This is a genomic window from Blastococcus sp. SYSU D00695 (assembly GCF_054050555.1).
This window is the reverse complement of sequence record NZ_JBJGZP010000028.1, coordinates 1-45,709: the sequence shown is the minus strand read 5'-3', so window position 1 is coordinate 45,709 and position 45,709 is coordinate 1. Positions and strand designations below refer to the sequence as shown.

Genomic DNA, 45,709 nt, shown 5'->3' with positions numbered 1-45,709 from the left:
CCCCCCCCCCCCCCCCCCCCCCCCCCCCCCCCCCCCCCCCCCCCCCCCCCCCCCCCCCCCCCCCCCCCCCCCCCCCCCCCCCCCCCCCCCCCCCCCCCCCCCCCCCCCCCCCCCCCCCCCCCCCGCGACCGCAGCCCGGCCGCCGTCGTCTACTGCGACCTGGACGGCTTCAAGACGATCAACGACACCGCGGGCCACGCCGCCGGCGACGCCGCGCTGCGCCGCACCGCCGACGCGCTGCGCTCGGTGGTCCGGCCCGGCGACACGGTCGGCCGGATGGGCGGCGACGAGTTCGTGGTCGTGTGTTCCGGCATCGGGACGCCCGAGGACGCCGCCGACCTCGTGGGCCGGATCGAGGTCGCGCTCGGCGGCCTGCGGGCCAGCTGCGGCACCGCCCTGTCGCGCCCGAGCGACACCGCCGAGTCGCTGCTGCGGCGGGCCGACGAGGCGATGTACGCGGTCAAGCGCGCGCGGCGCCGCTAGCGCTGGTCGAGCAGCGCCAGCCGCCGGGTGAGGGCGCGCACGAGCGCGTCGGTGTCCGCCTCCGGTGTCCCGGCGCCGGCGGTGCGCAGGGTGACGGCGCCGTGCAGGGCCGTCCACAGCAGCGCGGCGTCCGCGGCCGGGTCGGTGCTGGCCGAGCGGCCCGCGGCGGCGCAGGCCGCGACGCCGTCGACCAGGACGGCGAACGCCCCGGCGCCCCGCTGCCGGCGCGGCCCGAACATCGCCCGGTACCGCGCCGGAGCCGCGAGGCCGGCCTCGACGTAGGCCCGGCAGCCGGCGACCAGCCGCTCGACCGGGTCGTCCAGGGGGGTCACCGCGGCCAGGACGTCGGCCCGCAGGCGGGCGAAGCCGTCGTCGGCGACCGCGTCGAGCAGCGCGTCGAGGTCGGCGAAGTGGCCGTAGACGGCGGGCGCGCTGACCCCGGCCTCCCGGGCGACCGCGCGGAGCGTGACGGCCTCCTCGGCCCCGGTCCGCTCCAGCAGCGCCGCCGCCGCCCGCAGCAGCTCCTCCCGCAGCCGCCCCGGCACCCTCGTCACGCGACCCACTTTACAGGTGTTAGGGAGCGGTCGTACCGTCTGCTTTACACCTGTTAAGCAACCCGAGGAGGCCGCCGTGCCCGTGATCCCCGACCTGCCGTGGACCGCCGCCGGACCGGCCGAGGGGCCCGGCGTCGTCCTGGTCACCCGGCTGCGGCTGCGCCGGCTGCGCGACGTCCCGGCCTTCTTCCGGACGTCGCTGGCCATCCGCCGCCAGGTCGCGCGCTCCCCCGGCGCCCGCTCGCTGCAGCTGCGCGCCGAGCCGCTGGCCCGCACCTTCACCACCGTCTCCTGGTGGGACGACGACGCCGCCGTGCAGGCATTCGCCCGCGCCGAGCCGCACCGGGGCGCGATGCGGGCCTGGCGGGAGCGGCTGGTGGACTTCACCAACCTGCCCCTGCCCGGCACCGGCGCCGTCCCCACTGTGGACGCGACGCTCGCGCGGGCGCCGGCCGCCGATCACGCTTGACCCTGACGCGACGTCAGGCCGTGCACTGGTCCCCGTCGACGAGAGAGGGGAGGACCCGTGAACGTGGGAGAGGTCGCCGCCCGGACCGGGGTCACGGTGCGCACGCTGCACCACTACGACCGGATCGGGCTGCTGTCGCCGTCGGGGCGCAGCGCCGCCGGCTACCGGCAGTACTCGGCGGCCGACCTGGACCGGCTGCACCAGGTGCTGGTCTACCGCGAGCTCGGGTTCGGCCTCGAGGAGGTCGCGACACTGCTGGACGACCCCGACGCCGATCCCCTGGAGCACCTGCGCCGGCAGCACCGGCTGCTCCAGGACCGGCTGGCGGCCGACCAGCAGCTGCTCGCGGCCGTGGAGAAGGAGATGGAGGCACGGCAGATGGGGATCTCCCTGACCCCCGAGGAGCGGTTCGAGGTGTTCGGCGAGCACGACCCGCAGCGGTACGAGGCCGAGGTGCGCGAGCGCTGGGGCGAGACCGACGCCTACGCGGAGTCCCGGCGGCGGACCCGCGGCTACACGAAGGACGACTGGCTGCGGATCAAGGCCGACGGCGAGGAGCTCACGCGCCGGATGGCCGCGGCGCTGCGGGACGGCGTCGCCCCGGACTCCGCGCCGGCGATGGACCTGGCCGAGGAGCACCGGCAGCAGATCACCCGGGACTTCTACGACTGCCCGCCGGAGATGCACGCCGGCCTCGGGCGGATGTACGTCGAGGACGAGCGGTTCACCGCCACCTACGAGGCGGTCGCGCCGGGACTCGCGCACTGGGTGAGCACCGCCGTCCAGGCCAACGCCGTCCGCCAGGCCGGCTGACCCCGCCCCGGCCCACTCCCGGCCCACTCCCCGCCCCGCCCCGCGAGATCGGCGATCTCGGCGGCATCAGGCCCCGATGGTGCCGAGATCGCCGATCTCGGCACCCGTCGGGGCCGGGGCGGGGGCCGGGGGCGGGGCCGGGGGGCGGGGGCCCGGTCAGGGGACGCGGATGAGCAGCTCGCCGTGGGTCATCGACAGCCAGCCGTCGTCGGCCGCGCCCCAGCGCCGCCAGGCCGCGGCGATCTCCGCCAGGTCGTCCTCGCCGGCCAGCCCGTAGGCCACGGCCTGCTCGGCGAAGGACGACGCCGTCGCCCGGCCGGCCCACGAGGTGCCCCACCACTCCCGCTCCTGCGGCGAGGCGTAGCACCAGGACGACGTCGTGGCGGTGACGTCGCGCAGGCCCGCGGCGTGGGCCCAGGAGAGCAGCCGGCGACCGGCGTCGGGCTCGGCGTCGTTGGCGCGGGCGACGCCGTAGTAGACCTCCAGCCAGCGGTCCAGGCCGGGGTCGAGCGGGAACCAGGTGAAGGTCGCGTAGTCGACGTCGCGCACGGCCACCACCCCGCCGGGCCGGCACACCCGCGCCATCTCACGCAGCGCCGCGACCGGATCGGTCAGGTGCTGCAGCACCTGGTGGGCGTGGACGACGTCGAAGGAGTCGTCGTCGGCCTCGAGCGCGTAGACGTCCCCCACGGCGAAGGAGACGGCGACGCCCTCCCGCTCCGCCAGCGCCCGCGCCTCGTCCAGCGGGGCGGGGGCGGCGTCCAGGCCCACGACCCGGCCCGGGGCGACCCGCCGCGCCAGGTCGACGGTGATCGTGCCGGGCCCGCACCCCACGTCGAGCAGGTCGGTCCCCGGGCGCAGGTGCGGCAGCAGGTAGCCGGCGGAGTTCTCGGCGGTCCGCCAGCGGTGCGACTGCAGGACCGGCTCGGCGTGCCCGTGCGTGTAGGTGTCCATGCCGGGGATCATGGACCCCCCATCCCACAGAACGGAACAGCCTTCTCAGTCAGTGGGATGGAGTCGTCTCACGGCCGCTCGGCGAGGACGGCCTCCGCGGCGGCCACGGCGGCCGCCCGGTCGGCGGGCACCAGCCCCAGGCGGGTGCGCCGGTCCAGCAGGTCGGCGAACGTCCGGGCCCCCTCGGCGCGGACGGCGAAGCGCAGCTCCCCCACCGTCTCCGGGCGACCCGCGACCAGCGGCTCCTCCCCCAGCGCGGCGACCGCCGGCGCCTCGGTGCCGTACCGCGCGACCAGCCGGGCCGGCGCCCCCACCCGGGCCAGTACCGCCCGCGGCGCGGCCCCGACCAGCGGCAGCCGGGCGGTCACCGACCGCGGCGCACCCCGGCCGAGCCGCTCCACCACGGCGTCGACCGTCTCCTCGGCCATCGCCCGGTAGGTGGTGAGCTTCCCGCCGACGACGGTCAGCACGCCGCCGTCCTCCGACAGCAGGTGCCGGCGGGACAGGTCGGCGGTGGCGTCACCGGGCCCGGTGCCCGCGGACGCCGGCAGCACCAGCGGCCGCAGCCCGGCGTAGGAGCCGACGACGTCGGCGCGGGTGAGCGGCGCCGCGAGCACCCGGTTCACCGTGTCCAGCAGCTGGGACACCTCGGCGTCCGACGGCGCCGGGTCCTCGTCGGGCACCGGCCCCGCGACCGGCTCGTCGGTGAGCCCCAGGTACACCAGCCCGCCCGGCTGCGGCAGCGCGAACACGTAGCGGGAGCGCGAGCCGGGCAGCGGCACGGTCAGGGCCGCGGCAGGCGAGCCCAGCCGGTCCGCCCGCACGACCAGGTGCGACCCCCGCGAGGGCACCAGCCGCACGCCCGGGGCCAGCCGCTGCGCCCAGACCCCGGCCGCGTTGACCACCACGCCGGCGCGCAGCTCGAACGGCGCCCCGTCGTCCGGGGCCACCGTGACCACCCCGCCGGACACGCCCGTCACCGCCGCCCCGGTCACGACCCGCGCGCCGCAGGCCGCCGCCGTCCGCGCCACCGCGACCACCAGCCGGGCGTCGTCGGCCAGCTGCCCGTCCCAGAAGACGACGCCGCCCCGCCCGGGCCGCACCGCGGGCACCGCCCGCGCCACCTCCGCCGCGCCCACGCGGGCGGTCGAGGGCAGCGACCCCCGGCCGCCGGGCACCGACAGCCGCACCGCGTCGCCCAGCCGGCCACCCAGCTCGGCCAGCGCGGTCACGTCCCGCCCGGCGACGTCGGGCACGAGGAACGGCAGCGGCCGGACCAGGTGCGGCGCGGTGACCCCCAGGAGGACGGCGCGCTCGCGGGCGGACTCCCGGGCCAGGCCGAGCTCCCCGTGGGCGAGGTAGCGCAGGCCGCCGTGCACCAGCTTCGACGACCACCGGCTGGTGCCCGAGGCGAGGTCCGCCCGCTCCAGCAGCGCCACCGTCAGCCCCCGCGACGCCGCGTCCAGCGCCACCCCGGCCCCGGTCACGCCCCCGCCGACGACCACCACGTCGACCGACCCGCCGGCGAGAAAGTCCAGGTCAGCGGCTCGTCGCGCCGCGGTCAGCGCGCCGGGGACCACCACCTCGCGAGCCACCGGCAGACTGTAGCCGTGCCCGAGCAACCGGAACTGACGATCCAGGGCTGGGGGCCGGGGGCCTCCCGCGTGGCGACGGTCCAGGAGGGGACGGGGGAGGACGCCGAGGGCTCGCTGGAGCTGGCCCGCGACCCCGACCTGGCCACCGCGCTGCCCCGGGCGGCGCGCCGGCACCTGGCCCGCGAGCTGGGCTGGACGCCCCGGGCCACGCCGGCCGTGCGGGTGGCCGAGGTGCGCCTGGCACCCAGCCGGCTGCCGCAGGCCGCGCTCACCGCGCTGACCGACCTGCTCGGCGCCGAGCACGTGACCACCGACCGGGAGCCGCGGCTGCGGCACACCGGCGGCAAGAGCTACCTGGACCTGCTGCGCCGGCGGGAGGGCGACGCCTCCGACGCCCCCGACGCGGTCGTCACCCCCGGCGACACCGCGGAGACCGCGGCCCTGCTGGCGCTGTGCGCGGAGCACCAGGTCGTCGTCGTCCCGTTCGGCGGCGGCACCAGCGTGGTCGGCGGGCTGTCCGGGACGGACCCCGACGACCGGCCGTCGGTGGCGCTGGACCTGCGGCGGATGGCCTCGGTCCGCGAGATCGACGTCCCCTCCTCGCTGGTCACCGTCGGCCCCGGCATGCGCGGGCCGGCGCTGGAGGAGGCGCTGGCCGGCGACGGGCTCACCCTCGGCCACCTGCCGCAGAGCTGGGAGTTCGCCACCCTCGGCGGGTACGCGGCGACCCGCTCGGCCGGGCAGGCCTCGACCGGCGTCGGCCGGTTCGACGACCTGGTCGCCGGGCTGACCCTGGCCACCCCGGCCGGCGTCCTGGAGCTGGGCTCCCCGCCGGCGTCGGCCGCCGGACCGGACCTGCTGGGGCTGGCGCTGGGCTCGGAGGGCGCGCTCGGGGTCATCACCGAGCTGCGGCTGCGGGTGCGGCCCCGGCCGCGCAGCACGGCCTACGAGGGGTGGTCGTTCCGCAGCTGGGCCGCCGGCCTGGCCGGCCTGCAGCGCCTGGCCCGGCACGACCTGCTGCCCGACGTCGTCCGGCTGTCCGACGGCGACGAGACGCGCGCCAACCTGCTCATGGCCGGCGGCACCGGCGCCCGCGTGCTGCGCGCCTCGCTGCGGGCCCGCGGGCGCGGTGCGGGCTGCCTGCTGGTCGTGGGCTGGGAGGGGCTGCCCACGCTGGTGCGGGCCCGTCGGCGTGCGGCCGCGTCGGTGCTGCGCGAGGGCGGCGCCGTCCGCGTCGGCCGGCGGGTCGGCGAGTCCTGGCGGCGGCACCGGTTCGAGGGGCCCTACCTGCGCGACCGGCTGATGGACGCCGGGCTGCTGGTGGAGACCCTGGAGACGGCGGCGACCTGGTCGGCGCTGCCGGTCGTGTACGACGCCGTCCGCCGGGCCCTGACCCGCTCACTCACCCGCGGCGACTCCCGGCCGCTGGTGCTCGGCCACGTCTCGCACGGCTACCCGACGGGCGCCTCCCTGTACGTGACGGTGCTCGCCGACCGGGACGACGACCTGCCCATCCAGCAGTGGCTGGCGGCCAAGCGGGACGCCACCGACGCGCTGCTGGCCGCCGGGGGCACCCTCACCCACCACCACGCCGTCGGCGCCGACCACCGCCCCTGGCTGGAGCGCGAGGTCGGCCCGCTGGGCGTGGAGGTCCTGCGCGCGGTGAAGCAGCGGCTGGACCCCACCGGCATCTGCAACCCCGGCGTCCTGCTGCCCGACTGAGGCGGGCAGCAGGACCGCGGCGGGCCGGGCGCGCAGCGCGGCCCGCCGGCGCAGCCACCGCGGCGGGCGCTCAGCCGGCCGCGGCACCGACGGCCCGCTCGCGCAGCGCGTGCCCGCCGCTGAACACGTCGGCCGGGTCCACGGCCCGCTTGACCGCCAGCAGCCGCTCGGTATCGGCCGGCGCCCAGGCGGCCAGCACCTCGTCGGGGCCGCGGACGTCGCCGAGGAAGTTGACCAGGCACCCGGGCGCCGCCCAGGGCCGCAGCGCCGCGAGCACCCCGCGGCCGGCGGCGGGCACGACGTCGGCCAGCTCCGGCAGCAGCGGCCCGATGAGCATCACCGACCAGGCACCGGACCGTCCGGAGACGGCGTTGGGCACCGCGGGCTGCCGGGCCAGCGCGCCGCCCAGCTGCCGGATCTCGGCCATCGCCAGCGGCACCGGCGCGTCGGGGCCGGCGGCGGCGAGGAAGGCGTCGACGGCCTCGGCGGGCAGGTCGGCCAGCAGCATGCCCTTCTCCCAGGCGGGCATCGGGTCGCGCGGGTCCATGTGGACGGCGTCCAGCTCGGTGGTCAGCAGCGGGGTGACCGCGCCGAGCACGACCCGCCCGGCGGCGGTCATCGGCGCGAGCAGCCGCTCGCCCTCGGCCGGGTCCTCGCCGGTGTACACGTAGCGCAGGTGCACCACCGTCTGCCCCTGCAGCGGCGGCGGCAGCTCCGGCAGCGGGGGCAGCCGCAGGACGGCGATCGAGCTGCTCGCCTCCTCCGGCAGCGTCGGCGCCCAGGCGCGGTAGGCGTGCAGCACCGCCGCGGCGTCCTCGGCGGCGAAGAAGACGCCACCGCCGAGGACCGAGCGCAGCGGGACGAGCCCGATCTCGATCGCGGTGACCACGCCGAAGGAGCCCTTGCCGCCGCGGACGGCCCAGAACAGCTCCGGGTCGGTGGTCGCGTCGACCCGGCGCAGCGTGCCGTCGGCGGTGACGATCTCGACCGCCTGCACGGTGTCGGCGGCGAAGCCGAAGCGGCGGCCGAGCGGGCCCAGGCCGCCGCCGAGGGTGTACCCGACGACCCCGACGTCGGACGACGAGCCGCACAGCCCGGCGAGCCCGTGCTCGGCCGCCGCCTCCAGCACCGCGGCCCAGCGCACGCCGGCCTGGACGCGGGCGGTCCGCCGGTGCGGGTCCACCGCGACCCCCTGCATGCGGCGGGTGGTGACCACCAGGGCCCCCGCCGCGTCGCGGACCGGCCCGTGCCCGGTGGCCTGGACCGCGACCGGCAGGCCGTGGGCGACGGCGAACTGGACGGCGGCGACGACGTCGGCGGCGCACGTGGCCCCGACGGCGAGGGCGGGGGTGTGCCGCACGGCCAGGTTCCAGGTGGCGACCTCGGCGGCCAGGCCGTCGTCGCCCGCCGCGTACACGGGGCCGTGCACCCGGCCGCGCAGTTCCTCGACGTCCGCGGCGGGGACGGCAGGGGCGGGGACGGCGGGGGCGGGGACGTGGGCGGCGGCCGCGGTGAGCGGGCCGCTGGTGCGGGGGGCGGGGATCATCGGGGGCTCCTCGGCGGGGGATCGGATGCCGCCGACCCTGGCCGCGCCGCCTTGACCGCCACTTGGACCGCGCTTGCGGGGACCGCACCCGCCGGCCACCCCTCGCGGGCGACATCCCGCCCGGGAGGTTCCCGATCGGGTGCCGCTCTGGGAGACTCGCTCGCCGTGCACTACCGCGTGCTGGGCCCGCTGGAGGTCACCGACCCCGAGGGCCGGCCGCTGGACGTCGGCGGCGCGAAGCCGCGCGCGCTGCTGACCCTGCTGCTGTCCGAGCCCGGCCGCGCCGTGGGCCTGGACCGGATCGTCGCCACCCTGTGGGGCGACGACCCGCCGCCCACCGTCACGGGCACGCTGCAGGCCTACGTCTCGCACCTGCGCCGCGTGCTGGAGCCCGACCGCGGGCCGCGGCAGCCGCCCACGGTGCTGCTGACCCGCCCCCCGGGGTACCTGCTGCAGGTCGGCCCGGAGCAGCTGGACAGCCTGCGCTTCGCCCAGCTGCTCGAGGAGGGCGACCGGGCGGTGGGCGCCGGCGACGCCGAGCGGGGCGCGGCGCTGCTGGACGAGGCGCTGGGCCTGTGGCGCGGCGAGCCCCTCGCGGAGCTGGGTGACCAGCCGGCCGCGGCCACCGACCGGCTGCGGCTGACCGAGCTGTACGTGCGGGCCCGGGAGCGCCGCTGCGACGCGCTGCTGGCCGCGGGGCGCCCGGACGCCGCCGTCCCCGACCTGCAGCGCCTGGTCGCCGAGCACCCGCTGCGCGAGCGCCTGTGGGCCCGGCTGGTGACGGCGCTGTACGCCGCCGACCGGCAGGCCGACGCCCTGGACGCGCTGCGCCGGTGCGCCGAGCTGCTGCGCGACGAGCTGGGCATCGACCCCGGGCCGGAGCTGCGCGACCTGGAGCAGGCGGTGCTGCGCCAGGACCCGAAGCTGACCGAGCGGGTGCCCCGGCCGCGGCTGGCCACGCTGCCCGCCCCGGCGCCGGCCGTCGCGCCCGTGCCGGCGCCCGCGCCCGAGTCGCTGGTCGGGCGGACCGTGGAGCTCGCCCAGCTGCGGGTGTCGCTGGACATCGCCGCGCACGGGCGGCCCGCGGTGGTCGTCGTCGGCGGGGAGGCGGGGATCGGCAAGACCCGGCTGGCCGAGGCCGCCGCCGAGGTGGCCCGCGCCGCCGGGTGGGCGGTGGCCTGGAGCCGCTGCGCGGACGACGCCGGTGCGCCCGCGCTGTGGCCGTGGACGCAGGTGCTGGCCGCGCTGGGGCAGGAGCGGCTCACCCCGACGGCCGAGGAGGACCCGGACGACGCCCGGTACCGGCTGTTCGAGGACCTTGGCGCCCGGCTGACCGCCGCCGCGTCCCGGCAGCCGGTGCTCGTCGTCCTCGACGACCTGCAGGGGGCCGACACCACCTCGGTGCAGCTGCTGTCGCTGGTCGCCCGGCACCTGCCCGCGCTGCCGCTGGTCGTGCTGGTCACCGTGCGCGACGTCGGCGAGGAGCTCCCCGCGGCCGTCACCGACTGCCTGGCCCGCCTCGGCCGGGAACCGGCGGCCAGCCGGCTGCGGCTGGAGGGCCTGGACGCCGACGACGTCGCCGCGCTGCTGGCCGACCGGCTGGGCGCGGCGGCCGCCCCGGCGCTGGCCGAGACGGTGCACGACCGCACCGCGGGCAACCCCTTCTTCGTCGTCGAGCTCACCCGCTGGATGGCCGGCACGCAGGAGGGCGGCCGCGGTGCGGTGCCGCCCTCGGTGCAGGAGGTGCTGCACCGGCGCCTGCAGCGGCTGCCCGCCGAGACGCGGGGCGTCCTGGAGCTGGCCGCCCTGGCCGGCCGCGACGTGACCCTGGACCTGCTGGAGGGCGCCGGCGCCCCGGCCGAGGAGGCGCTGCCGGCGCTGGAGTCGGCGATGGCCCTCGGCCTGGTCGTGCCCGGCGCGGCGCCGTGGAGCTGGCGGTTCGCCCACGCCCTGGTGCAGGAGGTGCTCGCGGCCGAGCTGGGCGCGCTGCCCCGGGCCCGGCTGCACGCCCGGCTCGGCGCCGCCCTGGAGCAGCGCGGCGGCGACGACACCGTGGTCGAGCGGCTGGCGCACCACTTCGTCGAGGCCGTCCCGGTCGCCGGCACCGGCCCGGCGCGCCGGTACTCCGCGGCCGCCGCCGAGGCCGCCCGCGCCCGGCTCGCGCACGGGGAGGCGGCCGCGCACACCCGCCGCGCCCTGCAGCTGATCGACCCCGCCGCGCCGGACGCCGCCCGCACCCGGCACGACCTGCTCACCGCCCTCGGGGACGACCTGCTGCGCAGCGGGCAGCGGACCGAGGCGCGCGAGGTGCTGGGCGAGGCCATCACCGTGGCCCGGCAGCTGGGCGACCGGCGCTGCCTGCTGGAGGCGGCGTCGGTGTGGGGGTCGCCCACGCTGTGGAACTGGCGGCCGCACGGCGTCGTCGACCACGCGATGGTCGCCCTGCTGGAGGAGCTGCTCGAGCACCGCGACGACATCGCGCCCGACGCCGACGACGCCGAGCGCGACCGGCTGACCGCGCGGCTGCTGGGCACCCTGGGCGTGGAGCTCGCCTTCAGCGCCGACCTGCAGCGCGGCCCGCGCTACGCCGAGGAGGCGGTGGAGCTGGCCCGCGGGCTCGGCGACCCGGAGCTGCTCGGGCGGGTGCTCAACAACCAGTCGCTGGCCGTGTGGGGCCGCCCCGGCGCGGCCGAGCTCCGGCTGGCGGCCACCGACGAGGCCCTCGCCCTGGCCGGCCGGGGCCTGCCGCGGCGCACCGAGTTCTTCGCCCGCCTGCACCGCGCGGCCGTGCGGCTGCACCTGGCCGACCGGCGCGGGTTCGAGGAGGACCTGGACGCCGGGGCGCGCCTGTCCGCGTCGCTGTCGGGCCCGGAGGTCCGCCCGCACGTGCTCTGGCAGCAGGCCGGCGCCGCCTGGCTGCGGGGCGACGGTGAGCGCGCCGAGGAGCTGTCCACCGAGGCCTACGAGCTGTACCGGCGGGTGACGCCGCACGCGCGGCACGCCTACGCCGCCCACCAGTTCACGCTGCGCCGCGCCGACGGCCGGCTGCCGGAGGCGATCGGGCTGCTGGTCGAGACCGGCGACGAGGGCAGCCCGCTGCTGCAGCTGATGGCGGTGCTGGCGGCGGCCGGGTCCGGCGACCTGGCCGAGGCGCGCCGGCTGCGCCGCCGCTGGGGCCGCACGCAGGTGCGGGACTGGGCCAGCGACGTGGCGCTGCTGCTGGAGGCCGAGACGGCGCTGCTGCTGGGGGACGAGCCCGAGGTGGAGATGGCCGTCGTGCAGCTGCTGCCCTTCCGCGGCCGGCAGGCGGTGCTGGGCACCCCCGCGCTCACGCTGGGCTCCTACGACGAGGTGCTCGGCCGGGTCGCGGAGTACCACGGCGACACGGTGGCCGCCCGGGAGTGGTGGCAGGCGGCGCGGCGGCAGGGGCAGGCCGTGGGCTCACCCCAGCAGGTCGCCGTCGCCGAGGCGCACCTGGCGCGGGTGCCGGAGTCCGCGGCCCGCCGCCCGCCGCGCCGCCGTCCGTCGCCGGCCGAGTCCGCCTGAGAGCGGGCCGGCGGTCAGAGCGTCGTGGCGCGGCCGCCGTCGACGGGGATGACGGCGCCGGTCACGTAGGCGCCGGCCCGGCTGGACAGGTAGACGACGACGCCGGCCATGTCGTCGGGCCGGCCGATCCGCTTCAGCGGCGCCGACGCGGCGATCTCGTCGCCGTGCGCGGCCAGGGTGGCGGCCATCATCTTCGACTCGAACGGCCCCGGTGCCACGGCGTTGACGGTGATGCCGCGCGGGCCCAGCTCCTTGGCCAGCACCCGGGTCAGGTGGTGCACGCCCGCCTTGCTCGCCGAGTAGGAGAAGGTCGGCAGGCTCGGGGCGTGCAGGCCGTCGATGCTGCCCACGTTCACCACGCGGGCCGGGTCGTCGGGGGTGGCCGCGGCCTCCAGCAGCGGGGTGCACGCGCGGGTCAGGAAGAACGGCGCCTTCAGGTTGAGGTCGAGCACCTTGTCCCACGCCGACGCGGGGAACTCCGCGAACGGCGCGCCCCACGTGGCGCCGGCGTTGTTGACCAGCACGTGCAGCCGGTCGGTGCGCCGGCCCACCTCCTCGGCCAGGCGCAGGCACTCGGCCTCGGTGGAGACGTCGGCGGGGATCGACTCGACCCGCCCGAACGGCGACAGCTCCGCGGCCGCGGCCTCGCCGGCATCGGCCTTGCGCGAGCTGATGAACACCGACGCCCCCGCCTGCAACAGCCCGCGCGCCATCATCAGGCCGATGCCGCGCGTGCCGCCGGTGACGAGGGCGACCTTCCCGGTCAGGTCGAACAGGTCCACGCCCCACCTCCGTGCCCACGGGGACGCGGTCGTCCCCCCGGCGGGGGACGCTACCGAGCGGCCCCGGCGGGTGCTGTGCCAGCCTCGGGCCGGTGACCCCTCCCCTGGGCGTGACCAGCGAGGTCGGCCCGCTGCGCACCGTCCTGCTGCACCGGCCCGGCGCCGAGCTGCGCCGGCTGACGCCCCGCAACAACGACGAGCTGCTGTTCGACGGCGTCCCGTGGGTGGCCCGCGCCCAGGAGGAGCACGACGCCTTCGCCGCGGAGCTGACCCGCCGCGGGGTGGAGGTGCTGTACGTCGACCGCCTGCTCGCCGAGGTGCTGGAGCGGCCGGCCGCCCGCGCCGAGCTGGTCGACGCCGCCGTCGACGACCCGCGCCTGGGCGCGACGCTGCGCCGCGCCGCCACCGGCCACCTGGCCGACCTGCCGCCGGCCGAGCTCGCCGCCACGCTGATCGCCGGGCTGGCGCACGACGAGCTGCCCGGGGCCCGCGGCCTGGGCTGGGAGCTGATGGGGCGCGGGGATTTCGTCGTCCCGCCGCTGCCCAACCTGCTGTTCACCCGCGACTCGTCGGTGTGGGTGGGCGACCGGGTGGCGGTGACCTCGCTGGCGATGCCCGCCCGGCGGCGGGAGACGACGATCACCGGCGCGATCTACGCCCACCACCCGCGGTTCGCCGCCGCCGGCCGGCTCTACGACCCCGGCCTGGAGCACCTCGAGGGCGGCGACGTGCTGCTGCTGGCACCCGGGGTGGTCGCGGTCGGCGTCGGGGAGCGGACGACGGCCGGCGGCGCGGAGCGGCTGGCCCGCCGGGTGCTCGCGGGCGGGGCGGCGCACACGGTGCTCGTCGTCCCGGTCGTCCAGCAGCGGGCGACGATGCACCTGGACACGGTCGCCACGATGGTCGACGTCGACGCGATGGTCGTCTACCCCGCCGTGGCCGACTCGCTGGTCGCGTGGACGGTGACCGCCGACGAGCCGCCCGACGAGGCCGGCGCGACCCCGCTGTCCGTCCGCGGGCCGGGGCCGTTCCTCGCCGAGGCCGCCCGGGCGATGGGCATCGACCGGCTGCGGGTGGTCGACACCGGCCTGGACCCGGTCACCGCCGAGCGGGAGCAGTGGGACGACGGCAACAACACCCTGGCCCTGGCGCCGCGGCTGGCCGTCGCCTACGAGCGCAACACCGTGACCAACGCGGCGCTGGAGGCGGCCGGGATCGAGGTGGTGCGCATCGCCGGGGCGGAGCTGGGCAGCGGCCGCGGCGGGCCCCGGTGCATGTCCTGCCCGGTCGCCCGCGACGACCTGCCGGGCTGACCGCGCCGGGTCCCGCCCCCCGGCGCGGGACCCGCTGCTACCTTCCCGGCCGGTGAGCGAGCACCCGGGTCCCCTGGCGGAGCGGCTGCGCCGGCTCCGCGAGCGGGCTGCGCTCACCCAGGAGGAGCTGGCCGAGCGGTCGGGCGTCACCGCGAAGGCGATCAGCGCGCTGGAGCGCGGCGAGCGCCGCCGGCCCTACCCGCACACGCTGCGCGCGCTCGCCGAGGCCCTGGGCCTCGACGACGCCGAGCGGGCCGACCTGGCCGCGGCGGCCGGCCGCGGCGCCCCCGTCGAGCGGTCCGCCGCGGTCCCGGCGCCGGTCGCCCCGCTGATCGGGCGCGAGCGGGAGCGGGAGGAGCTGCTGCGGCTGCTCGGCGACCCGGGCTGCCGCCTGGTGACGGTCACCGGCCCGGGCGGGGTCGGGAAGACCAGCCTGGCGCTGGAGGCGGCGCGGTCGGCGCCCGCGGGCGCCGTGGCCGTCGTCGAGCTGGCGCCGGTGGGCGAGGCGCGGCTGGTCGCGCCCACGCTGGCACGGGCGCTGGGGCTGCGGCAGTCCGGGGCGCCGCTGCTGGACGCGCTCGCCGCCCACCTCGGGTCCCGCGACCAGCTGGTGCTGCTGGACAACCTGGAGCACGTGCTCGACGCGGCCGGCGACGTGGCCGGGCTGCTCGCCCGCTGCCCCGGCCTGACCGTGCTGGCCACGAGCCGGGCGCCGCTGCGGATCCGCGCGGAGCGCGAGTTCCCGCTGGCCCCGCTGGCGCCGCCCGCCGGGGAGGACGTCCGTTCGGTCGAGTCGTCGCCGGCGGCGCGGGTGTTCCTCGACCGCGCGCGGGCGGCCGGGGGCGCCGTCGTCCTCACCGAGGCGGCCGCGCGGCAGGTGTCGGCGATCTGCCGCCGGCTGGACGGCCTGCCCCTGGCCCTGGAGCTGGCCGCCGCGCACGCCCGCTTCCTCGACCCGGCCGCGCTGCTGGCGCGGCTGGACGAGGCGGTCGGCTCGCCGCGGTCCCGGGACCTGCCGACCCGCCAGCGCACGATCGGCGCCACGCTGGACTGGAGCCACGCACTGCTCACCGCGGCCGAGCAGCAGCTGCTGCGCCGGCTGTCGGTCTTCGCCGGCGGGTTCACGCTCGCCGCCGCCGAGCACCTGCAGGCCGACGCCGTCACCGTCCTGGGCGGGCTGGTCGAGCAGTCGCTGGTCGTCGCCGGGGACGGCCGCTTCCGGCTGCTCGAGCCGGTCCGGCAGTACGCCGCGGGGAAGCTGGCCGAGGCCGGCGAGGCGGGGCCCGTGGCCGACCGGGCCGCCGGCTTCCACCAGGCGCTGGCCGCCGAGGCCGCCGCCGGGCTGCGCGGGCCGGACCAGCGCGGCAGCCTGGACCGGCTGGACGCCGAGCACGACAACCTCGGGGCGACCTTCGCCCGGCTGCTCGCGGCGGGGGAGCCGGGCGCCGCGGCCCGCCTGGCGCTGCACGTCTGGATGTACTGGGCGCTGCGCGGCTACGGCGTCGAGGGCCTGGGCTGGGTGCGCCGCATCCCGGCGGAGGGCCTCGACCCCGCAGGGCGGGCCGCCCACGCCACCGCGCTGGCCGGGCTGCGCTACACCACCGGCGACCTGGCCGGCATCGTGCCGGCCGCCGAGGCCGCCGCGGCCGCCGCCTCCCTGGCCGGGGACGCGTCGCTGCGGGCCGAGGCGCTGATGTTGCGCGCCTCGGCCGCGCTGTTCCTCGACGGCCCGGACGCCGCGGCCCCGCACGTGCGCGCGGCGCGGGACGCCGCCCGGCTGGCCGGCAACCGGTTCGCCGCCGCGCACGCCGCCCAGGTCGAGGCCCGCCGGCGGCTGCGCGCGGGGGACGTCGCCGGGGCGGAGGCCGCCGTCGCCGAGGCGACCGAGCTGGCGCACGACCTGGGGCCCTTCACCGTGGCCACCGTCCTCAACGCCCGCGCCAACGTGGCGCGCGCCCGCGGGCAGGACGACCTCGCGGTGGACCTGCTCGTCCAGGTGGTGGACCTGGCCACCGCCGTGGGGACGACGTGGAACCTGGCCTACGCCCTGCCCGAGCTGGGCGCGCTGGCCGCCGAGCGGGGCCGGCACGAGGTGGCCGCGCAGCTGTTCGGTGCCGCCGCCGAGGCCGCCGCCGTCACGGTGGCGGTGCCCCCGGACCCCGCGCTCGCCGACCGCCGCCTCAACGCCGCCCGGGAGGCGCTGGGGGAGGAGGCGTTCGCGCGGGCGTGGGAGCGGGGGCGCCGGGTGCCACCGGGCGAGGTGCCGGGGCTGGCCCGGCTCACCCACGCACGCGGCTGACGTACCGGCGGTAGCGGCGGGCGAAGACGGTGCGCAGCAGCAGCCGCACCGGCAGCGGGACCTTGCCGAACATCTCCGCGGCCTCCGCCGGCGTCGCGTCCTCCACGACCATCCAGAACATCAGCGGCAGCTCCGAGCGCGGCATGGACCCGAACCCGTGCTCGCCGAGCCGGTCCCACTCGGCCTGGGTGACGTGCCGGGCGGCCAGGGGCAGGACCTCGCGCTCCTCCTCCCCCAGGTGCGCGAGGAGGACGTCGGCGAGGGCCTCGCAGGCGTCGGCGACCTCGGCGGTGACGGCCGGGCGGGCCTCGGCCTCCCACCGCGGGAGCGCCGCCCGGATCTGTGCGGTGAGCTCCTCCACGCGGGAGTGGTGCTCCTCCATGCGGGCCACCAGCGCCTCCTCGGGCGGGCAGCGCTCCAGCAGCAGGGGCCAGAGGACGTCGTCCTCCCCGGAGTGGTGCAGGTGCAGGCCCTCCAGGACGCGGCGGGCGTGGTCGGCGAGGACCGCGGCGCGGCCGGTGTCGCCGGCGGCCACGCCGCGGACGAGGCCCGGCAGCAGGCCGAACTCGCGGCGGAACGCCCGGTGGACGGTGAACATGTCGGAGACGTCGGTGAGCTGGGGTCCGGTGGTGGTCGTCATGGCGCAGAGCCTGCTGCGGCGGGCCGGCACACCCCACCCACACCGCTCCCACAGTTCCCCCCACGGTCGGGCGGCCGCCCGGCCCGCTCGCTACCGCAGCGCGAGGACGGCGCCGGCCGCGAGCGCGCCGAGGACGGCGAGCCGCACGAGCCACCGGCCGGTGGTGAGCCAGCCGCCCGGGAACGGCCGGCGGACGGTGCGCCCCGGTGGCGGCGCGCCCAGCAGCGGGGCGAGCCAGCGCAGGGTCCGCGTCGCGTTCTCCCGCTCGGAGTCCACCGTCGAGGACCACAGCCCCAGCAGCAGCCACAGCCCGTAGAGGACGAGGAAGGGCAGCAGGACCAGGCCGATCACCGCGCTGACCGGGTCGTCGCCCAGGCTCCAGGAGCCCGTGTCGCCGCCGCCGTCGGCGCTCGCGCTCGACCGGCCGGTCAGCCGGAACAGGCGGTCGCCGTGCCACAGGTGCAGGCCGCGCCCGCCCCGGGACGGCGCCGCGCTGTGGAACCCGGCCGGCGGCCCCTCGGCGACGACCCGCTCGGCGGAGAACAGCGGGGTGCGGACGACCTGCAGCCGCCCGCCCTCGATCCGCAGCACCACCCGCCGCCGGCCGAGGCCCAGCGGGGTGAACCGCCGCACCCAGCGCAGCGGCGGGGACTGCGCGTCCGGCCCGTCGGAGGGCGGGAGGGCGTCGCGCAGCCGCCGCTCCCGCCGGCGCCGCGCCCGCGGGGAGAGTTCCTCCTGCACCGTCACGGCGCGGCAGGCTAGGTCACCGGCGGCGCGGGCGGGGCGCCGTCCGCCCCGCGACTTGTTCAGCTGGACGCTTGAGCAAGCACCTGCTTGACTACGCCCCATGACGGTGGTCGAGGACGACGAGCGGCTGGACGGGGTGTTCGCGGCCCTGGCCGACCGCACCCGGCGCGACATCGTGGCGCGGCTGAGCCGGGGCGAGGCGACGGTCACCGAGCTCGCGGCCCCCTACGCGATGAGCCTGCAGGCGGTGTCCCAGCACATCCGCGTGCTGGAGCGGTCCGGGCTGGTCAGCCGCGGGCGCGAGCGCCAGACCCGCCCGTGCCGGCTGGAGCCCGGCGCGCTGGAGACCGCGGTGTCGTGGCTGGAGGAGAGCCGGCGGACGTGGACCGGCCGGATGGACCGGCTGGAGGCGCACCTGGCGCGGCTGCAGGACGGCGAGCGGTGACCGCCGGCGACGAGCTGGTGCACCGGCGGGTGCTGGCCGCGCCGAGGGCCCTGGTCTGGCGCTGCCTGACCGAGCCGGCCGAGCTCGCGCGGTTCTGGGGCCCGCGCGGGACGACCACGCCGCTCGACGGCATCGTCGTCGAGCTCCGCGTGGGCGGCCGGTTCGAGACGCTGATCGTCGGCGACGCCGGCAGCCACCACATGCGCGCGACCTTCACCGAGGTGGCGGCGCCCGAGCGCCTCGCCTGGGTGGAGACCGGCAGCGGGATGCACACGACCGGCACGCTGACCGACCTCGGCGACGGCACCACCGAGGTCGTCATCTCCCAGCGGCACGTGCCCGCGGCCATGCGCTCCCCCGAGGCGCAGGCCGGCTTCCTCAGCTCCCTCGACGAGCTCGCCGCCCACCTCGCCCGCCTGATCCGGGAGGACCGACCGTGACCGACCCGCAAGCACTCGTGGCCCCGACCTACGAGGGCCTCGCCGACCTGCTCGCCGCCGCGCCCGAGGGCACCTGGGACGCGCCCTCGCTGTGCGCCGGGTGGCAGGTGCGGCACGTCGTCGCGCACGTCTGCATGCCGGTGCGGCTGACGCCCGCGCAGTTCGGCGAGCAGCTGGCCGCGGCCGGCGGGGACTTCGGCGCCCTCTCCGACGCCGTCGCCGCCCGCGACGCCGTCCTGCCGCCGGCCGAGCACCTGGCCGCGCTGCGCTCCCCGCAGCTGCACGCCTGGCAGCCCCCGGGCGGGGGCGCGGCCGGCGCGCTGAGCCACGCCGTCGTCCACTCCCTCGACGTGACCCTCGCCCTCGGCCGCCCGGCGGTCGCGCCGGCCGAGGCCGTGGCCACCGTCCTGCAGCAGCTCGCCGACGTCCGCGGGGCGTGGTTCGGCGTCGACCTGGACGGCGTCCGGCTGGAGGCCACCGACCGCGACTGGGCCGCCGGGGACGGCGCGGTGGTCCGCGCCGGCAGCGGCGAGCTGGTCGCGCTGCTCGGCGGCCGCACCCTCCCCGACGGGCGGGCCCTGCCCCGGCGCTGAGCGCCGGGGCAGCCCGGGTCAGCGCAGGGTGATCTGGCGGGAGATCAGCCCGGCGCGGGCCCGCCGCTCGTCCGCCGTCAGCGGGTCGGTCACGGTCAGCGCCTGCTCCAGCCGGGCCTGGAAGTCGGTCGCGGCGTCGGTCCAGTCGTCGGCGAGGGCGTCGGCGGGCAGGTCCCACACCGGGACGACGAGGCCGTGCGCCCGGAACGCGCCGGCGTAGCGGGTGCCCTCGCCGAGCAGGATCTGCTCGGACGCCGACAGCCGCGCCAGCGCGTCGAGCAGCTGCTCCTCCGGCTCCGGCCGGACCCAGCGCAGGTGGGCCCGCTCGGCGCCGGGGCGCACCCAGTAGGCGGCGCCGAGCCCGGGCAGCCGGACGGTCGGCAGCACCGCCTGGTTGGCCTGCTCCAGCCCCGCCTTCGCGGCCGGCGACGGGTCGGCGCCCTCCAGCCAGAAGGCGAAGTCCTCGTGCACCGTCACGTCCAGGGGCGCGGTGAGGTCCAGCAGCTCCTGCAGCCGCGGGCCGGCCGAGCCCGCGCCGCCGATCGGGCCCGGGTCCACCGGCGCGCCCTTCGGGGCCTCCAGCGCCGCGGCGAGGGCGGTGCCGAGGTCGCGGCTGACGTCGTCGGAGGAGGTCGGCAGCTGGACGCCCAGCATGATCTCGCCGTTGGCCCGCACCAGTGCCGGGGAGCCGCCGGGCAGCACGCTGGCCAGCGTCACGTCGCGGCCGTCCGCCGTCTTCAGCGGGGCGGTCGCGGACGGGACGAGCTCGCGCAGCGCCACCCAGTCCGGCTCGCCCGGCAGCCCCTCGAACGGCCGGGTGACCGGCGGGGCGTAGCCCGACCCGTGGCAGTGCTTGTACCTGCGGCCGGACCCGCACGGGCACGGCGCCTTCGGGTTGACGGCGCCGCCCTCGGCGGCGGGGGCGGAACCGGGCTTGCGGCGGGTAGTGGAGCGGGCCATGGCGTCCAGCCTAGGGACCCCCGCGCCCCCCACGGCTCGCGGTGGGCCGCGCCGGGGCGGCGGCACTACCCTCCGGTCGTGGTCCCCCTCGACCTCACCGACCCGGCGGTGGTCGCCGACCCCTACCCCGCCTTCGCCCGGGCCCGGGAACGGGCGCCGGTGCAGTGGCACGAGGGCATGGGGCTGTGGCTGGCGTTCACGCACGCCGAGGCCGGCGCCGTCCTGCGCGACCGCCGGCTGGGCCGCATCTGGCGGGACCGGGAGCCCGGCGAGCGGTTCGCGGCGTTCAACCTGATCCACCGCAACGCCATCCTGGAGATGGAGCCGCCCGACCACACCCGGCTGCGCCGGCTGATCAGCACCGCGTTCGCCCGCGGGCACGTCGAGCGGCTGCGGCCGTGGGTGGAGCGGCTGGCCGGCGAGCTGGTCGACGGGCTGGTCGAGCGGTCGGCCGGCGACGAGCCCGTCGACGTCCTGTCGGGCATGGCCGAGGACCTGCCGGTCGCGGTCATCGCCGAGCTGCTCGGGGTTCCCGACGCCGACCGGCCGCTGCTGCGGCCGTGGTCCAACGCGATCGTGAAGATGTACGAGTACGGCCGGACGACGGCGGTGGAGGATGCCGCCGAGCGGGCGGCCGCCGAGTTCGTCGCCTACCTGCGGGAGCTGGCCGCGCAGCGCCGCCGCGCGCCGGGCGAGGACCTGCTCTCCCACCTGGTCTCGGTGCGCGATGCCGACGGCGACCGGCTCACCGAGGACGAGCTGGTGACCACGTGCGTCCTGCTGCTCAACGCCGGCCACGAGGCGACGGTCAACGTGTCGGGCAACGGCCTGCTGGCGCTGCTGGAGCACCCCGACCAGCTGGCCCGGTTGCGGGCGGACCCGGGCCTGCTGCCGACGGCGGTCGAGGAGCTGATGCGCTACGACTCGCCGCTGCAGCTGTTCGAGCGCACCGCGACCGAGGACGTCGAGATCGGCGGGGGAACCGTCGCGCGGGGGCAGAAGATCGCGGCCCTGCTCGGTGCGGCCAACCGCGACCCCGCCGTCTTCGCCGACCCCGACGCCTTCGACGTCGGGCGCACGCCCAACCCGCAGATCTCCTTCGGCGCGGGCGTGCACTTCTGCATCGGGGCGCCGCTGGCCCGGGTGGAGCTGCAGGCCTCGTTCGGGGCGCTGCTGGCCCGGACCTCGCGGCTGGAGCTGGCCCGGCCGGCCCGCCGCCGGCCGGAGTTCGTCATCCGCGGGCTGGCCGAGCTGCCCGTCGTCCTCACGGGGCGGTGACCGGGGCGGCCTCGACCAGGGGGAGCACGTCGGCCGGGCGCGGCAGCCGGTCCAGCTCGGCGCGGGCGTGGCGGGCCGCCTGCCGCAGGTTCGGCCGGTCCAGCAGCTCCGTCACCGCGGCGCGCAGCCGGTCGGGGGTGGCGTCGGCCCAGTCGAGGCGCACCCCCACCCCGGCGGCCCGCACCCGCTCGGCCCCGAGCTGCTGGCTCGGCGCGAGGGCGGGCAGCACCAACAGGGGCAGCCCGTGCAGCAGCGCGCCCACCGTGGTGCCCGCGCCGCCGTGGCTGACCACGGCGTCCACGTGCGGCAGCACCACGGACTGGCGGACGTAGGACACCACCCGCACGCCGGGGCCGGCCGGCCGGACGACCTCCGGCGGGTGCGGTCCGGTCGTCACCACCACCCCCGGCACGACGGCCGTGGCGGCGTCGGCCAGCAGCTGCAGCAGGTCCGGCCGGCAGAACCGCGGCACCGTCCCCAGCGTCACGTAGACCGCCGGCCGGGGCAGCGACGCCGGCCAGTCCGGCGCCGGCTCCGGCGGCCCGTCGAAGCCGGTGGGGTGGACCGGGACGACCCGCGCGTCGAGCCGCCCGACGTCCGCCCCCTGCAGCACGGGCGGGCAGGCGTCCAGGTACAGCCGACCGGTCTGCCGCGGCGGCCCGGGCGCGCCGGCCCGCTCCCAGACGGGCACCAGCGTCTCCTGCAGCGCCGCCCGGCCGGCGGCCGGCCGGGCGGGCGAGGCCCAGCTGTGCGTGACGCAGGGCAGGTCGCGCAGCGCGGCCACGAGCGGCGCGGCGTACTCCCCCTCCTCGTGCACCAGCACGTCGGGCCGCCAGTCGTCCACGACCGCGAGGAGGTCGGCGGCCATCGGCGGGACGGCGATCGTGGTGAACATGTGCCGGGGCCGCTCCGGACCGTCCAGCCCCAGCTCGTCGGAGCGCGCGGACGCCGCCGCCTGGCCCAGGCCCGCGGGGACGGCGTCCAGCCCGCACCGCCGCACCCAGTCCACCCGGTCGGCGCCGGTGGCGACCCGCACCTCGTGCCCGGCCGCGACGGCCGCGAGCGCGAGCGGTAGCACGGGGTGCAGGTGCCCCAGCCCGGGGACGCTGCTGACGAGGAACCGCATGCCGGACCTCCTGACCGCAGGAGGAGATGGTCCTCCCGACGGGCCGGGAGGCACCACCGGCGCTCGTGCGCTCTCCTGCGTGCTCTCGCGGTCCTGCAGCGCAGCAGGAGCACGCGCGAAACCGCGAGAGCACGGGCACGCACCCACCGGTGGAACGTGAGCCCCGCCACTGGCACGATTCCCGCCATGCGTGGCCTGATGCAGGACTTCCCTCTCACGATCGACGCGATCTTCCGGCACGTCGAGCAGCACTACGGCGACGGCACGATCGCCACCGCAGGCCCGGACGGGATGACCCGGGTCACCTACGCCGAGTGGGCCGACCGCACGCGGCGCCTCGGCGGGGTGCTCGACACCCTCGGCATCACCGCCGACGGCCGGGTGGGCACCTTCGGCTGGAACAGCCAGCGCCACCTCGAGCTGTACTTCGCCGCGCCGTCGACCGGCCGGGTCCTGCACACGCTCAACATCCGGCTGTTCCCCGAGCAGCTGACCTACATCGCCAACCACGCCGAGGACGAGGTCGTCTTCGTCGACCGGTCGGTGCTCCCGCTGTTCTGGGGGCTGGTCGACACCATGACCACGGTCCGGCACGTCATCGTCATGGACGACGGCGGCGACAACGAGATCCCCGACGACCCGCGGGTGCTGGACTACGAGGCGCTGCTGGCCGAGGCGCAGCCGGTCGACTTCCACGTCACGGACGAGAACTCGGCCGCCTCGATGTGCTACACGTCGGGCACCACGGGCAACCCCAAGGGCGTCGTCTACTCGCACCGCTCGACCTACCTGCACACGATGGGCGTGATGCAGCCCAACGCGTTCGGGCTGAGCGTCCAGGACGTCGCGATGCCGGTCGTGCCGATGTTCCACGCCAACGCCTGGGGCATCGCGCAGGCCGCCCCGGCCGCCGGCGCCTCGCTGGTGATGCCCGGCCCGATGATGCAGCCGAAGGCGCTGGCCGACCTGATCGTCGAGGAGGGCGTCACGTTCACCGCGGGCGTCCCCACGATCTGGCAGGGCGTGCTACCGCACCTGGCCGGCCGCGAGCACCGGCTCCGCCAGGTCGGCTGCGGCGGCTCGGCGGTGCCGAAGGCGCTGAGCGAGGCCTACCGGGAGCAGATCGGGCTGTCGATCCTGCAGGCGTGGGGCATGACCGAGACGCACCCGGTCGCCTCCTCGGGCGTGCTGCCGCTGCGCTACGCCGACGCCGACGAGGCCGCCAAGGCCGACCAGCGGGCGCGGGCGGGCATCCCGCTGCTGGGCGTGGAGGCGCGCATCGTCGACGCCGACACCCTGGAGCCCCAGGCGTGGGACGACCAGGCCACCGGCGAGCTGCAGGTCCGCGGCCCGTGGTGCGCGCAGGACTACTACAACCCCGACGCCGGGGTGCAGCTCACCACCGCCGACGGGTGGATGAAGACCGGCGACGTCGCCGCCATGGACGAGTTCGGGTCGATCCGCATCGCCGACCGCACCAAGGACCTCATCAAGTCCGGCGGCGAGTGGATCAGCTCGGTCGACCTCGAGAACGCGATCATGAGCCACCCGAAGGTGAAGGAGGCCGCGGTCGTCGGCATCCCCCACCCGAAGTGGGACGAGCGTCCGCTGGCGTGCGTCGTCCTCAAGGAGGGCGAGCAGGCCAGCGAGGAGGAGATCCTCGACCACATCCGGCCGCTGGTGGCCAAGTGGTGGATGCCCGACGCGGTCGAGTTCATCGACGAGGTGCCCAAGACCAGCGTCGGCAAGTTCTCCAAGAAGGACCTGCGCTCGAAGTTCGCCGAGTACCAGCTGGGGAGCTGACCCCGGGGCAGGAGCGCGGCCCCGCCAGGGGCTAGCGGACGAAGGGGGGCCGGCCGGTCTCGCTGACCAGCGGCCGGCCGGCGGCCTCCCACTCGCCCATCCCGCCGCCGACGTTCACCGCGTCCCAGCCGTTCTGGTTGAGCCACGCCGCGACCCGCGCCGAGCGCCCCCCGCTGCGGCAGACCACGTAGAGCGGGTCGGCCTCGGGGACGTCGTCCAGCCGTGCGGGCACCTGCCCCATCGGGATGTGCAGGGCGCCCTCCGCGTGGCCGTGCACCCACTCGTCGTCCTCCCGGACGTCGAGGACGACGGCACCGGCGGGCACCTCGGTGGCGGACACGGTCGGGACCTGCTGCGGCATCACGCCGTCCATCGTTCCACGGCCGCGGCCGGCCCCCTGCCTGCCAGGATGGGCGCGATGTCCGCCCCGAGTCCCGCCCCCGTCCGCGAACCGGCGTGGCCGGTGTCCCGCTCGGCGATCTGGCTGTGGGTGACCCACGGGGTGCTCGGCACCCTGTTCTGGACGGCGGTGCTGGTCGTCGCCCTGGTCCTCCTGCCGACCGACGACGGTCCGCTGGCACTGCTGCCGTGGCTCGGCCCCGTCCTGGTCGGCCTGTACGGGCTCGTCGCGATCGTCCTCGAGCCCCGGATCCGGTACCGGGTGCACCGCTGGGAGGTCACCGCCGACGCGGTGTACGCGCTCACCGGCTGGCTGAGCCGCACCTGGACGCTCGTCCCGATCGCCCGCATCCAGACCGTGGACGTCACCCGCGGCGTGGGTCAGCAGCTGTACGGCCTGGCCACCATCGCGGTGCTCACCGCGTCCTCGCAGGGGACCGTCCGGGTGCCGCACCTGCCCGCGGAGGTGGCCGAGCGGGTCGCCGCCGACCTCGTGCACCGGGCGGAGCAGGTCCGCGACGAGGCGACGTGACGTGACACCCCCCGTGCCCGGTCCCCCGGCCCGGCGGACCTCTCCGCGGGTCGTGCTCGTGCACACGGTCACCTTCAAGCAGGCGCGGCAGTGGGTGCCGGTGGTCCTGCCCGTCGGCGCCGCCATCGGCATCGGCGGGGGGACGGCGACGGTGGTGGCCCTCGCCCTCGCGGTCACCCTCGCCTCGCTGGCCTTCGCCGCCCTCACCTGGTGGCGCCTGGACTACGCCGACGGACCGACGGCGGTCGTGGTCACCCGTGGGCTGCTCGCCCGGTCGGTGCGCAGCGTGCCGCGCGACCGCATCCGCGGCGTGGAGGTGGAGGCGCCGCCGCTGCACCGCCTGCTCGGGCTCGTGCGGGTGCGCGTGGACGCCGCCGCGGGCGCCGCCACCGGGCAGGGCGAGGAGGTCGTCCTCGACGGGGTGACCCGCGCGGAGGGCGAGCGGCTGCGGGCGGGGCTCCTGGACCGCCGCCGGGTGTCCGTGGTCGGGGCCACCGGGGACGCCGGGACCGCCGGGGTCGCCGGGACCGAGGCCGGGACGGCCCCCGGGGCCGGACCGGCCGGGGACGCCGAGCCGGACCCCCTCGCCGGACCGGTCGCGACCACGGCGCAGCCGCCCGAGCCCGAGGAGGTCCTGGCGCGGTTCGACCCCCGCTGGCTGCTGTACGCGCCGCTGGTCGGCAGCTACCTCGCCGTCCCGGTGGCCGCGGTCGGGGCGCTGCTGCGCCTGGCGCAGGAGCTGCCCGAGGAGCTGCTGCCCGACCTGCGCGGCCCCGACCTGGGCTCGGCGTGGGCGCTGGCCGTCGCCCTGGTCGCGACGCTGCTGCTGCTCGCGGTCGGCTCGGTCGTCGGCGCGGCGGTGGTGAACTGGGGCTACCGGCTGGTGCGGCGCGGCGGGTCGCTGGTCGCCGTCCGCGGCCTGGTGACCCGGCGGCACACCGAGCTGGAGATCGACCGGATCCGCGGGGGCACCGTCTCGGCGGGGCTGGGCATGCGCTGGGTGGGCGCGGCCCGGGTCAGCGCGCTGGTCACCGGGCTGGGGTCGGCCCAGCGGCCGGGGCAGCTGCTGCCGCTGGGCCCGCGGGCGCAGGCGGAGGAGCTGGCCGCCCGGCTGGCCGAGGACCCCGGGCCGCTGCGGCCGCACCCGCCCGCGGCGCGCCGGCGGCGGATCACCCGGGCGGTCGCCCCCGGGCTGGTCGTCGCCGCGGCCGGCGCCGTCCTCACGCCGCTGGCGGCCGGCTGGTGGCCGCTGCTGGCCGCGGGCGTCGTCCTGGCCGCGCTCGGCGTGCCGCTGGGCCGGGCCCGCTACGCCGCGCTGGGCTCGGTGGCCGGCCCGCGCTCCCTCGCGGTCCGCGCCGGGTGGCTGGTCCAGGAGCGGGCGGTGCTGCAGCGGCGGGCCGTGGTGGGCTGGCAGGTGCGGCAGTCGCCGTTCCAGCGGCGCGCCGGCCTGGTCACGCTGGTCGCCTGCGTCGGCGCGGGCAGCGGCGGCTACGAGGCCGTCGACCTCGCCGGCGCGGACGTCGTCGCGTTCACCCGCGCCGCCTCCGGCGACTGGGCCGCCGCCCTGGAGCGCTGACGGCGGGTCGGCCCGGCGTGGCGACTGGGGAGCACCGCGGCGGGTAGGGGGCCCGCGATGCTCTCCGAGACGGACCGGTCCCGCTCACCCGGCGCCGCCGTGCCCGGTCAGCCCGACCCGGCCCGCGAGGGAGGCGGCCTCGACCCGGGTGGCCACCCCCAGCGAGCGCAGCAGCGAGGCCACCAGCCGCTTCGCGGTCCGCTCGGAGACGTGCAGCGTCGTCGCGATGTCCACGGTGGGCGTCCCGTCGGCGACCAGGCGCCACAGCCGGCGCTCGTCGGCGGTCAGCCGGTCGGCCACGCCCTGCTCCCCCACGGGTGCGGCGGAGTCCAGCAGCAGGCGCAGCAGGTCCTCGGGGATGACCGACCAGCCGTCGAGCACGGCCAGCAGCGGGCGGACCAGCGACTCGGGGTCGGCGGTCTTGGGCAGGAAGCCGACCGCTCCGGCCCGCAGCGCCTCCAGCGCGGCGTCGGCCTCCGCCAGCCCCGACAGGGCGACGACCCGCACCACCGGGTCGGCCCGCCGGATGGCCGCGATCGCCCGCGTGCCACCCGGCGGCGGCATGTGCAGGTCGACGACGGCGACGTCCGCGCGGTGCCGGCGGACCAGCGCCGCGGCCGCGGAGGCGTCCTCCGTCGTCCCCACCACCCGCACCCGTCCCCCGCTCACGCCGGGCAGCAGCAGCGCCAGGCCGCGGCTGAAGAGGGGGTGGTCGTCCACCAGGACGACGTCCAGCTCCGCCTGACGTCCAGCAACGGCGTCGTCCACCCGGTATCGCTCCCGACCGTCGTCCGCGACCGGCGGGGTCTGGCCGGGCCGCACCACCGGAGGTGCCCGTGACCGTCATCGCCAACCCCCCGACCCGCTCCGCGGCCACCCGGCTCGCGACCGACCTGGGCCGCGTGCTGCGCGCCCACCTGACCCGCCGGCGGCGCCCGGCCGGCGAGGAGCCGCCCGACCCGCGGGAGGCCCTGCTGCGCGCCCTGTGCCACGACATGCGCAGCCCGCTGGCGTCGCTGGAGGCCGCGCTCGGCTCCCTGGACGTCGCAGGGGACGCCCGGGAGCAGCTGCTGGAGCTCGCCCGCGCCCAGACCGCACACCTGTCCTCGATGCTGCGGACCGCCGACGCCACGGGCGGTGCCCAGCGGCGCGGGCCGGCGCGGCGGCGGCTGGTGGACGTCGTCCGCGCGGCGGTCGCCGCCTCCGGCCTGCCGGCCGCGCAGCTGACCACCCGCATGAGCGGGTGCGCCGCCGACGTCGGGGTGGCCGACGCGCGCGTGCAGCGGATCCTCACCAACCTGCTGGAGAACGCGCACCGGCACGGCCGCGGCGAGCCGGTGCTGCTGGCGGTGGCCTGCCGGCCGGGCTGGGTGGACCTGGCGCTCACCCAGGCCGGGGTGCCCGCCGACCGGGTGGTGGGCCACCTGCGCACGGCGACCCCACCGGTGGACCTCACCGGGCTGGGGCTGTGGTCGGTGCAGCGGCAGGCGCGCGAGCTCGGCGGCCGCGTCGTCGCCGACAGGTGCGGGGAGTCGCTCACCCTGACCGTCCGGCTCCCCGACCGCTGAGGGCGGCCCCCGGCGGAGGTTGGCCTCCGGGGGCCAGCGGACGGCACCGGGGGGCCACGGGGCGGGGGCATCCCCCCGGTGCCACCGCACGGGCGGTGGCCGCGCCGACGTGAGGGAGACCCGATGTTCACGCACACCCACGCCCTGCAGTACGAGGCCAAGCCCGACGGCCCCGACGCCACCTTCGCCCGGCGGATGCAGGAGATCCTCGGCGGCCAGTGGGGCGAGATGACGGTGGCCACGCAGTACCTGCTGCAGGGCTGGAACTGCCGCCTGCCCGGCAAGTACAAGGACATGCTCCTGGCGATCGGCACCGAGGAGCTCGCCCACGTCGAGATGATCGTGACGATGATCGACCGGCTGCTGGACCACCAGCCGCTCAAGCCGGAGGCCGCGGACCGCACCAAGGAGGCCGCAGCCGGCTACGGGCAGACCAATCCGCAGCACGCGATCGTCAACGGCGGCGGCGCCTACCTCCGGGACAGCATGGGCCTGCCCTGGAGCGGCGGCTACGTGACCGCCAGCGGCAACCTCATGGCCGACTTCCACTACAACGCCACCGCCGAGATGCAGGGGCGGCTGCAGGTGGCCCGGCTCTACAACATGACCGACGACCCCGGGGTGAAGGACCTGCTCCGGTTCCTCATCACCCGCGACCACGCCCACCAGCAGCAGTGGCTGGCCGCGATCGAGCAGCTCAAGGAGGACGGCCTGGAGGGGATCCCGGTGCCGGAGGCCTTCCCGATCGGGGAGGAGGTCGGTGACCTGGGCTACACGTTCGTCGACGCCTCCGACGGCCCGGAGGCGGCGGCGGGCCGGTGGGCATCGGGCCCCTCGATCGACGGCCGCGCCGAGTTCGCCGCCCGCCCGATGGAGGCCACCGCGGACGCGCCGGTCCTGCCCCCGGGTGACCCGCGGCTGTTCGGGACCCCGCAGCAGCCGGGCCAGAGCCTGCTGCAGAAGGCCAAGGACATGCTCACCTGAGCGCCTGACCCCTCAGCGACTCCCCGCGCCGTCGCCGCGCCGGCGGCCGGTCCGACCGCGACCGGCCGCCGGCCGGCGGGACGCCCACCCCGGAGGTCCAGCCGTGCTCCGTCCCCTGCCCGCCCTGCTCCTGTCGCTGCTCTACGCCGCCGCTGTGGCGGTCGCGCTGGCCGACCCCGGCCGGCACGCCGTCGCGGGGCTGCTGGTCCTCGGCGGGCTGACCGCCCGCTGGTTCCTGCGCCACCGCCGGGCCACCGCCCGCGCCGCCGCCGTCCCGGCCCCGGCCCCAGCCCCAGCCCCAGCGGCAGTCACCTAGACGCCGCGCTGGAACGGCCACCCTTCAGGGGCCCGCGCCGAGCCTGCGAGGCGTGGGGGGAAGGGTGGTCCTTCTTCAGTGCTCGACGGCCTTCTCCGCCCCGATCCCGGTCAGCGACCGCACCTCCAGCTCCGCGTACTTGTCGGCGTCGGGCCGCTCCTTGGACAGCACGGTCCCCAGCCAGCCGAGGAGGAACGACAGCGGGATGGAGACGATCCCCGGGTTCTCCAGCGGGAACCAGGCGAAGTCCGCGTCGGGGAACAGCGACGGCTTCGGGGTGTCCGAGCCCCGCCCCGAGACGACCGGGGAGAACACGATCAGCCCGACGCACACCACGAGCCCGCCGTAGATCGACCACAGCGCGCCCTGGGTGGTGAACCGCTTCCAGAACAGCGAGTACAGGATCGTCGGCAGGTTCGCCGACGCGGCGACAGCGAAGGCCAGCGCGACCAGGAAGGCGATGTTCAGCCCGGCCTGCAGCGCCAGGATGCCGATCCCGATCGCGACGGCGCCGATGACGACGGCCGTGATGCGGGCGACGCGCACCTCGCCGTTCGGGGTCACCTGGCCCCGCTTGACCACCGACGCGTACACGTCGTGGGCGAACGACGCCGACGCCGTGATGGTCAGGCCGGCGACGACCGCGAGGATCGTGGCGAAGGCGACGCCGGCGATGATGCCCAGCAGCACCGTCCCGCCCAGCTCGAAGGCCAGCAGCGGCGCCGCGGAGTTCTGCCCGCCCGGGGCGGCGGCGATCTCCTCCGGCCCGACGAGCGCGCCGGCGCCGTAGCCGATGACCAGGCTGAACAGGTAGAAGATGCCGATCAGCCAGATGGCCCACTGGACCGAGCGGCGGGCGTCCTTGGACGTCGGGACCGTGTAGAAGCGCATGAGCACGTGCGGCAGGCCCGCCGTCCCCAGGACCAGCGCGAGGCCCAGGGACACGAAGTCCAGCTGCGAGGTCGCCGTCGCGCCGTACTGGGCGCCGGGGGCGAGGACGTCGCGGGCGGTCGGCGCCTCGGCGGCGACGTCGGCGGCCTCGCCGAGCAGCGCGGAGAAGCTGAAGCCGAACTCGGCCAGCACCCACAGCGTCATCACCAGCGCGCCGGCGATGAGCAGCGACGCCTTGATGATCTGCACGTAGGTGGTGCCGCGCATGCCGCCGACCAGCACGTAGATGATCATCAGCGCGCCGACGAGGACGACGACCAGCGCCTGCGCGGCCTCGCCGGTCACCCCGAGCAGGAGCGTGACCAGTCCGCCGGCGCCGCTCATCTGCGCCACCAGGTAGAAGAGGCAGACGGCGAGGGTGGAGATCGCCGCGGCCATCCGCACCGGCCGCTGCCGCATCCGGAACGCCAGGACGTCGGCCATGGTGAACCGCGCGGTGTTGCGCAGCAGCTCGGCGACCAGCAGGAGCGCCACGAGCCAGGCGACGAGGAAGCCGATCGAGTAGAGGAACCCGTCGTAGCCGAACAGCGCGATGGCGCCCGCGATGCCGAGGAAGGACGCCGCCGACAGGTAGTCCCCGGCGATCGCCAGGCCGTTCTGCTGGCCGCTGATGCTGCGCCCGGCGGCGTAGTAGTCGGCCGCGGTCCGGTTGTTGCGGCTGGCGCGGAACGTGATGACCAGGGTGATCAGCACGAAGACGCCGAAGATCGTGATGTTGACGGCCGGTTCGCCGATGGTGGCGTCGGCCGCGAGCAGGACGTCAGTCACGGGTGGCCCCCCGGGTGCCGTCCCCGGCGCGGGGTGTCTCGCGCGCGTACTCGTGGTGCTCCAGCCGCTCGCGCATCTCGTCGGCGATCGGGTCGGTGTTGCGGTCGGCGTGGCGCACGTAGAGCTCGGTGATGAGGAACGTCGTCGCGAACTGGGCGAGGCCCAGCAGGATGCCGAGGTTGACGTTGCCGAACACCGTCCGCGCCATCAGGTCGTCGGCGTAGGTGGAGAGCAGGACGTAGAGCAGGTACCAGGAGAAGAAGGCCACCGTCATCGGGAAGGCGAAGCGGCGGAACCGGTGGCGCAGCTCGGTGAACTCCGGGGAGTCCTGCGCCTGCCGGTACTCGTCGGGGGTGAGCAGCCTGCGCTCGACGGGATCTGTCACGGTGCGCCTCCGACGGGGACGAGGTGTGATCGACGTCACTGTAGGGAGCGTCCCGTCGCCCGGCACCCGCTGAGACGAAACCGTGTCGTCCCAGGTCGTCCCGCCGCGGGGACCGGGCCGCGAGCGGCGGCTCAGTCGGGCAGGGGCTCGCCGCACTCCGGGCAGCGCTGCGGCCGCGGCTCGCCCTCCGCCAGCCGCCCGCACGCGGGGCAGACGCGGTCGAGCCAGCACACGGGGTCCCCGCCCGGCGTCCCGGTCCGGGCCGGCCGCTCGTCCCGCTCCTCGCGCACGGGACCAGCATGGCTCCGGGCGCCGACCCCGGCCAGCACGGCGGCACGGGCCTCGCCCGGCTGGGATGCTCTGAGGCGTGCCCGCACCCCGCCGCCTGGCCGCCGCCGCCCTGATCGCCGCCCCGGTCGCCTGGCTGGCCCGCGCCGCCTGGGGCCTGCCGACCGCGCTGGGGGCGAGCCGCCGGGCGCTGCGACCGCACGTCGCCGGTTCGCCGCAGTTCACCGAGGGGCGGTTCCGGAACACGCTGCCCACCACGTCGGTGCCGGGCCCCGAGGAGCGGCGCATGCTGCTGCGCCAGGTGCGCCGCGACCGCCTCAAGGGCGTCCCGGCCCGGCCCGTGCCGCTGGCCTCCTCGCCGCCGCCGGCCGCGGCCGCCGAGCTCGCCGTCACCTGGTTCGGCCACTCCAGTGCGCTGCTGGAGGTCGACGGGCACCGGGTGCTCGTGGACCCGGTGTGGGGACGGCGGGTGTCGCCGTCCCCGCTGGTCGGGCCCGAGCGGCTGCACCCCGCACCGGTCCCGCTGGCCGACCTCCCGCAGGTGGACGCCGTCCTGATCAGCCACGACCACTACGACCACCTGGACCTGCCGACGGTCCGCGAGCTGCTGCGGCACCAGCGTGCGCCGTTCGTCGTCCCGCTGGGCATCGGCGCCCACCTGCGCCGGTGGGGCGTGCCGGAGGACCGCGTCGTCGAGCTGGACTGGAACGGCGAGGCCCGGGTCGCCCGACTGACCCTGGTCTGCACCGAGGCCCGGCACTTCTCCGGGCGCTTCCTCACCCGGGACACCACCCTGTGGTCCTCGTGGGTGGTCGCCGGGCAGCGGCGCCGGGTGTTCTTCGGCGGCGACACCGGCTACACCCCCGCCTTCGCCGGGATCGGCGCCCGGCTGGGTCCGTTCGACCTGACGCTGCTGCCGATCGGCGCCTACAACGACGCCTGGCGCGCCATCCACATGACCCCCGAGGAGGCGGTGCGGGCGCACGGCGACCTCGGCGGGGGGCTGCTGGTGCCGGTGCACTGGGCGACGTTCAACCTCGGCTTCCACCGGTGGGCCGAGCCGGTGCAGCGGCTGTGCGCGGCCGCCGAGCGCTCGGACGTGCGGGTGGCGGTGCCCCGGCCCGGCGAGCGGGTGGACGCGCTCGCCCCGGCGCCGGCCGCGGACTGGTGGACGGCGGTCGGCTCGCGGGCCGACGAGCCCGGCGACGGCGGCGACGCGGGCGCGACGACCGGGACGGTCGCCCGGGCGGGCGCCTGGCTGAGCGCGCGCCGCGAACCCCGCTGACCCGCCCGGGTCAGCGCAGGAGCCTGGACATCCGGCGGTCGGCCAGCGGCTTGCCGCCGGTCTGGCAGGTCGGGCAGTACTGCAGCGAGGTGTCGGCGAAGCTGACCTCGCGCACGGTGTCGCCGCAGACCGGGCACGGCAGGCCGGTGCGGGCGTGCACCTGCAGGCCGGAGCGCTTCTCGCCCTTCATCGTCGCCGCGCGCTGGCCGAGCTGGCGGTCCAGCGCGTCGGTGAGCTCGGCCCGCATCGCGTCGTAGAGCCGGATCACCTCGTCGTCGGTGAGCTTGCCGGCCGTCTTGAACGGCGACAGCCGGGCGGCGTGCAGGATCTCGTCGGAGTAGGCGTTGCCGATCCCGGCGATCAGCGTCTGGTCGGTGAGCGCGCCCTTGAGCTGGCCGTTGCGGCCGGCGAGCAGGGCGGCGAACTGCTCCCGGTCCACCGCCATCGCGTCGGGTCCGAGCCGGTCGATGCCCGGCACCTCGGCCGGCGAGCGGACGACGTACACCGCCAGGCCCTTGCGCGTCCCCTGCTCGGTGAGGTCGAAGCCGTTGCCGTCCTCCAGGTGGACCCGCAGCGCCAGCGGCCCCTTGCCCGGCTTCGGCGGCAGCGCGGGCAGGTTCTCCCGCCAGTGCAGCCAGCCGGCCCGCGCCAGGTGGACGACGAGGTGCAGGCCGGAGACGTCGAGGTCGAGGAACTTGCCGTGCCGCGCGGCGCCGGTGACCTCGAGCCCGGCCAGCGCCGACAGCGGCGGGTCGAACGTCTTGATCGCCTGGACCGAGGCCAGGTCGGCGCGGGTCAGCACACGGCCGACGGCGTTCTCCCGCAGGAACGCCGCCAGCGCCTCCACCTCGGGCAACTCGGGCACCCGGCCATGATCCCCGCCGGACGCCGTGCGCGGCCGGTCCGCGCGGCTGCCGAGGCCGGATCCCACCGATCGGGTGGCCGATGCGCACGGCCCCGGCGGCCCGGCGGTGGTCAGCCGGCCGGGCCGGGTGCGGTGGTGCGCAGCCGGGGCGGGGCCAGCGGGCCGGCCGGGTCCGCGGCGCGCGCCCAGGCGACCAGGCCGGCGACGTCGACGCCGTGCGGGGGCGCGGCCGCGAACGGGTCCAGGTTCCGCGCCGCCCGCTCCAGCAGCGTCGCCGCGCCGCGGGGGTTGCCGCGCGCGGCGTGCGTCACGCCGACGGCGAGCTGCGCCAGCCCCCGCCACAGCTCCCGCTCCGGCCCGGCCGTGGCCTTCCAGGCGTCCTCGAGCACCTCGTGGGCGTGGAAGGGCAGCCCGTCGTCCAGCAGCCGCTGCGCCTCGGCGAGGGCCTCGGCCGGCGAGCGCGGCACGCCCTCGGGCATCCGCTCGACCCCCTGGGCCCCGCGCGGCAGGGGCCGGCCCAGCGCGTCGCGGGGACGCGGGCTGCGGCCGTCGGGATCCACGAGGCCATCGTCTCGCGAACACCTGGGGTCCGGTCGGCAACGGGGGTCGTCCCTGTCGGTGGCCGGGTGCACGATGGGGACGAGGACGGCCGGCACGACGGGCCGCCCCCGCACCGACCCGCGGTCGCCCCGGCGACCGGTCCGGACCTGGAGGGGGTGGGGCCCGTGGCCCCCATGACCCACCGGCGCAGCGCTGCGCTCGACCTCGACACCGCGTTCGCCGCCGTGGCCGGCGCCGCCCTGCGCGACGGGCCGGTCGGCGCCGTCGGCCTGGAGCTGGAGGGCCACCTGGTCGACCTCGACCGGCCCGCCGCCCGGGTGCCCTGGGGCCGGGTGTGCGGCGCGCTGGCCGCCGTCCCGCCGCTGCCCGGCGGCAGCCGGGTGACCTGCGAGCCGGGCGGGCAGGTCGAGCTGTCCGGGCCGCCGCTGCCCGGCGCCGCGGCCGCGGTGGCCGCGCTGCGGGCCGACCGCGCCGTCCTCGCCGCGGCCCTGGCGGCCGACCGGCTGGCGGTCGTCCCCGTCGGCGCGGACCCGCTGCGCCCGCCCCAGCGGGTCAACCCGGCTCCCCGGTACGCCGCGATGGAGCAGCACTTCGCCGCCGTGGGCTGTGCCGGCGCCGGGACGGCGATGATGACCGCGACGGCGTCCCTGCAGGTGAACGTGGAGGCCGGGCCCGCCGCGGGGTGGGGCGAGCGGGTGGCGCGCGCCCACCGGCTGGGGCCGGTGCTCGTCGCCGTCTCCGCCTGCTCGCCGCTGGCCGGCGGCCGCCCGACCGGCTGGCGCTCCACCCGGCAGCGGGTGTGGGGCGACGTCGACCAGGCCCGCTGCGGCCCGGTGCTGCGCGGCGACGACCCGGCCGGCGAGTGGGCGGCCTACGCGCTGGCCGCGCCGGTGATGCTGGTCCGCGAGGAGGACGGCGCCCGGCCGGTGCGCGGCCGCGTGGCGTTCTCGGACTGGGTGAGCGGCGAGGTGCTGCTCGGCGGCCGCCGGCCCACCGCCGACGACCTCGGCTACCACCTGACCACGCTGTTCCCGCCGGTCCGCCCGCGCGGCTGGCTGGAGATCCGCTACCTCGACGCCGCCCCGGAGCCGTGGTGGCCGGCGCTGGCCGCGGTGACCACCGCGCTGCTCGACGACCCGGTCGCCGCCGACCGCGCGGCGGCCGCGGCCGAGCCGACCGCAGGCGCGTGGGGCCGCGCCGCCCGGCTCGGGTTGGGCGACCCCGCGCTGCGCACCGCCGCCCGCGGCTGCCTGGCCGCGGCCCTGGACGCCGTCCCGGCCGCCCTCCGCCCAGAGGTGGAGGCGCTCGCCGAGCTGGTCGACCGCGGCGCCGACCCGGGGACGGCGCTGCTGGCGGCCCTCCGCTCCGGCGGGCCGGCCGCCGCCCTGCTCGCCCCGACGGAGGAGGACCGGTGACCGACGCCCGCGACCTGCTCGCCGCACAGCTGGCCACCGCCCGCGCGCGCACCCTGCTGCTCACCGACCACGACGAGCCGGAGCTGCTGCGCCAGCACACGCCGCTGCTGTCGCCGCTGGTCTGGGACCTCGCGCACATCGGGCAGCAGGAGGACCTGTGGCTGCTGCGCGGCGGCGACGCGGGCCGGGCCGGGCTGCTCCCGCCCGCGGTCGAGGCCCTCTACGACGCGTTCCGCCAGCCGCGCGCCGTCCGCGCCCGGCTGCCGCTGCTGCCGCCGGTGGAGGCCCGCGCCTTCTGCGGGGAGGTGCGGGGCAGGGTGCTGGACCGCCTGGACCGGCTCGGTCGCGACGACGACGGGGACCCGTTCGACTTCGCGATGGTCGTCAGCCACGAGCAGCAGCACGACGAGACGATGCTGCAGGCGCTCGCCCTGCGCGCCGGCCCGCCGCTGCTGGGCCCGGGCACGCCACTGCCCCCGGGGCGGCCGGGCGTCGCCGGCACCTCGGTGCTCGTCCCGGGCGGGGAGTTCGTGCTCGGCGTCGACGGCACCGACGAGCCGTTCAGCCTGGACAACGAGCGGCCGGCGCACGCCGTCGACGTGCCAGCCTTCCGCATCGGCCGGGTGCCGGTGACCAACGCCGAGTACGCGGCGTTCGTGGCCGACGGCGGCTACCGCGACGACCGCTGGTGGTCCCCGCGCGGCCGCGCGCACCGCGACGATGCCGGGCTCACCGCGCCGATGTACTGGGGGCCCGACGGCACGCGCACCCGCTTCGGCGTCGTGGAGGAGCTGCCGCCGGACGAACCGGTCCAGCACGTCACCTGGTTCGAGGCCGAGGCCTACGCCCGCTGGGCCGGCGCGCGGCTGCCCACCGAGGTCGAGTGGGAGAAGGCGGCGGCGTGGGACCCGGCGCTGCGCCGCCGGCGCCGCTACCCGTGGGGGGACGCCGCACCGTCCCCGGGCCTGGCCAACCTGGACGGCGCCGCGCTGCGGCCGGCCCCGGTCGGCGCCTACCCGGCCGGGGCGTCGGCGTACGGCGTCGAGCAGTTGCTGGGCGACGTCTGGGAGTGGACGTCGTCGGGGTTCACCCCCTGGCCCGGGTTCCGGCCGATGCTCTACGCCGACTACTCCGCGCCCTTCTTCGGCGGCGACCACCAGGTGCTGCGCGGCGGCTCGTGGGCCGTGGGCGCCTCGATCCTGCGGCCGAGCTTCCGCAACTGGGACCACCCGATCCGCCGGCAGGTGTTCAGCGGCATCCGGCTGGCCTGGTCCGTCGACGGCGCGGACGCCTGATGTGCCGTCACCTCGGCTGGCTCGGCCGTCCGCGCAGCCTGGCCTCCCTGGTGCTGGAGCCGCCGTCGTCCCTGCTCGTGCAGTCCTACGCGCCCCGGCGGCAGCGCCACGGCACCGTGAACGCCGACGGCTGGGGCGTCGGCTTCTACCCGCTCGAGCAGGGCCCCGGCCCGGCCCGCTGGCGGTCGGCCCGGCCGCTGTGGGGCGACCCGTCCTTCGCCTCGGTCGCGCCGGTGCTGCGGTCGGGCTGCGTCGTGGCCGCCATCCGCTCGGCGACGGTCGGCATGCCGCTGGAGGAGAGCGCCGCCGCCCCGTTCACCGACGGGCGCGCGCTGCTGTCGCACAACGGCCGGGTCGACCGCGCGGTGCTGCCGCCGGCGCGCGACGCCGAGTCGACCGTGGACAGCGCGCTGCTGGCCGCGCTGGTGTTCGCCCGCGGGCTGGACGCGCTGGCCGCCACCGTGGCCGAGCTCGGCGCGGCCGACCCGGCCGCCCGGCTCAACCTGCTCGCCGCCGACGGCGCCCGGCTGCTCGCGACCACCTGGGGCGACACCCTCTCGGTGCTGGTCACCGACGAGGGCACCGCGCTGGCCAGCGAGCCGTGGGACGACGACCCGGCCTGGCGCGACGTCCCGGACCGCACCCTCGTCGAGGTCACCCCCGACGGCCTCACCCTCACCCCGATCGGAGCCGCATGACCGTCTCGCTGACCAGCCACCTCGCCCCCGACGCCGCCCGCGCCGCCCTGCGCGCCGACGCGCTGGCCGGGCTGACGGCGACGCCGAGGTCGCTGCCGCCGCGGTGGTTCTACGACGAGCGCGGCAGCGAGCTGTTCGACGAGATCACCCGGCTGCCGGAGTACTACCCGACCCGCGCCGAGCGGGCGGTGCTCGACGCCCGCGCCGCGGAGATCGCCGCGGCCACCGGCGCCGAGGTGCTGGTCGAGCTGGGCAGCGGGACGTCGGACAAGACCCGGCTGCTGCTGTCGGCGCTGCGCGACGCCGGCACGCTGCGCCGGTTCGTGCCCTTCGACGTCGACCCGACCGTGCTGGAGGCGGCCGGGGCGGCGATCACGGCGGAGTACCCGGGCGTCGTCGTCGACGCGGTCGTCGGCGACTTCACCGAGCACCTCTCCCGGCTCCCGCGCGACGGCCGCCGGCTGGTGGCGTTCCTCGGCTCGACCATCGGCAACCTCGAGCCGGGGCCGCGCGCGGCGTTCCTGCGGGAGCTGGCCGCCGGGCTGGCCCCCGGCGAGGCGTTCCTGCTGGGCACCGACCTGGTCAAGGCGCCGGCCCGGCTGGTGCCCGCCTACGACGACGCCGCCGGCGTGACCGCGGAGTTCAACCGCAACGTGCTGCGCGTGCTGAACCGAGAGCTGGGCGCCGGCTTCGACCCGGACACGTTCGAGCACGTCGCGGTGTGGGACGCGGCGCAGGAGTGGATCGAGATGCGGCTGCGCTCGACGATCGACCAGGTCGTGGCCGTGCCGGCGCTGGACCTGCAGGTCGCGTTCGCCGCCGGGGAGGAGATGCGCACGGAGGTGTCGGCGAAGTTCCGGCCCGAGCGGGTCGCCGCCGAGCTCGCCGCCGCGGGGCTGCGGCTCACGCACTGGTGGACCGACCCCGACGGCGACTTCGGCGTCTCGCTGAGCGTCCGGGACTGCTGAAGCACCCCGGTGCATCCGGGACGGACGGGTGTCCGGAAGAGGCGGTGACAACGCAGTCACCCCTCCCGGAAGGACCCGTCCCATGACCCGGACCCGCTCCACCGGCCTCGCCCTCGGTGCCGCCGGCGCCGTCGGCGTCGCGCTCGTCGTCGGCGCCTCCCCCGCCGCGGCGGCGGACACCGCCACCGTCTCGGTGCTGCACGCGGTGCCGAACACGCCCGTCGACGTCTACGCCAACGGCGAGCGGCTGATCGACGACTTCCAGCCCGGCACGCTGACCGACCCGCTGCAGCTGCCGGCGGGCTCCTACGACCTCGCGCTGTTCCCGGCCGACGCCCCCGACGGCTCGGGCACCCCGCTGCTGTCGGCGGACGGCGTGTCCGTGCCGGCCGGTGCGAACGCCACCGTCGTCGCCCACCTCGACGCGAACGGCTCCCCGGCGCTCACGCCCTTCGTCAACGACGCGTCCGCCGTCCCGGCCGGCCAGGCGCGGGTCACCGTGCGGCACACCGCCGCCGCGCCGGCCGTCGACGTGCGGGCCGGCGGTCAGGTCGTCGCGCCGGGGCTGACCAACCCGAACGAGGCCACCCTCGAGGTCCCGGCGGGCACCGTCAGCGCCGACGTCGTCCTCGCCGGGACCGACACCGTCGCCATCGGCCCGGCCGACCTGACGCTGCCCGAGGGCGCCTCGACCATCGTGTACGCGTGGGGCTCGCAGGAGGCCGGGTACCAGCTCGCCGTCCAGACGATCTCCGGGTCGCACTCCGCGCCGTCCGGCGTCCCCGGCGGCAGCGCGGGCCTGGCCGACGACGACGGCTTCCCCGCCCCGCTCGCCGCCCTGTCGGTGGCCGGCCTCGTGGTCGCCGGGCTGTCGGCCCGCCGGCTCGCGGGCTCCCGGGCCTGACGGGACCCGGACCGGAGAGGGAACGACCGTGCGCCCCGCCGCCGCCGGAGCGGTCCTCGGGCTGGCGCTGGCGATCGGCGTGCCGACCGCCTGGCAGCTGACCCAGGAGCCCGCGGCGGCGGGTGCGCCGGTCGAGCAGGTCCTCCCCGCGTCCGCGCCGCCGGCGTCGCCCCGTCCCCCGCAGGCGGCGCCGGCGGTCCCCGGCTCCCTCCCGGAGGCGGTCGCCCGGGACGCGTCCCCGGCCGCCGCCCCCGCCGCGCCGGCTCCGGTGCGGCTCGCCGTCCCGGCGCTCGGCGTGGACGCGCCGCTGGACCCGGTCGGCGTCGCCACCGACGGCCAGATGGAGCTGCCCGCCGACGTCTCCCGGGTCGGCTGGTACCGCTTCGGCCCGGCGCCCGGCGGGCCCGGGTCGGCGGTCCTCGCCGGCCACGTGGACGACGCCGAGCAGGGCCTGGGCGCCCTCGGCCGGCTGCGGGACGCCGAGCCGGGGGACGAGGTGCTGGTCACCGACGCCACCGGGGCGACCACGCGCTGGCGGGTCGTCGGCCGCGAGCTGGTCACCAAGCAGGAGCTGCCGCTCGACCGGCTGTTCGCGCGCGAGGGCGCGCCCCGGCTGGTGCTGGTCACCTGCGGCGGCCCGTTCCTGCCGGAGTACCGCAGCTACCGCGACAACGTGGTCGTGGTGGCCGAACCGGAGGAGCTGCCGTGACGGGCGTCCTGGACCGGTCCGCGGCCGCACCTCGACCGACACGCGGGCGGCGGGCCACTAGGCTCACGCTCGTGGCCGACGACGTCGTACCGATGCCGGGGGCCCTCCCCGAGCCGGACGACGCCGAGGTCGGCCGCCGCTTCGCCGCGGGCGACGAGCAGGCCCTCGCCCTGGCCTACCAGCGGTGGTCGGGGCAGGTGCACGGCATGGCGGTGCGCGCCTTCGGCCCGGGCCCGGACGCCGAGGACGTGACCCAGCAGGTCTTCGTGTCGGCCTGGACCGGCCGCGCCGGGTACCGCCCCGAGTCCGGCCCGCTGCCGGCGTGGCTGGTCGGCGTGTGCCGGCACAAGATCGCCGACACCTGGGCCAAGCGGGACCGGCAGCGCCGCCTCGCCGAGGCCGCCGCGGCCGAGGCGGAGACCCGCCCCGCGCCCGCCGCGCGGCCGCTGGACACCGCGGTCGCCGACCGCGTGCTGCTGCTCGACGAGCTCGACCGCATCGACCAGCCGCAGCGGGGGATCATCGAGCTGGCCTTCTTCGAGGACCTCACGCACGCCCAGATCGCCACCCGCACCGGGTTGCCGCTGGGCACGGTCAAGAGCCACATCAGGCGCACGCTGGAGCGCCTGCGCAGCCGGTTGGAGGTGGACGGTGCCGCAGCACTGCACGCCTGAGGACCTGGCGCTCGCCGCGCTCGGCGAGCCCCTCGCGCCCGCGGACGCCGAGCACCTGGGCCGCTGTCCCGTCTGCGCCGACGAGGTGGCGGGCCTGCGTCGCGGCGTCGAGGCGCTGGCCGTCCCGGCGTTCGCCGCCGGCCCCGCCGTCGCCCCGCCCGCGCACGTGTGGGCGGCTGTCCAGGCGGCCACCGGGACCGGCGTCCCCGTCCCGGCCGCCGGGCCGGCGGCGGCGCCCGAGCCGGCACCCGAGCCGGGACCCGAGCCGGCCGCCGCCGTCGTGCCGCTGCGGCCGCGCCGGTCACGCCTGCTGCTCGCGGCCGCGGCTGCGCTGGTGGTGGGCGCGGCCGTCGGCGCCGGCGCGGTGGCGCTCGGCGACCGCGACGACGACGAGGCGGTCGTCGCGCTGGCCGCCGCGCAGCTGGACCCGCTCGGGGAGAACGACGCCTCCGGTCAGGCCGAGGTCGTCGAGCGCCCCGACGGCTCGCGGGTGCTGCGCCTGCAGCTGGACGCCGACACCCCGCAGCAGGGGTACCTCGAGGTGTGGCTGATCGACACCGAGGTGCAGGGCATGGTGCCGGTCGGGGTCGTGAGCGCCGGGACCGAGGAGCTGGAGCTGCCGGCCGACCTGGACGTCGGGGAGTTCCCGATCGTCGACGTCTCCATCGAGCCGCTGGACGGCGACCCGACGCACTCGGGGGTCTCCATCGCCCGGGGGCAGCTGGAGGTCTGACCGGGGCCGCGGGGGACGTCGCCTAGCGTGACGGCGTGCGCTCCACCGCCGACGGCCTGCCCCACGACGACCTCGGCGCCGGTTGGCGTGCGGCCCGGCCCCGCCCCGCGGGCCGGCACCTGGACTCCGCCGCGTGCAGCCGGCAGAGCAACCGGGTGCTGGAGGCCGCCGCCCACCACGCCCGGCACGAGGCGGAGCTCGGCGGCTACGTCGCCGAGGCCGCGGCGCAGGACCTCCTGCAGCAGGGTCGCTCGGTGCTCGCCGGCCTGGTCGGGATGGCGGCGGCGGACCTGGCGTTCGTCGAGTCGGCGCAGAGCGCGCTGGCCACGCTGCTGGCCGGCTGGCGGCTGCCCGCCGGGAGCCGGGTGGCGGTCCTGCCCGGCGAGTACGCCCCCAACACCGCGATGCTGCGGGCCGCGGGCCTGCTGCCGGTGCCCCTGCCGGTGGACGGCGACGGGCGGGCCGTGCACGAGGAGATCGAGCGACTGCTGGCCGCCGACCCGCCGGCCGCGGTGCACCTCACCCACGTGCCCAGCCACCGCGGCGTCGTCCAGCCGGCCCGGGAGATCGGGGAGCTGTGCCGCGCGGCCGGCGTCCCGTTCGTGCTGGACGCCGCCCAGTCCCTCGGCCACGTCGACGTCGACCTGCCCGCCGACGCCGTCTACGGCACCTCGCGCAAGTGGCTGGCCGGCCCGCGCGGCGTCGGGTTCCTGTGCGTGCGGCCGGCGCTCGCGGCCCGGCTGACCCCCGTGCTGGCGGCCGCCGCGGACCTCCCGCCGATGCGCGCCTTCGAGTCCGGCGAGGCGCACGTGGCCGGCCGGGTCGGGCTGGTGCTGGCGGTGGGCGAGCACCTGGCCGCGGGTCCCGAGCGGGTGCGCGAGCGGCTGGCCGCCCTGGGCCGGGCCGGGCGGGCCCTGCTCGACGGCGCGGCCGGCTGGCGGGTGGTCGAGCCGGCCGCCGAGCCGACCGCGACGACCACGCTCGCCCCGCCGGACGGCGTCGACGTCGTCGCGACCCGCGCCCGGCTGCTCACCGAGCAGGGCATCGTCACCACCGCGATCGGCGTCGAGCGCGCGCCCGGCGAGATGACCGGCCCGGTGCTGCGGGTCTCCCCCCACGTGGACGCCACCCTCGACGACCTCGAGGCCCTCGCCGCCGCCCTCTGACCTCTCCCGTCCGGGCGGGACCGCCCTCCCGCACCGGGCGGTACCGCACCGCTGCACGTCCGGCGGGGACACCCGGACGGCGGCGCCCGCGGCGACCCGCCGGCGTCGCGCTCCGTCGTCCCCTCTTGTGCTGCCCGCCCCACTGCTTCTATGGTTCATTACATGAGTAATAAACCCAGGGACCGCGAGGCCCGGGGGACCGCCGGGGCGGCTCGGTGAACGAGGACGCGGGCCCGATCTTCCGGCAGGTCGCCGAGCTGATCGAGACCGCGATCGTCGACGGCTCCCTTCCCGAGGAGAGCCAGGCCCCCTCGACCAACGAGCTGGCCGCCTTTCACCGCATCAACCCCGCCACGGCCGCCAAGGGCCTGAACCAGCTCGTGTCCGACGGGGTCCTCTACAAGAGACGAGGAGTCGGGATGTTCGTCGCCACGGGCGCCCGCGAGCAGCTGCTCAAGCGCCGCCGCAGCGAGTTCGCCGACCAGTACCTGCGCCCCCTCATGACCGAGGCGCACAAGATCGGCATCTCCACCCGGGAGCTGTCGTCGATGATCGACCGCTGGGAGGACGAGCGATGACCGCCGTCGCGACGGTGCGGGACGTGTCGATGCGCTTCCGCGGGCACACCGCCCTGGAGGGCGTGAGCACGACCCTCGAGCAGGGCACGATCACGGGGCTCCTCGGCCGCAACGGCGCCGGCAAGACCACGCTGCTGCAGCTGCTGACCGGGCACCGGCAGCCCACCAGCGGGCGCGTGGAGGTGTTCGGCCGCTCCCCCTTCGAGGACGACACCGCGCTGTCGGGCATCTGCTGCGTCAAGGAGGGCCAGCGCTACCCGGACCAGTTCCGCGTGCGCGACGCCGTCACCGCCGCCTCGTGGCTGTTCCCCTACTGGGACGCCGACCTGGCCGAGCAGCTCCTCGACGACTTCGAGCTGCCGCGCAGGCGGCCCGTCAAGAAGCTGTCCCGCGGCATGAACTCGGCCGTCGGGATCGTCATCGGCCTCGCCTCCCGCGCCCCGCTCACCCTCTTCGACGAGCCGTACCTCGGCCTGGACGCCGTCGCGCGACAGCTGTTCTACGACCGCCTGCTCGCCGACTACGCCGAGCACCCGCGGACGATCGTGCTCTCCACGCACCTGATCGAGGAGATCAGCGACCTCCTCGAGCGCGTGGTGCTCATCGACCGCGGCCGCGTCCTGCTCGACGACGACGCCGAGACCCTCCGCTCGACCGCGCTGACCGTGACCGGCCCGCAGGCGGCGGTGGCCGCCTTCGCGCACGGACGCCAGGTGCTGCACCGCGAAGAGCTCGGCGGGACCGCCCGGGCCGTCGTGCGGGTCTCCGGCCCGGCCGACGAGGCCGCCGCGCTCCAGGCGGGCCTGGCCGCGGAGCCGACCCCGCTGCAGCGGCTCGTCGTCGAGCTCGCCCGGGCCAGCCGCACGCCCGCCGGACCGACCGCCACCCCCGCCGCCCTCGAGGAGGTCCCCCGATGAACCGCCTGCTCGCGGCCGCCCGGCTGCACCTGGTCAACCCGCTGGTCATGCTCGGCGTCCCCTGGTTGGTCGCCGGCCTCTCCTTCGTCATCAACCTGGCGCTGTTCGGGCTCACCGACGCCGGCACCGCCATGGAGGACGGCGGCTTCACCGGTGGTGTCGCTTCGCTCTACATCACGGTCTTCGTGGTCTTCGTGCAGTCGGTGACCCAGCTGCTGCCCTTCGCGATGGGGCTCAGCCTGTCCCGCCGCACCTTCTACCTGGGGACGGCGCTCGTCGCGGTCGCGCAGGCGCTGTACTTCGGGATCGTCCTCGCCGTCCTGGTCGCGATCGAGGGGGCCACCGACGGCTGGGGCGTGGACATGGCGTTCTGGGCCCCGGGACCGATGGACGTCGACTCCTTCCCGCTGCAGGTCCTCGTCTCCGGGGGCCCGATGCTCGCGTTCACCTTCGCCGGCATCGGCGTCGGTGTCGTCATGAAGCGCTGGGGCCAGCTCGGCATGTGGGGCCTGATCATCGGGACCGTCGTGGTGCTGGGCGGGCTGGCCGTCCTGGTCACCTGGCTCGGGGCGTGGGGCGACCTCGGCTCCTGGTTCGCCGACCGCTCGGTGGCCACGGTCGCGGCGGGGATCCCCGCGGTCCTGGCCGTGGCGCTGGCCGGTCTGAGCTGGGCCGGCGTCCGCCGGACGGTCCCCTAGGCGCGCAGGGCGAACCGCCGCCGTCGAGGCCCCTTCCGTCACGGTGACGGAAGGGGCCTCGACCGCACCCGGGCTCCGCCCACCGACCCCCGCCCGCCCGGCGCCCGACGCCGGCCCGGAGCCGGCACCCCGCCAGGCCCCGTGGGGGGGAGGCCTGCACTCCCGCCCGGTGCACGACCGAGCGCCTGCCCATCGTGGAGCCGTGTCCTTGCACGACGACGTCGGTCCAGGACCGCGGTCGTGTGCGCGGGTCGGGGGAATGCGAGAAGGGGGCCCCCCCGGGGGGGGGGGGCCGTGTTGGGAGTGTTGTTGGGCGGGGTCCTTAAAAACCACCCCCCCATCACTGAACTACAAACCCCGCTGTGTGT

The 45,709-nt window shown here is 77.6% G+C and carries 46 protein-coding genes; 30 read left to right on the top strand and 16 right to left on the bottom strand.

Annotated elements, in window-relative coordinates; translation table 11 throughout:
* Window positions 1-483 (top strand): GGDEF domain-containing protein (locus ACI781_RS16330; RefSeq protein ID WP_456567176.1); only part of this gene is annotated, 483 nt, incomplete at its 5' end.
* On the opposite strand, the gene ACI781_RS16325 is transcribed toward ACI781_RS16330, so the two are convergent.
* Window positions 480-1,037 (bottom strand): TetR/AcrR family transcriptional regulator, encoded by a 558-nt coding sequence (locus ACI781_RS16325; protein ID WP_456567175.1) that lies wholly within the window; start codon window positions 1,035-1,037, stop codon window positions 480-482. The two genes, ACI781_RS16330 and ACI781_RS16325, sit on opposite strands and share 4 nt — an antisense overlap.
* A gap of 76 nt (window positions 1,038-1,113) precedes the next feature.
* On the opposite strand from ACI781_RS16325, the gene ACI781_RS16320 reads away from it, so the two are divergent.
* Window positions 1,114-1,506 carry an antibiotic biosynthesis monooxygenase family protein gene (locus ACI781_RS16320; RefSeq protein ID WP_456567174.1) on the top strand — a complete coding sequence of 131 codons (393 nt, stop codon included), beginning with the start codon at window positions 1,114-1,116 and terminating at the stop codon, window positions 1,504-1,506.
* A 57-nt stretch (window positions 1,507-1,563) separates the two neighbouring features.
* Window positions 1,564-2,319 carry a MerR family transcriptional regulator gene (locus ACI781_RS16315; protein ID WP_456567173.1) on the top strand — a complete coding sequence of 252 codons (756 nt, stop codon included), beginning with the start codon at window positions 1,564-1,566 and terminating at the stop codon, window positions 2,317-2,319.
* A 156-nt stretch (window positions 2,320-2,475) separates the two neighbouring features.
* On the opposite strand, the gene ACI781_RS16310 is transcribed toward ACI781_RS16315, so the two are convergent.
* Together ACI781_RS16310 and ACI781_RS16305 are read right to left on the bottom strand one after the other, a co-directional pair.
* Entirely contained in the window at window positions 2,476-3,273 is a 798-nt protein-coding gene (locus tag ACI781_RS16310) for a methyltransferase domain-containing protein (RefSeq protein WP_456567172.1), read from the bottom strand.
* A 68-nt stretch (window positions 3,274-3,341) separates the two neighbouring features.
* Entirely contained in the window at window positions 3,342-4,868 is a 1,527-nt protein-coding gene (locus ACI781_RS16305) for a glycerol-3-phosphate dehydrogenase/oxidase (protein ID WP_456567171.1), read from the bottom strand.
* Between the two features lie 15 nt (window positions 4,869-4,883).
* Here ACI781_RS16305 and ACI781_RS16300 point away from each other — a divergent pair, with 15 nt between their 5' ends.
* Window positions 4,884-6,590 (top strand): FAD-binding oxidoreductase, encoded by a 1,707-nt coding sequence (locus ACI781_RS16300; protein ID WP_456567170.1) that lies wholly within the window; start codon window positions 4,884-4,886, stop codon window positions 6,588-6,590.
* 70 nt (window positions 6,591-6,660) lie between these two features.
* On the opposite strand, the gene ACI781_RS16295 is transcribed toward ACI781_RS16300, so the two are convergent.
* Window positions 6,661-8,136 carry an FAD-binding oxidoreductase gene (locus ACI781_RS16295; protein WP_456567169.1) on the bottom strand — a complete coding sequence of 492 codons (1,476 nt, stop codon included), beginning with the start codon at window positions 8,134-8,136 and terminating at the stop codon, window positions 6,661-6,663.
* Between the two features lie 165 nt (window positions 8,137-8,301).
* On the opposite strand from ACI781_RS16295, the gene ACI781_RS16290 reads away from it, so the two are divergent.
* Window positions 8,302-11,682, top strand: a complete 3,381-nt coding sequence (locus ACI781_RS16290) for a BTAD domain-containing putative transcriptional regulator (RefSeq protein WP_456567168.1) — start codon at window positions 8,302-8,304, stop codon at window positions 11,680-11,682.
* A gap of 14 nt (window positions 11,683-11,696) precedes the next feature.
* On the opposite strand, the gene ACI781_RS16285 is transcribed toward ACI781_RS16290, so the two are convergent.
* Entirely contained in the window at window positions 11,697-12,464 is a 768-nt protein-coding gene (locus ACI781_RS16285) for an SDR family oxidoreductase (protein WP_456567167.1), read from the bottom strand.
* Window positions 12,465-12,556: 92 nt separating this feature from the next.
* Here ACI781_RS16285 and ACI781_RS16280 point away from each other — a divergent pair, with 92 nt between their 5' ends.
* Both ACI781_RS16280 and ACI781_RS16275 read left to right on the top strand, forming a co-directional pair.
* Entirely contained in the window at window positions 12,557-13,777 is a 1,221-nt protein-coding gene (locus tag ACI781_RS16280) for an arginine deiminase (protein ID WP_456567166.1), read from the top strand.
* 52 nt (window positions 13,778-13,829) lie between these two features.
* Window positions 13,830-16,076 carry an ATP-binding protein gene (locus ACI781_RS16275; RefSeq protein WP_456567165.1) on the top strand — a complete coding sequence of 749 codons (2,247 nt, stop codon included), beginning with the start codon at window positions 13,830-13,832 and terminating at the stop codon, window positions 16,074-16,076.
* On the opposite strand, the gene ACI781_RS16270 is transcribed toward ACI781_RS16275, so the two are convergent.
* Window positions 16,057-16,716, bottom strand: a complete 660-nt coding sequence (locus ACI781_RS16270) for a hemerythrin domain-containing protein (protein WP_456567164.1) — start codon at window positions 16,714-16,716, stop codon at window positions 16,057-16,059. The genes ACI781_RS16275 and ACI781_RS16270 overlap by 20 nt on opposite strands.
* A 90-nt stretch (window positions 16,717-16,806) precedes the next feature.
* The gene (locus ACI781_RS16265; protein WP_456567163.1) at window positions 16,807-17,463 is read right to left on the bottom strand and encodes a hypothetical protein; all 657 of its coding nucleotides are present in this window, start codon (window positions 17,461-17,463) and stop codon (window positions 16,807-16,809) included.
* A 100-nt stretch (window positions 17,464-17,563) separates the two neighbouring features.
* Between ACI781_RS16265 and ACI781_RS16260 the strand changes: the two genes are divergently transcribed.
* Genes ACI781_RS16260 through ACI781_RS16250 form a run of 3 tightly spaced genes read left to right on the top strand, consistent with a single transcriptional unit; the run spans window position 17,564 to window position 18,941 of the window.
* Window positions 17,564-17,908 carry an ArsR/SmtB family transcription factor gene (locus ACI781_RS16260; protein WP_456567162.1) on the top strand — a complete coding sequence of 115 codons (345 nt, stop codon included), beginning with the start codon at window positions 17,564-17,566 and terminating at the stop codon, window positions 17,906-17,908.
* Window positions 17,905-18,348, top strand: coding sequence for an SRPBCC family protein (locus tag ACI781_RS16255; protein ID WP_456567161.1), 444 nt, complete (start codon window positions 17,905-17,907; stop codon window positions 18,346-18,348). Before ACI781_RS16260 ends, ACI781_RS16255 begins: the two co-directional genes overlap by 4 nt.
* Window positions 18,345-18,941, top strand: coding sequence for a maleylpyruvate isomerase family mycothiol-dependent enzyme (locus tag ACI781_RS16250; RefSeq protein WP_456567160.1), 597 nt, complete (start codon window positions 18,345-18,347; stop codon window positions 18,939-18,941). The genes ACI781_RS16255 and ACI781_RS16250 overlap by 4 nt, the downstream gene beginning before the upstream one ends.
* Before the next feature lie 18 nt (window positions 18,942-18,959).
* On the opposite strand, the gene ACI781_RS16245 is transcribed toward ACI781_RS16250, so the two are convergent.
* Window positions 18,960-19,901, bottom strand: coding sequence for a DUF5926 family protein (locus ACI781_RS16245; protein WP_456567159.1), 942 nt, complete (start codon window positions 19,899-19,901; stop codon window positions 18,960-18,962).
* Between the two features lie 78 nt (window positions 19,902-19,979).
* Here ACI781_RS16245 and ACI781_RS16240 point away from each other — a divergent pair, with 78 nt between their 5' ends.
* Window positions 19,980-21,179: a cytochrome P450 gene (locus ACI781_RS16240; protein WP_456567158.1), complete on the top strand. Its 1,200-nt coding sequence runs from the start codon at window positions 19,980-19,982 to the stop codon at window positions 21,177-21,179.
* On the opposite strand, the gene ACI781_RS16235 is transcribed toward ACI781_RS16240, so the two are convergent.
* Window positions 21,166-22,305 (bottom strand): glycosyltransferase, encoded by a 1,140-nt coding sequence (locus ACI781_RS16235; protein WP_456567157.1) that lies wholly within the window; start codon window positions 22,303-22,305, stop codon window positions 21,166-21,168. The two genes, ACI781_RS16240 and ACI781_RS16235, sit on opposite strands and share 14 nt — an antisense overlap.
* A 186-nt stretch (window positions 22,306-22,491) precedes the next feature.
* Between ACI781_RS16235 and ACI781_RS16230 the strand changes: the two genes are divergently transcribed.
* Window positions 22,492-24,108: a long-chain fatty acid--CoA ligase gene (locus tag ACI781_RS16230; RefSeq protein ID WP_456567156.1), complete on the top strand. Its 1,617-nt coding sequence runs from the start codon at window positions 22,492-22,494 to the stop codon at window positions 24,106-24,108.
* 31 nt (window positions 24,109-24,139) lie between these two features.
* On the opposite strand, the gene ACI781_RS16225 is transcribed toward ACI781_RS16230, so the two are convergent.
* A complete protein-coding gene (locus ACI781_RS16225) occupies window positions 24,140-24,469 on the bottom strand; it encodes a rhodanese-like domain-containing protein (RefSeq protein ID WP_456567155.1) in 330 nt (109 codons plus the stop codon).
* 57 nt (window positions 24,470-24,526) lie between these two features.
* On the opposite strand from ACI781_RS16225, the gene ACI781_RS16220 reads away from it, so the two are divergent.
* A complete protein-coding gene (locus ACI781_RS16220; RefSeq protein WP_456567154.1) occupies window positions 24,527-25,039 on the top strand; it encodes a PH domain-containing protein in 513 nt (170 codons plus the stop codon).
* A 58-nt stretch (window positions 25,040-25,097) separates the two neighbouring features.
* A complete protein-coding gene (locus tag ACI781_RS16215; RefSeq protein WP_456567153.1) occupies window positions 25,098-26,615 on the top strand; it encodes a PH domain-containing protein in 1,518 nt (505 codons plus the stop codon).
* A gap of 84 nt (window positions 26,616-26,699) precedes the next feature.
* On the opposite strand, the gene ACI781_RS16210 is transcribed toward ACI781_RS16215, so the two are convergent.
* Window positions 26,700-27,383, bottom strand: a complete 684-nt coding sequence (locus tag ACI781_RS16210) for a response regulator transcription factor (protein ID WP_456567152.1) — start codon at window positions 27,381-27,383, stop codon at window positions 26,700-26,702.
* A 68-nt stretch (window positions 27,384-27,451) separates the two neighbouring features.
* On the opposite strand from ACI781_RS16210, the gene ACI781_RS16205 reads away from it, so the two are divergent.
* The 3 genes from ACI781_RS16205 to ACI781_RS16195 all read left to right on the top strand — a co-directional run bounded on the left by ACI781_RS16205 (window position 27,452) and on the right by ACI781_RS16195 (window position 29,483).
* A complete protein-coding gene (locus ACI781_RS16205) occupies window positions 27,452-28,183 on the top strand; it encodes an ATP-binding protein (protein WP_456567151.1) in 732 nt (243 codons plus the stop codon).
* Between the two features lie 123 nt (window positions 28,184-28,306).
* Window positions 28,307-29,167: a manganese catalase family protein gene (locus tag ACI781_RS16200; protein ID WP_456567150.1), complete on the top strand. Its 861-nt coding sequence runs from the start codon at window positions 28,307-28,309 to the stop codon at window positions 29,165-29,167.
* 103 nt (window positions 29,168-29,270) lie between these two features.
* Complete coding sequence (locus ACI781_RS16195; protein WP_456567149.1) at window positions 29,271-29,483, top strand: hypothetical protein; 213 nt, start codon at window positions 29,271-29,273, stop codon at window positions 29,481-29,483.
* A 75-nt stretch (window positions 29,484-29,558) separates the two neighbouring features.
* Here the strand turns inward: ACI781_RS16195 and ACI781_RS16190 are convergent, their stop codons facing one another.
* The 3 genes from ACI781_RS16190 to ACI781_RS16180 form a co-directional block, all read right to left on the bottom strand.
* Window positions 29,559-31,202 (bottom strand): solute symporter family protein, encoded by a 1,644-nt coding sequence (locus ACI781_RS16190; protein WP_456567148.1) that lies wholly within the window; start codon window positions 31,200-31,202, stop codon window positions 29,559-29,561.
* Entirely contained in the window at window positions 31,195-31,587 is a 393-nt protein-coding gene (locus ACI781_RS16185) for a DUF485 domain-containing protein (RefSeq protein ID WP_456567147.1), read from the bottom strand. Before ACI781_RS16185 ends, ACI781_RS16190 begins: the two co-directional genes overlap by 8 nt.
* A gap of 131 nt (window positions 31,588-31,718) precedes the next feature.
* Complete coding sequence (locus ACI781_RS16180; protein ID WP_456567146.1) at window positions 31,719-31,877, bottom strand: hypothetical protein; 159 nt, start codon at window positions 31,875-31,877, stop codon at window positions 31,719-31,721.
* 77 nt (window positions 31,878-31,954) lie between these two features.
* On the opposite strand from ACI781_RS16180, the gene ACI781_RS16175 reads away from it, so the two are divergent.
* Window positions 31,955-33,160, top strand: coding sequence for an MBL fold metallo-hydrolase (locus ACI781_RS16175; protein WP_456567145.1), 1,206 nt, complete (start codon window positions 31,955-31,957; stop codon window positions 33,158-33,160).
* A 10-nt stretch (window positions 33,161-33,170) separates the two neighbouring features.
* Here ACI781_RS16175 and ACI781_RS16170 read toward each other — a convergent pair whose 3' ends face one another.
* Together ACI781_RS16170 and ACI781_RS16165 are read right to left on the bottom strand one after the other, a co-directional pair.
* Window positions 33,171-34,025, bottom strand: a complete 855-nt coding sequence (locus ACI781_RS16170) for an Fpg/Nei family DNA glycosylase (RefSeq protein ID WP_456567144.1) — start codon at window positions 34,023-34,025, stop codon at window positions 33,171-33,173.
* 110 nt (window positions 34,026-34,135) lie between these two features.
* Window positions 34,136-34,585 (bottom strand): DUF309 domain-containing protein, encoded by a 450-nt coding sequence (locus ACI781_RS16165; protein ID WP_456567143.1) that lies wholly within the window; start codon window positions 34,583-34,585, stop codon window positions 34,136-34,138.
* Window positions 34,586-34,759: 174 nt separating this feature from the next.
* On the opposite strand from ACI781_RS16165, the gene egtA reads away from it, so the two are divergent.
* The 12 genes from egtA to ACI781_RS16105 all read left to right on the top strand — a co-directional run bounded on the left by egtA (window position 34,760) and on the right by ACI781_RS16105 (window position 45,341).
* Entirely contained in the window at window positions 34,760-36,001 is a 1,242-nt protein-coding gene (egtA, locus tag ACI781_RS16160; protein ID WP_456567177.1) for an ergothioneine biosynthesis glutamate--cysteine ligase EgtA, read from the top strand.
* The gene (egtB, locus tag ACI781_RS16155; RefSeq protein WP_456567142.1) at window positions 35,998-37,296 is read left to right on the top strand and encodes an ergothioneine biosynthesis protein EgtB; all 1,299 of its coding nucleotides are present in this window, start codon (window positions 35,998-36,000) and stop codon (window positions 37,294-37,296) included. The genes egtA and egtB overlap by 4 nt, the downstream gene beginning before the upstream one ends.
* On the top strand, window positions 37,296-37,994 hold the full coding sequence (egtC, locus tag ACI781_RS16150) for an ergothioneine biosynthesis protein EgtC (RefSeq protein WP_456567141.1): 699 nt from the start codon (window positions 37,296-37,298) through the stop codon (window positions 37,992-37,994). Before egtB ends, egtC begins: the two co-directional genes overlap by 1 nt.
* Entirely contained in the window at window positions 37,991-38,962 is a 972-nt protein-coding gene (gene egtD, locus ACI781_RS16145; RefSeq protein ID WP_456567140.1) for an L-histidine N(alpha)-methyltransferase, read from the top strand. The genes egtC and egtD overlap by 4 nt, the downstream gene beginning before the upstream one ends.
* Before the next feature lie 82 nt (window positions 38,963-39,044).
* Complete coding sequence (locus ACI781_RS16140; protein WP_456567139.1) at window positions 39,045-39,866, top strand: DUF4397 domain-containing protein; 822 nt, start codon at window positions 39,045-39,047, stop codon at window positions 39,864-39,866.
* 28 nt (window positions 39,867-39,894) lie between these two features.
* Complete coding sequence (locus ACI781_RS16135; RefSeq protein WP_456567138.1) at window positions 39,895-40,575, top strand: class F sortase; 681 nt, start codon at window positions 39,895-39,897, stop codon at window positions 40,573-40,575.
* Window positions 40,576-40,646: 71 nt separating this feature from the next.
* Entirely contained in the window at window positions 40,647-41,249 is a 603-nt protein-coding gene (locus tag ACI781_RS16130; protein ID WP_456567137.1) for an RNA polymerase sigma factor, read from the top strand.
* Entirely contained in the window at window positions 41,227-41,982 is a 756-nt protein-coding gene (locus ACI781_RS16125) for an anti-sigma factor (protein ID WP_456567136.1), read from the top strand. Before ACI781_RS16130 ends, ACI781_RS16125 begins: the two co-directional genes overlap by 23 nt.
* Before the next feature lie 35 nt (window positions 41,983-42,017).
* Window positions 42,018-43,148, top strand: a complete 1,131-nt coding sequence (gene egtE, locus ACI781_RS16120; protein WP_456567135.1) for an ergothioneine biosynthesis PLP-dependent enzyme EgtE — start codon at window positions 42,018-42,020, stop codon at window positions 43,146-43,148.
* 215 nt (window positions 43,149-43,363) lie between these two features.
* Window positions 43,364-43,726 (top strand): GntR family transcriptional regulator, encoded by a 363-nt coding sequence (locus ACI781_RS16115; protein ID WP_456567134.1) that lies wholly within the window; start codon window positions 43,364-43,366, stop codon window positions 43,724-43,726.
* A complete protein-coding gene (locus ACI781_RS16110; RefSeq protein ID WP_456567133.1) occupies window positions 43,723-44,643 on the top strand; it encodes an ABC transporter ATP-binding protein in 921 nt (306 codons plus the stop codon). The genes ACI781_RS16115 and ACI781_RS16110 overlap by 4 nt, the downstream gene beginning before the upstream one ends.
* Window positions 44,640-45,341, top strand: a complete 702-nt coding sequence (locus ACI781_RS16105; protein WP_456567132.1) for a hypothetical protein — start codon at window positions 44,640-44,642, stop codon at window positions 45,339-45,341. The genes ACI781_RS16110 and ACI781_RS16105 overlap by 4 nt, the downstream gene beginning before the upstream one ends.
* Window positions 45,342-45,709 lie beyond the last annotated feature (368 nt).

What these genes read in the sequence shown, in the direction of transcription:
- ACI781_RS16310 (WP_456567172.1), bottom strand. Translation starts at nt 3,273, where the DNA reads ATGGACACCTACACGCACGGGCACGCCGAGCCGGTCCTGCAGTCGCAC.
- ACI781_RS16295 (WP_456567169.1), bottom strand. Translation starts at nt 8,136, where the DNA reads ATGATCCCCGCCCCCCGCACCAGCGGCCCGCTCACCGCGGCCGCCGCC.
- ACI781_RS16270 (WP_456567164.1), bottom strand. Translation starts at nt 16,716, where the DNA reads ATGACGACCACCACCGGACCCCAGCTCACCGACGTCTCCGACATGTTC.
- ACI781_RS16260 (WP_456567162.1), top strand. Translation starts at nt 17,564, where the DNA reads ATGACGGTGGTCGAGGACGACGAGCGGCTGGACGGGGTGTTCGCGGCC.
- ACI781_RS16245 (WP_456567159.1), bottom strand. Translation starts at nt 19,901, where the DNA reads ATGGCCCGCTCCACTACCCGCCGCAAGCCCGGTTCCGCCCCCGCCGCC.
- ACI781_RS16235 (WP_456567157.1), bottom strand. Translation starts at nt 22,305, where the DNA reads ATGCGGTTCCTCGTCAGCAGCGTCCCCGGGCTGGGGCACCTGCACCCC.
- ACI781_RS16230 (WP_456567156.1), top strand. Translation starts at nt 22,492, where the DNA reads ATGCGTGGCCTGATGCAGGACTTCCCTCTCACGATCGACGCGATCTTC.
- ACI781_RS16225 (WP_456567155.1), bottom strand. Translation starts at nt 24,469, where the DNA reads ATGCCGCAGCAGGTCCCGACCGTGTCCGCCACCGAGGTGCCCGCCGGT.
- ACI781_RS16220 (WP_456567154.1), top strand. Translation starts at nt 24,527, where the DNA reads ATGTCCGCCCCGAGTCCCGCCCCCGTCCGCGAACCGGCGTGGCCGGTG.
- ACI781_RS16200 (WP_456567150.1), top strand. Translation starts at nt 28,307, where the DNA reads ATGTTCACGCACACCCACGCCCTGCAGTACGAGGCCAAGCCCGACGGC.
- egtA (WP_456567177.1), top strand. Translation starts at nt 34,760, where the DNA reads ATGACCCACCGGCGCAGCGCTGCGCTCGACCTCGACACCGCGTTCGCC.
- egtC (WP_456567141.1), top strand. Translation starts at nt 37,296, where the DNA reads ATGTGCCGTCACCTCGGCTGGCTCGGCCGTCCGCGCAGCCTGGCCTCC.
- egtD (WP_456567140.1), top strand. Translation starts at nt 37,991, where the DNA reads ATGACCGTCTCGCTGACCAGCCACCTCGCCCCCGACGCCGCCCGCGCC.
- ACI781_RS16140 (WP_456567139.1), top strand. Translation starts at nt 39,045, where the DNA reads ATGACCCGGACCCGCTCCACCGGCCTCGCCCTCGGTGCCGCCGGCGCC.
- ACI781_RS16110 (WP_456567133.1), top strand. Translation starts at nt 43,723, where the DNA reads ATGACCGCCGTCGCGACGGTGCGGGACGTGTCGATGCGCTTCCGCGGG.
- ACI781_RS16105 (WP_456567132.1), top strand. Translation starts at nt 44,640, where the DNA reads ATGAACCGCCTGCTCGCGGCCGCCCGGCTGCACCTGGTCAACCCGCTG.